This window comes from Butyricicoccus sp. AF35-5AC, from assembly GCF_003477715.1.
GTDB lineage: Bacteria > Bacillota > Clostridia > Oscillospirales > Butyricicoccaceae > Agathobaculum > Agathobaculum butyriciproducens.
In genome coordinates this window covers 542,858-597,098 of record NZ_QUDX01000001.1, presented here as the reverse complement: position 1 = coordinate 597,098, position 54,241 = coordinate 542,858, and the positions used below count along the sequence as shown (strand labels likewise).

Annotated in this window: 63 protein-coding genes, 2 pseudogenes and 1 other annotated feature (2 of these 66 cut by a window edge); of the genes and pseudogenes, 29 read left to right on the top strand and 36 right to left on the bottom strand. The window is 56.0% G+C overall.

The genetic code is table 11. From position 1 onward, the window contains the following. Positions 1-240, bottom strand: the start of a protein-coding gene (locus DWZ82_RS02845; protein WP_118478591.1) for a hypothetical protein. Its footprint begins 1,968 nt before the window's first position; only the first 240 of its 2,208 coding nucleotides appear in the window; the start codon lies at positions 238-240; its stop codon lies beyond the left edge, outside the window. Positions 241-253: 13 nt separating this feature from the next. Further along, the gene (rlmB, locus tag DWZ82_RS02840) at positions 254-1,027 is read right to left on the bottom strand and encodes a 23S rRNA (guanosine(2251)-2'-O)-methyltransferase RlmB (protein WP_117555164.1); all 774 of its coding nucleotides are present in this window, start codon (positions 1,025-1,027) and stop codon (positions 254-256) included. Between the two features lie 234 nt (positions 1,028-1,261). On the opposite strand from rlmB, the gene DWZ82_RS02835 reads away from it, so the two are divergent. Continuing rightward, positions 1,262-1,828 (top strand): hypothetical protein, encoded by a 567-nt coding sequence (locus tag DWZ82_RS02835; protein WP_118478589.1) that lies wholly within the window; start codon positions 1,262-1,264, stop codon positions 1,826-1,828. Positions 1,829-1,875: 47 nt separating this feature from the next. On the opposite strand, the gene DWZ82_RS02830 is transcribed toward DWZ82_RS02835, so the two are convergent. Further along, on the bottom strand, positions 1,876-2,970 hold the full coding sequence (locus DWZ82_RS02830) for a stalk domain-containing protein (protein WP_118478587.1): 1,095 nt from the start codon (positions 2,968-2,970) through the stop codon (positions 1,876-1,878). A gap of 227 nt (positions 2,971-3,197) precedes the next feature. Between DWZ82_RS02830 and DWZ82_RS02825 the strand changes: the two genes are divergently transcribed. Then, positions 3,198-3,692: an RNA polymerase sigma factor gene (locus DWZ82_RS02825; protein ID WP_158575061.1), complete on the top strand. Its 495-nt coding sequence runs from the start codon at positions 3,198-3,200 to the stop codon at positions 3,690-3,692. Continuing rightward, the gene (locus tag DWZ82_RS02820) at positions 3,679-4,680 is read left to right on the top strand and encodes a hypothetical protein (RefSeq protein WP_118478582.1); all 1,002 of its coding nucleotides are present in this window, start codon (positions 3,679-3,681) and stop codon (positions 4,678-4,680) included. Before DWZ82_RS02825 ends, DWZ82_RS02820 begins: the two co-directional genes overlap by 14 nt. A gap of 44 nt (positions 4,681-4,724) precedes the next feature. Here DWZ82_RS02820 and DWZ82_RS02815 read toward each other — a convergent pair whose 3' ends face one another. From DWZ82_RS02815 to DWZ82_RS02805, 3 genes are all read right to left on the bottom strand, one after another. Next, on the bottom strand, positions 4,725-5,240 hold the full coding sequence (locus tag DWZ82_RS02815) for an HD domain-containing protein (RefSeq protein WP_110437311.1): 516 nt from the start codon (positions 5,238-5,240) through the stop codon (positions 4,725-4,727). A gap of 109 nt (positions 5,241-5,349) precedes the next feature. Further along, a complete protein-coding gene (locus DWZ82_RS02810) occupies positions 5,350-5,805 on the bottom strand; it encodes a GNAT family N-acetyltransferase (RefSeq protein WP_118478580.1) in 456 nt (151 codons plus the stop codon). Between the two features lie 222 nt (positions 5,806-6,027). Next, positions 6,028-7,293 (bottom strand): O-acetylhomoserine aminocarboxypropyltransferase/cysteine synthase family protein, encoded by a 1,266-nt coding sequence (locus DWZ82_RS02805; protein WP_118478578.1) that lies wholly within the window; start codon positions 7,291-7,293, stop codon positions 6,028-6,030. A 142-nt stretch (positions 7,294-7,435) separates the two neighbouring features. Between DWZ82_RS02805 and DWZ82_RS02800 the strand changes: the two genes are divergently transcribed. The 6 genes from DWZ82_RS02800 to DWZ82_RS02775 all read left to right on the top strand — a co-directional run bounded on the left by DWZ82_RS02800 (position 7,436) and on the right by DWZ82_RS02775 (position 11,093). Next, positions 7,436-7,936, top strand: a complete 501-nt coding sequence (locus tag DWZ82_RS02800) for a hypothetical protein (protein WP_118478576.1) — start codon at positions 7,436-7,438, stop codon at positions 7,934-7,936. Positions 7,937-7,981: 45 nt separating this feature from the next. Next, on the top strand, positions 7,982-8,188 hold the full coding sequence (locus DWZ82_RS02795) for a DUF896 domain-containing protein (RefSeq protein WP_118478574.1): 207 nt from the start codon (positions 7,982-7,984) through the stop codon (positions 8,186-8,188). Further along, entirely contained in the window at positions 8,188-9,522 is a 1,335-nt protein-coding gene (locus DWZ82_RS02790) for a CCA tRNA nucleotidyltransferase (RefSeq protein WP_118478572.1), read from the top strand. The genes DWZ82_RS02795 and DWZ82_RS02790 overlap by 1 nt, the downstream gene beginning before the upstream one ends. Further along, entirely contained in the window at positions 9,512-10,081 is a 570-nt protein-coding gene (locus tag DWZ82_RS02785; RefSeq protein WP_110437317.1) for a hydrolase, read from the top strand. Before DWZ82_RS02790 ends, DWZ82_RS02785 begins: the two co-directional genes overlap by 11 nt. 2 nt (positions 10,082-10,083) lie before the next feature. Next, positions 10,084-10,485 (top strand): secondary thiamine-phosphate synthase enzyme YjbQ, encoded by a 402-nt coding sequence (locus DWZ82_RS02780; RefSeq protein ID WP_110437318.1) that lies wholly within the window; start codon positions 10,084-10,086, stop codon positions 10,483-10,485. 65 nt (positions 10,486-10,550) lie between these two features. Beyond that, positions 10,551-11,093, top strand: coding sequence for a nitroreductase family protein (locus DWZ82_RS02775; RefSeq protein ID WP_118285105.1), 543 nt, complete (start codon positions 10,551-10,553; stop codon positions 11,091-11,093). Between the two features lie 1,045 nt (positions 11,094-12,138). On the opposite strand, the gene DWZ82_RS02770 is transcribed toward DWZ82_RS02775, so the two are convergent. The 6 genes from DWZ82_RS02770 to DWZ82_RS02745 all read right to left on the bottom strand — a co-directional run bounded on the left by DWZ82_RS02770 (position 12,139) and on the right by DWZ82_RS02745 (position 16,092). Next, positions 12,139-12,513, bottom strand: coding sequence for a hypothetical protein (locus tag DWZ82_RS02770; RefSeq protein WP_118478570.1), 375 nt, complete (start codon positions 12,511-12,513; stop codon positions 12,139-12,141). Then, positions 12,513-12,815 carry a DUF2089 family protein gene (locus DWZ82_RS02765; RefSeq protein ID WP_110437322.1) on the bottom strand — a complete coding sequence of 101 codons (303 nt, stop codon included), beginning with the start codon at positions 12,813-12,815 and terminating at the stop codon, positions 12,513-12,515. Before DWZ82_RS02765 ends, DWZ82_RS02770 begins: the two co-directional genes overlap by 1 nt. A 138-nt stretch (positions 12,816-12,953) precedes the next feature. Next, positions 12,954-13,448 carry a GNAT family N-acetyltransferase gene (locus DWZ82_RS02760; RefSeq protein WP_118478568.1) on the bottom strand — a complete coding sequence of 165 codons (495 nt, stop codon included), beginning with the start codon at positions 13,446-13,448 and terminating at the stop codon, positions 12,954-12,956. A gap of 2 nt (positions 13,449-13,450) precedes the next feature. Continuing rightward, the gene (locus tag DWZ82_RS02755) at positions 13,451-14,224 is read right to left on the bottom strand and encodes an alpha/beta hydrolase (protein WP_118478566.1); all 774 of its coding nucleotides are present in this window, start codon (positions 14,222-14,224) and stop codon (positions 13,451-13,453) included. A gap of 8 nt (positions 14,225-14,232) precedes the next feature. Next, positions 14,233-15,255 carry a LacI family DNA-binding transcriptional regulator gene (locus tag DWZ82_RS02750; protein WP_118478564.1) on the bottom strand — a complete coding sequence of 341 codons (1,023 nt, stop codon included), beginning with the start codon at positions 15,253-15,255 and terminating at the stop codon, positions 14,233-14,235. Positions 15,256-15,396: 141 nt separating this feature from the next. Next, positions 15,397-16,092, bottom strand: coding sequence for a 4Fe-4S binding protein (locus DWZ82_RS02745; RefSeq protein ID WP_117555249.1), 696 nt, complete (start codon positions 16,090-16,092; stop codon positions 15,397-15,399). Between the two features lie 947 nt (positions 16,093-17,039). Between DWZ82_RS02745 and DWZ82_RS02740 the strand changes: the two genes are divergently transcribed. From DWZ82_RS02740 to DWZ82_RS02730, 3 genes are read left to right on the top strand one after another with little or no spacing between them, the layout of a single operon-like run. After that, positions 17,040-17,708: a Crp/Fnr family transcriptional regulator gene (locus tag DWZ82_RS02740; protein ID WP_118478562.1), complete on the top strand. Its 669-nt coding sequence runs from the start codon at positions 17,040-17,042 to the stop codon at positions 17,706-17,708. A gap of 26 nt (positions 17,709-17,734) precedes the next feature. After that, a complete protein-coding gene (pepV, locus tag DWZ82_RS02735) occupies positions 17,735-19,099 on the top strand; it encodes a dipeptidase PepV (protein WP_118478560.1) in 1,365 nt (454 codons plus the stop codon). Between the two features lie 9 nt (positions 19,100-19,108). Next, positions 19,109-20,476, top strand: coding sequence for an MATE family efflux transporter (locus DWZ82_RS02730; protein ID WP_118478558.1), 1,368 nt, complete (start codon positions 19,109-19,111; stop codon positions 20,474-20,476). 41 nt (positions 20,477-20,517) lie between these two features. Here the strand turns inward: DWZ82_RS02730 and DWZ82_RS02725 are convergent, their stop codons facing one another. Further along, a complete protein-coding gene (locus DWZ82_RS02725) occupies positions 20,518-21,240 on the bottom strand; it encodes a peptidoglycan recognition protein family protein (RefSeq protein WP_243022864.1) in 723 nt (240 codons plus the stop codon). 227 nt (positions 21,241-21,467) lie between these two features. Between DWZ82_RS02725 and DWZ82_RS02720 the strand changes: the two genes are divergently transcribed. After that, entirely contained in the window at positions 21,468-22,058 is a 591-nt protein-coding gene (locus DWZ82_RS02720) for a GerMN domain-containing protein (RefSeq protein WP_118478556.1), read from the top strand. Between the two features lie 296 nt (positions 22,059-22,354). Here the strand turns inward: DWZ82_RS02720 and thiE are convergent, their stop codons facing one another. The 5 genes from thiE to DWZ82_RS02695 are packed head-to-tail and all read right to left on the bottom strand — an operon-like array spanning position 22,355 to position 25,328. Beyond that, a complete protein-coding gene (thiE, locus tag DWZ82_RS02715; RefSeq protein ID WP_118478554.1) occupies positions 22,355-22,987 on the bottom strand; it encodes a thiamine phosphate synthase in 633 nt (210 codons plus the stop codon). A 21-nt stretch (positions 22,988-23,008) separates the two neighbouring features. Beyond that, positions 23,009-23,563 carry a DUF6652 family protein gene (locus tag DWZ82_RS02710; RefSeq protein ID WP_117492115.1) on the bottom strand — a complete coding sequence of 185 codons (555 nt, stop codon included), beginning with the start codon at positions 23,561-23,563 and terminating at the stop codon, positions 23,009-23,011. A 33-nt stretch (positions 23,564-23,596) separates the two neighbouring features. Beyond that, entirely contained in the window at positions 23,597-24,319 is a 723-nt protein-coding gene (locus DWZ82_RS02705) for a nitrilase-related carbon-nitrogen hydrolase (RefSeq protein ID WP_158575060.1), read from the bottom strand. After that, positions 24,316-24,792 carry a YbaK/EbsC family protein gene (locus DWZ82_RS02700; protein ID WP_118478550.1) on the bottom strand — a complete coding sequence of 159 codons (477 nt, stop codon included), beginning with the start codon at positions 24,790-24,792 and terminating at the stop codon, positions 24,316-24,318. Before DWZ82_RS02700 ends, DWZ82_RS02705 begins: the two co-directional genes overlap by 4 nt. A 5-nt stretch (positions 24,793-24,797) precedes the next feature. Continuing rightward, positions 24,798-25,328: a DUF1836 domain-containing protein gene (locus DWZ82_RS02695; RefSeq protein ID WP_117492121.1), complete on the bottom strand. Its 531-nt coding sequence runs from the start codon at positions 25,326-25,328 to the stop codon at positions 24,798-24,800. A 392-nt stretch (positions 25,329-25,720) separates the two neighbouring features. On the opposite strand from DWZ82_RS02695, the gene DWZ82_RS02690 reads away from it, so the two are divergent. Together DWZ82_RS02690 and trhA are read left to right on the top strand one after the other, a co-directional pair. After that, positions 25,721-26,686 carry a polysaccharide deacetylase family protein gene (locus DWZ82_RS02690; RefSeq protein ID WP_118478546.1) on the top strand — a complete coding sequence of 322 codons (966 nt, stop codon included), beginning with the start codon at positions 25,721-25,723 and terminating at the stop codon, positions 26,684-26,686. Positions 26,687-27,087: 401 nt separating this feature from the next. Then, on the top strand, positions 27,088-27,741 hold the full coding sequence (gene trhA, locus DWZ82_RS02685; protein WP_117492125.1) for a PAQR family membrane homeostasis protein TrhA: 654 nt from the start codon (positions 27,088-27,090) through the stop codon (positions 27,739-27,741). Positions 27,742-27,768: 27 nt separating this feature from the next. Here trhA and DWZ82_RS15055 read toward each other — a convergent pair whose 3' ends face one another. Then, on the bottom strand, positions 27,769-27,921 hold the full coding sequence (locus DWZ82_RS15055) for a hypothetical protein (RefSeq protein ID WP_158575059.1): 153 nt from the start codon (positions 27,919-27,921) through the stop codon (positions 27,769-27,771). A 343-nt stretch (positions 27,922-28,264) separates the two neighbouring features. Between DWZ82_RS15055 and DWZ82_RS02680 the strand changes: the two genes are divergently transcribed. Together DWZ82_RS02680 and rbr are read left to right on the top strand one after the other, a co-directional pair. Further along, positions 28,265-28,648 carry a Fur family transcriptional regulator gene (locus DWZ82_RS02680; protein WP_118360766.1) on the top strand — a complete coding sequence of 128 codons (384 nt, stop codon included), beginning with the start codon at positions 28,265-28,267 and terminating at the stop codon, positions 28,646-28,648. A 72-nt stretch (positions 28,649-28,720) separates the two neighbouring features. Then, the gene (gene rbr / locus DWZ82_RS02675) at positions 28,721-29,260 is read left to right on the top strand and encodes a rubrerythrin (protein ID WP_118478544.1); all 540 of its coding nucleotides are present in this window, start codon (positions 28,721-28,723) and stop codon (positions 29,258-29,260) included. A gap of 192 nt (positions 29,261-29,452) precedes the next feature. On the opposite strand, the gene DWZ82_RS02670 is transcribed toward rbr, so the two are convergent. From DWZ82_RS02670 to nth, 8 genes and pseudogenes are all read right to left on the bottom strand, one after another. Beyond that, a complete protein-coding gene (locus tag DWZ82_RS02670; protein WP_442861211.1) occupies positions 29,453-29,896 on the bottom strand; it encodes a pyridoxal-phosphate dependent enzyme in 444 nt (147 codons plus the stop codon). Then, positions 29,893-30,504, bottom strand: a complete 612-nt coding sequence (locus DWZ82_RS02665) for a phosphoribosylanthranilate isomerase (RefSeq protein WP_118478542.1) — start codon at positions 30,502-30,504, stop codon at positions 29,893-29,895. The genes DWZ82_RS02670 and DWZ82_RS02665 overlap by 4 nt, the downstream gene beginning before the upstream one ends. Then, positions 30,501-31,283, bottom strand: a complete 783-nt coding sequence (gene trpC, locus DWZ82_RS02660; RefSeq protein WP_118478540.1) for an indole-3-glycerol phosphate synthase TrpC — start codon at positions 31,281-31,283, stop codon at positions 30,501-30,503. Before trpC ends, DWZ82_RS02665 begins: the two co-directional genes overlap by 4 nt. Continuing rightward, positions 31,280-32,299 (bottom strand): anthranilate phosphoribosyltransferase, encoded by a 1,020-nt coding sequence (gene trpD / locus DWZ82_RS02655; protein ID WP_118478538.1) that lies wholly within the window; start codon positions 32,297-32,299, stop codon positions 31,280-31,282. The genes trpC and trpD overlap by 4 nt, the downstream gene beginning before the upstream one ends. A gap of 117 nt (positions 32,300-32,416) precedes the next feature. After that, positions 32,417-32,578: pseudogene (locus DWZ82_RS02650) on the bottom strand (glutamine amidotransferase-related protein); the annotation flags it as partial. Continuing rightward, positions 32,578-33,321: an anthranilate synthase component I family protein gene (locus tag DWZ82_RS15950; RefSeq protein WP_442861210.1), complete on the bottom strand. Its 744-nt coding sequence runs from the start codon at positions 33,319-33,321 to the stop codon at positions 32,578-32,580. The pseudogene DWZ82_RS02650 and the gene DWZ82_RS15950, both read right to left, overlap by 1 nt. After that, positions 33,276-33,922, bottom strand: a pseudogene (locus DWZ82_RS15945) (hypothetical protein). The gene DWZ82_RS15950 and the pseudogene DWZ82_RS15945 overlap by 46 nt, the downstream one beginning before the upstream one ends. Before the next feature lie 397 nt (positions 33,923-34,319). Then, positions 34,320-34,569 (bottom strand) — a binding site (T-box leader). Positions 34,570-34,655: 86 nt separating this feature from the next. Then, positions 34,656-35,294, bottom strand: a complete 639-nt coding sequence (nth, locus tag DWZ82_RS02640) for an endonuclease III (protein WP_117492143.1) — start codon at positions 35,292-35,294, stop codon at positions 34,656-34,658. A 210-nt stretch (positions 35,295-35,504) separates the two neighbouring features. Between nth and glyA the strand changes: the two genes are divergently transcribed. The 8 genes from glyA to spo0A all read left to right on the top strand — a co-directional run bounded on the left by glyA (position 35,505) and on the right by spo0A (position 43,695). Next, positions 35,505-36,746 carry a serine hydroxymethyltransferase gene (gene glyA / locus DWZ82_RS02635; RefSeq protein WP_118478534.1) on the top strand — a complete coding sequence of 414 codons (1,242 nt, stop codon included), beginning with the start codon at positions 35,505-35,507 and terminating at the stop codon, positions 36,744-36,746. Positions 36,747-36,969: 223 nt separating this feature from the next. Beyond that, complete coding sequence (locus DWZ82_RS02630; protein ID WP_118478532.1) at positions 36,970-38,316, top strand: glucose-6-phosphate isomerase; 1,347 nt, start codon at positions 36,970-36,972, stop codon at positions 38,314-38,316. A gap of 274 nt (positions 38,317-38,590) precedes the next feature. Continuing rightward, positions 38,591-39,118 (top strand): DUF3592 domain-containing protein, encoded by a 528-nt coding sequence (locus DWZ82_RS02625; RefSeq protein WP_118478530.1) that lies wholly within the window; start codon positions 38,591-38,593, stop codon positions 39,116-39,118. Positions 39,119-39,470: 352 nt separating this feature from the next. Further along, positions 39,471-39,824 (top strand): putative ABC transporter permease, encoded by a 354-nt coding sequence (locus DWZ82_RS02620; RefSeq protein ID WP_119194899.1) that lies wholly within the window; start codon positions 39,471-39,473, stop codon positions 39,822-39,824. Between the two features lie 84 nt (positions 39,825-39,908). Further along, a complete protein-coding gene (locus tag DWZ82_RS02615) occupies positions 39,909-40,679 on the top strand; it encodes a type III pantothenate kinase (protein ID WP_158575058.1) in 771 nt (256 codons plus the stop codon). A gap of 94 nt (positions 40,680-40,773) precedes the next feature. Next, a complete protein-coding gene (locus DWZ82_RS02610; RefSeq protein WP_118360774.1) occupies positions 40,774-41,400 on the top strand; it encodes an ECF transporter S component in 627 nt (208 codons plus the stop codon). Between the two features lie 178 nt (positions 41,401-41,578). After that, positions 41,579-42,586: a SpoIVB peptidase gene (gene spoIVB / locus DWZ82_RS02605; protein ID WP_118478524.1), complete on the top strand. Its 1,008-nt coding sequence runs from the start codon at positions 41,579-41,581 to the stop codon at positions 42,584-42,586. A gap of 347 nt (positions 42,587-42,933) precedes the next feature. Beyond that, complete coding sequence (spo0A, locus tag DWZ82_RS02600; RefSeq protein WP_118360776.1) at positions 42,934-43,695, top strand: sporulation transcription factor Spo0A; 762 nt, start codon at positions 42,934-42,936, stop codon at positions 43,693-43,695. Between the two features lie 72 nt (positions 43,696-43,767). Here the strand turns inward: spo0A and DWZ82_RS02595 are convergent, their stop codons facing one another. Further along, positions 43,768-43,965 carry an Arc family DNA-binding protein gene (locus tag DWZ82_RS02595; RefSeq protein WP_158574392.1) on the bottom strand — a complete coding sequence of 66 codons (198 nt, stop codon included), beginning with the start codon at positions 43,963-43,965 and terminating at the stop codon, positions 43,768-43,770. 115 nt (positions 43,966-44,080) lie between these two features. Between DWZ82_RS02595 and DWZ82_RS02590 the strand changes: the two genes are divergently transcribed. Beyond that, entirely contained in the window at positions 44,081-44,725 is a 645-nt protein-coding gene (locus tag DWZ82_RS02590; RefSeq protein WP_118478522.1) for a hypothetical protein, read from the top strand. Positions 44,726-44,792: 67 nt separating this feature from the next. Here DWZ82_RS02590 and DWZ82_RS02585 read toward each other — a convergent pair whose 3' ends face one another. Then, the gene (locus DWZ82_RS02585; protein WP_118478520.1) at positions 44,793-45,278 is read right to left on the bottom strand and encodes a phosphate-starvation-inducible PsiE family protein; all 486 of its coding nucleotides are present in this window, start codon (positions 45,276-45,278) and stop codon (positions 44,793-44,795) included. 358 nt (positions 45,279-45,636) lie between these two features. Here DWZ82_RS02585 and DWZ82_RS02580 point away from each other — a divergent pair, with 358 nt between their 5' ends. Together DWZ82_RS02580 and DWZ82_RS02575 are read left to right on the top strand one after the other, a co-directional pair. Continuing rightward, the gene (locus DWZ82_RS02580) at positions 45,637-46,350 is read left to right on the top strand and encodes a helix-turn-helix transcriptional regulator (RefSeq protein ID WP_116704584.1); all 714 of its coding nucleotides are present in this window, start codon (positions 45,637-45,639) and stop codon (positions 46,348-46,350) included. Positions 46,351-46,456: 106 nt separating this feature from the next. After that, positions 46,457-47,107 carry a YczE/YyaS/YitT family protein gene (locus DWZ82_RS02575; protein WP_118478518.1) on the top strand — a complete coding sequence of 217 codons (651 nt, stop codon included), beginning with the start codon at positions 46,457-46,459 and terminating at the stop codon, positions 47,105-47,107. A gap of 285 nt (positions 47,108-47,392) precedes the next feature. Here DWZ82_RS02575 and DWZ82_RS02570 read toward each other — a convergent pair whose 3' ends face one another. From DWZ82_RS02570 to DWZ82_RS02540, 7 genes are all read right to left on the bottom strand, one after another. Continuing rightward, positions 47,393-48,202 (bottom strand): zinc ribbon domain-containing protein, encoded by an 810-nt coding sequence (locus DWZ82_RS02570; RefSeq protein ID WP_118478516.1) that lies wholly within the window; start codon positions 48,200-48,202, stop codon positions 47,393-47,395. A 92-nt stretch (positions 48,203-48,294) separates the two neighbouring features. Next, entirely contained in the window at positions 48,295-49,095 is an 801-nt protein-coding gene (locus DWZ82_RS02565) for a hypothetical protein (protein ID WP_118478514.1), read from the bottom strand. Then, positions 49,089-49,793: an ABC transporter ATP-binding protein gene (locus DWZ82_RS02560; RefSeq protein ID WP_110435051.1), complete on the bottom strand. Its 705-nt coding sequence runs from the start codon at positions 49,791-49,793 to the stop codon at positions 49,089-49,091. The genes DWZ82_RS02565 and DWZ82_RS02560 overlap by 7 nt, the downstream gene beginning before the upstream one ends. Then, complete coding sequence (locus tag DWZ82_RS02555) at positions 49,786-50,163, bottom strand: GntR family transcriptional regulator (RefSeq protein WP_117492165.1); 378 nt, start codon at positions 50,161-50,163, stop codon at positions 49,786-49,788. Before DWZ82_RS02555 ends, DWZ82_RS02560 begins: the two co-directional genes overlap by 8 nt. 1,075 nt (positions 50,164-51,238) lie before the next feature. Next, a complete protein-coding gene (gene gluQRS, locus DWZ82_RS02550; protein WP_118478512.1) occupies positions 51,239-52,171 on the bottom strand; it encodes a tRNA glutamyl-Q(34) synthetase GluQRS in 933 nt (310 codons plus the stop codon). Between the two features lie 12 nt (positions 52,172-52,183). Further along, positions 52,184-52,507: a TfoX/Sxy family protein gene (locus tag DWZ82_RS02545; RefSeq protein ID WP_118478510.1), complete on the bottom strand. Its 324-nt coding sequence runs from the start codon at positions 52,505-52,507 to the stop codon at positions 52,184-52,186. Then, positions 52,507-53,217, bottom strand: a complete 711-nt coding sequence (locus tag DWZ82_RS02540) for a flavodoxin family protein (protein ID WP_158575057.1) — start codon at positions 53,215-53,217, stop codon at positions 52,507-52,509. Before DWZ82_RS02540 ends, DWZ82_RS02545 begins: the two co-directional genes overlap by 1 nt. A gap of 236 nt (positions 53,218-53,453) precedes the next feature. Here DWZ82_RS02540 and DWZ82_RS02535 point away from each other — a divergent pair, with 236 nt between their 5' ends. After that, a protein-coding gene (locus DWZ82_RS02535; RefSeq protein WP_118478506.1) for a glycoside hydrolase family 3 N-terminal domain-containing protein crosses the window boundary here: on the top strand, positions 53,454-54,241 show its 5' portion. 376 nt of this gene lie beyond the right edge of the window; the window shows 788 of its 1,164 coding nt (coding positions 1-788); its start codon is at positions 53,454-53,456; its stop codon lies off the right edge, out of view.

Sequence of the window (54,241 nt, the reverse complement as noted above, 5' to 3'; positions counted from 1 at the left end):
TTTATCCTTCTTATTTCTGGGAGCCGTCTTTGGCTCCTCTGCCTTGGTCTCTGCCGCCGGTGCGGGCTGCGGCTCGACCGGCTTTTCCGGCTCTGCCGTTATCTTTGGCTCTGCCGCCTTTGCGGGCGCCTGACCGGACACCTCGGCGATGATGGAATCCAGATCAAATTCATCGGTATCCGGTACGTCGCTGAGCATATTTTTCAGCGATTCCAGATCCATATCGTCTTTTCTATCCATGTTCACTTCCCCCTTAATTGCCCTGTGTGCGTCGGCGAAGCGCCTCAAACAGCAGCACAGCCGCCGCGTTGGATGCGTTCAGCGAGTTGACACGGCCTCTCATCGGGATGCTGACGATGTAGTCGCACTTGTCGCGGGTCAGGCGGCTGAGGCCCTGTCCTTCCGAGCCGATGATGATGGCGGTCGGGCGATCAAACGGTGCGTCATACAGACCGACTGTACCGTCAGCCTCTGCACCGAACAGCCATACACCGCGTTCCTTGAGTTCATCGAGCGTGGACGCAAGGTTGTTTGCCTTGTGTACGCCGACATAGGCGAGTGCGCCCGCCGCCGAACGAGCGACAGCTGCGGTCAGACCGACAGCTCTGCGCTTCGGGATGATAACGCCGTGTGCGCCTGCGGTCTCTGCCGAACGGATGATGGCACCCAGATTATGCGGGTCCTCGATGCCGTCGCAGACAACGATGAGCGGCACCTCACTGCGCTCCTCGGCGACGCGGAAAATATCGTCGAGCGAGACGTACTCCTGTGCCGCCGCCTGTGCGATAACGCCCTGATGGTTGCCGGTCGGGCTCATGCCGTCCAGCTTGCGCCGGTCGCAGGTGACGACCGGAACATGATGCCTGCGCGCTTCTGCCGCCACATCACCGATGTGTGCGCCTTCGGCCACAAACACCTTATCCACTGCACGGCCTGCGCGCAGCGTTTCGAGGACGGCGTTGCGTCCCTCGATCAGCGTGCCGTCATCCTCAACCGGAGGACGGCGTCTGTTTTTTTCATATGCCATAAATTTTTACGCTCCAAAATGAGAAATAACTTTGCATATCCTCAGATACTTTCAGTTAGTTCCATTATACACACTTCCCGACTGTTTTTCAATGTTAGACACGAAAATTATACAAACATCGCCGCAAAAGTGCTGCCATAAGTTCGACAGATATCGACAATTCGCTCTGCCGCATTTACACAGCCAGATTTTAGGCGATACAATGAAACCGGACTGAAAGGAGCGAGGACATCCATGGATGGCAAAAAATTTGACAAAAACACACTGAAAACGCTTATAATCGCGGCTTCTCTGCTGCTGAACTGCATTTTAGGCGGTGCATCGTACACCTATTATCATCATCTGGCGGAGCAGATGAACGAGACCGCTTCCCTGCAGTCGCAGGTAAACCATCTGGAAGGCTCGGTCTCCGACCTGCAGGCGCAGGTGGACGAATCCCAGCCGGCCATTGACGGTTTGAAAGCGCAGGTGGCTTCACTCACCGAGGAGAAGAACGGCCTGCAAAGTCAGGTGGACATGCTCACGAGCCAGAAGGCGGATTTACAGAAACAGGTGGATACGCTCAAAGCAGGTGCATCGAGCGGCTCGAGTTCGGGCAGTTCGTCGAGCGGCGGCAGTTCTGCGTCCGTCCCGGCAGCTTACAGCAGCTCGGACGACCAAAGCGAGACGGTTTACATCACGAACACCGGCTCTAAATATCACAGCGCCGGCTGCCGGTATTTGAAGAAAAGCCAGATTCCAATGTCGCTTTCCGAGGCCAAGCGGCAGGGTTACACCGCCTGCTCGGTCTGCGGCGGATAACATGAAAAAGAAGCTGAGATTTTGTCTCAGCTTCTTTTGTTTGCCTGTTAGAATAATCTGTCCATATTCTGCCGCAGCATGCGAACCATACGTTCGCAGTCAAGCATGGTATCATCCGCGCCGAACATGACAGCGGTCTGATCGACTACGCTCGTATCCGGATTGCTGCTGCCGACCACGACCCGACCGTTCTTCACGCGGTCCATCACGGTATCCGCGTTATTGATGAGGAAATCCAGTTCGTTCATCAGGCTGCTGTTGTAGTAGCGGATCGGGTTGGCCTGCTCGGTCATGCCGCTGCGGATGGTCTGCGCCTTGCGCTTGATGGAATCCAGCGCCGCCATAGCAGCGGCCTTATCAGTAATCACATAGTCGGTATAGCTGCCGTTTGTTACCGCAGAATCGCAATTCTTGAACTTTTGCGTATCCGTTCGCATATCGAGCAGCTGCTTCATGAGGTTCGTCGCGTAGGTTTCCATTTCGGCGCGTTTGCTGTCCGAAAGCGGCATGCGCAGGAAGATGGCGTTCACGTCATTCTCTGCCTTGGCGCTGTACCACGTTACATCCATGCCGGTCAGCTCACCGATGTTGCGCAGCGGCAGATAGATGGAATTCCGGTAAAACAGCGGATAAATGGTCTCGCCCTTCTGGTTTTTGAAGGTCTGCTGTTTGCCGTCCACGAGCACCTTCACGCCCTTATCGAGCGTAGCCGTGCCGGTCGCACCGACATATTTCACGCCTTCCTTGTGGTACGCATCGTCATCCGCACACGGATACGACTTTTCCGTAGTACCCGACAGGAATACCGTGCGCGATGCACTGTCCCACGAGATATTTTTGCCCATCCAGCGGCCAACCGTGCGCAGCGGCATGTAAGTCGAGCCGTTGTAGCTCAGCGCCGTGTAAACCGTCTTGCCGTCCTCGCTCGGGAAGGCAGCCGGAATGCCCTCTGCATAGATGTCCGCGCTCTGCGGATTGATTTTTACGGCGGTGCGGGTCTGCGCCGTATTCTGTGCAGCTGCCTGCACCGTACCCGACGGTATATAGGTCTGCACATTTGCTGCGCCTGCGCTCATCATCAGTGCGGACGCCATCAGGCAGCCCGCGAGTGTGCCGCTTACGATTTTCTTGAACTTAGTCATAATTGCCCCTCCACATAATAAAATACAGTTTTTTCTATCCGTACCTATGGTATACAACAAAAATCATATTCTGTCAATCCATTTTCCTGATACCATTATAACGACCGGGAGCGCCGTTTTGTGACAACAAACCGCTAAGGATTTTTTTCAAAAAATTTGCCACAGAAAATCCCGCTCAGGCGTTGTATAATTGAATGGTATCATTTCCAACCCGAGGGGGAACCAAATTGACACAGAAGCAAATCCTCTTTTTCGAGGAATTATATACAAAATATTACTCGATGATGGTGCAGACCGTTCTGCCCATTGTCGGCAGCCGCGATATTGCCGAGGACATTGTGGCCGACACCTTTCTCATCCTGCTGGCAAAGATAAACAGCGTGATGGAGCACGAGCAGCCGGTCAAGTGGCTGTTCCGTGTGCTGAAAAACAACGCCATAAGCGAATACCGTGCGCAGTGCAGACACGCGGCCGCGCCGCTTGAGGAAAACATTCTGCGTACCGCCGAACCCGAGCTGATACCGTTTTCCGGCATGCTGCCAAAGGGCTTATCCGCGTCCGAACAGCGCATTCTTACCCTGCGGCTCGCTGAGGACATGGACTATTCCACCATTTCGGAAATACTCGGCATTTCCGAGACCGCCTGCCGCAGCCAGTACAGCCGCGCACGGCGGCACTGCGCCGAACTTATGGAAAGGAGTGACGACAATGCAGGATTCTAAGCAGATTGACGAGCTGTTCCGGCTGATGGACGACGTTTGCGAAAACGGTGATGCGGCTCTGCCTGCGCTCGAGCAGTATTTGCAGACGCAGACGGACGCGCCGGAAATCGACACAGAAGCGTCACTTAAAAAGTTCAAGGCCGACCATAAGGAATTTTTCGTCAGGCCGCACCGCGGACGGCGGCTGTGCTACCGCATTTTCGTTGTCGCGGCGGCTGTTTTCGCCGCAGGAACCGTGTTTGCGCTGGCTACCGGTCACAATCCGTTCGACTATGCGGCGATGTGGGATTCCGAGACATTCGGCTTTTTCCAGAGCGGACATGACGATTTTGAGACCACCGAGGACGGCTATACGCATTTTCCGGATGGTACATCGGCAAGCTATGAGGAAAACCATGCACTGGAAGATAGTACAGTAGAGTATGACCCGAATGCTCCGCTCGGTTCGGCGGCAAACCCGATACCGGTACATGAAGAAGTAGACCCGGAATATGCAGATGTACCGGATACAGACTTGTCCGACGTAGGTTTGGAAAAAACGAAATCCACTTGGGACGCTTCGCATATAATAGAGAATTTTGACATTATCAACACAGATTTTAAGACCGCATTACACGGTTTAGGCATAAACTCTCCTATCGTACCGAAGAAGATTCCGCAAGGGTATGTACTGAATCAAATCAACGTATACAAAGACTATCACTTTAACACCCTCGATATTCTTGCCTATTATGAATACACCGCAGACCCCGATAAGCCCGGTTTCATAATAACGGTAAATACTATCACAGAAGAACTCGGCGCGAGTCATATTGAAAAAGACAGCCGTCCTGTCATTGAGTACCAAAAAGGCGGTACAACATGGTATATCATGCATAATTTAGAGCACTTGAATGCAGTAACCATGCTTGGTCGCTATGAAGTTGGTTTTGGCGGTGACATATCTGTTGACGAAATGAAATCCACCATCGACTCCATCTACGAATAACAAAAACCCGATCTCCAACAGACACAATGGAGATCGGGTGCTTTTTATGCGAAAATTTTATGGTACGCGTGCGAGACGTAACCGCCGACAGCGGCGGTCATTTCCTTGGACGCCACGGCTTTATCCGCCACGGTGACGATCCACGCGATTCGCGTGCGCGGCATGGCCGCCAGCGGAAACATGTGCCGTGCGATGGCTTCGCACTCCCGCTCGGACAGACCGAAGGTATGCTTGGCGCGGTCGGCTGCGATGTGGCCGTGAATGAACCCGTGCATGTGGGCAATGCGGTGCACGCCGGAAAAATGGCTCAGATAACGGCGGAAACGCTCGCCGTGCCAGTCATAGCCGAAAAAGTCATGCAGCAGCGCGGCACGGACAACCGAGGTCGTTTCGCTCTCCGACAGACGCATCAGGCGGGCGATCTGACAGGCTGCTTCTGCTACCGCAACGGAATGGTCATACACAGAGTTGTCCAGTCCGTGGTGACAGAACGTGCGAAGCTGCTGAAAACGCGGATGTGCAAGGATATCTCCCGCGTACTGCTGGATTTCACTGTCCATCGGACCCACCTTCCTTCCTTTCTTTTGATGTCTTTATTATAGTGCGCTTAGTGCACAAAATCAAGAGGTAATTTGTAACAAGTTTGTGACAAAAATACCAACAATCTGCTTAGCCAAGCGGCGGCGTGTCCAGTATCATCTGCCTGTACTCCAAATCCTCAAAGCCGAGCATGTGATAGAGGGCACTTGCCCGCACGTTGCTTTCCGTTACCTCCAGACGATAACGCGCGGCTGTGTTGTACTTTTCGTGCACCGCGACGATGATCCTGCTGCCGATGCCCTTGCCGCGCTGCTCGTCATCCACCATGATCTCCTCCAGCCAGACGCACAGACCGCCCGCCTCATTCGACCAGGTGAGCGCCAGCAGACAGTACGCGCACGGCTGTCCGTTCTCGTCCTCGGCAATCAGGCAGTCCGCATACGGCGTGCCGTGCAGGAGCAGCTCAAACGTGCGTTCGGCGTTCTGCTGCGGGATTTCATGGTCGCAGGCAGGCGTTTTGTAGAACGCATGGCAGCGGTCGATAAAGAATTCGCGGTCAGCGGCTTCAATAGAGCGAATACGCATAGTTTCCTCCTAAAAGAACAGGGCATGTCCGTTGACACACCCTGTTTTGCTGTAAAATTAAGGCAACACCGCACAATTAAAGCGGCGGTGCTTTGCGGAAATTTTGTGTCCTGACTTTGTTGCAGTTTCACGGTAATACATCAAGTATTACCGCAAAACTGTGCCTCGTCAGTACGCAAAATTTACTCGCAAATCACTCTTGTTCAATTATGCGGTATTGCCTTAAATCTGGTCAAGCGCCTGCTTGAGGTCAGCGATAATGTCCTCAACATTCTCCAGACCGACCGAAATACGCACCATGCCCGGCTCAATGCCTGCGGCAACCAGCTGCTCATCGGTCAGCTGACGGTGGGTTTCGGACGCCGGATGCAGCACGCAGGTGCGGATGTCGGCAACATGAACCTCATTGCACGCCAGCTTGAGGCTGTCCATGAACTTCATCGCCGGAGCGCGACCGCCCTTGATGTCGATGGACATAACGCCCGAGGTGCCCAGCGGCAGGTACTTCTGCGCACGCTCGTAGTGCTCGTTGCCCGGCAGTGCGGGATAGCGAACGGATGCGATCTTGTCGCTCGACTCGAGGAACTTGGCAACGGTCAGCGCGTTCTCGCAGTACTGACGCATACGCACCGGAAGGGTCTCCAGACCGAGGTTGAGCAGGAACGCCGAGTGCGCCGCCGGATAGCAGCCGAAGTCACGCATGAGCTGCATACGCGCCTTGATGATGTATGCCATCGCGCCGAACTCGCGGGTGTAGACTACGCCGTGGTAGCTTTCGTCCGGCTCGGTGAAATCCGGGAACTTGCCCGATGCCGCCCAGTCAAACTTGCCGCCGTCCACGATCACGCCGCCGCCCTGTACGGCATGGCCGTCCATGTACTTGGTGGTCGAGTGGATGACAATATCCGCGCCCCATTCGATCGGTCGGCACAGCACCGGCGTTGCGAACGTGTTGTCCACGATGAGCGGCACGTTGTTCTTGTGCGCGATGTTCGCCCACTTTTCAATGTCGAACACGGTCAGAGCGGGATTTGCAAGCGTCTCACCGAACACAGCCTTGGTGTTGGGCTTGAACAGCTTCTGCACTTCCTCCTCGCTTGCCTCTGCGTCCGCCCAGATGCACTCGATGCCGAGCTTTTTAAGCGTTACGCCGAACAGGTTGATCGTGCCGCCGTAGATGGTGGAAGCCGCGATGAAGCTGTCGCCTGCCGAGCACAGGTTGAGGATGGACAGCAGGGATGCCGCCTGACCCGAGGAAGTCAGCATCGCGCCGACGCCGCCCTCGAGGGACGCGATCTTCTTCTCTACCGCATCGCAGGTCGGGTTGGCGAAGCGCGAGTAGATGCACTCTGTCGGCATATCGAACAGGGACGCGATCTTTGCGGTCGAGTCAAAGCGGTAAGTGGTGGACTGCACGATCGGCATGACGCCCGGACCGCCGTTTTCCGGCTTGTAGCCTTCATGCAGGCATTTTGTTTCGATTTTCATATAGACTACCTCTTTACTATGATTTAACGTAGAAGAATCTCCACTTATTGTAGCATGCAGAAGCCTGTCGGTCAAGGCGGTTCGGTTGAACAAACAGCGATATCATGGTATGATAGAGGCAGTACGAAGGGAGGCAAACCGCATGAAGGATCTGCTCATTACCCTGCTGAATACAGCGTTCTGGGTCGGACTGCATTTCGGTACGGCTGGCGCAGTGTGCGCTCTGCCGCAGGACGTGCAGACACGGTGGTTCGACCCAAACCGGCGTTTTTTCACGGTTTCCGACTGGGAAATGCGGGTTTTCCGCAAGATCGGTCTGCCGAAATGGAAGGACCGGCTGCCGCAGTTTAATCCCGAATTTGACAAGCGGCACCTCAAATCCGGGCGGGATACGGCATACCTTGACCGTTTTCTGTTCATCACCTGCCGCGCGGAGGTGATTCATTATGTGATCGGCGTGCTCGGCTGGGTATCGCTCGTTTTTTGTCTGCTGAGCGCCGACCGGACGGCGTGGCTCATCCGGTATGCGGTCATTGCGCTTGCGATTCAGCTGGCGAATCTGCCGTTCGCGTGGATTCAGCGGTATAACCGGAAACGGCTGCTCAGCGTCCGCAAAAGGCTTTCATTACGGATAGAAATTTGATATAATATAAAGATAGCATAAGGATAATCAAGGAGATTTTGCAATATGACAGACGAAAAAATTGCACGCATCAACGCGCTTGCCAAAAAGGCCAAGACCGAAGGACTGACCGACGCGGAGAAGAAGGAGCAGCAGGAGCTCCGCGCAGAGTACGTTGCCGATTTCCGCAAGAGCCTGAAGGCACAGCTGGACCACACGGTGGTTATCAATCCGGACGGCAGCTCGTACAAGCTGAAGCAGGACAAAAAGTGATGCAGCTGCCCGAACACGCGGCACACGCCATCCGGCGATTAGAGCGTGCCGGATTTGAGGCGTGGGCGGTCGGCGGCTGCGTGCGCGACAGCCTGCGCGGCGCAGAGCCGCACGACTGGGATCTGTGTACGTCCGCCTCTCCGGCTCAGATGCAGGCCGTGTTCGCGGACGCGCGTGTGCTCACGACCGGACTCAGGCACGGCACGCTGACCGTACTCACGGACGGCGGCCCGCTCGAGATTACCACCTACCGCACGGAGGGCGGCTACTCGGACGGACGGCATCCGGACGGCGTGCGCTTTGTCACCGACATCCGTGAGGATCTGGCACGAAGAGATTTCACGGTCGGTGCAATGGCGTGGCACCCGGAACGCGGTCTGTGCGACCCGTTCGGCGGGCAAACCGACCTCAAAAACGGCGTTCTGCGCGCGGTCGGTGATGCAGACACCCGATTTCAGGAGGACGCGCTGCGCATCCTGCGCGGACTGCGGTTCGCATCCAAGCTGGGTTTTGCCATCGAGCCGGAAACCGCCGCTGCCATGCGGCGGCAGGTGCATCGCCTGGACTGCATTGCCGCCGAGCGCATCCGTGAGGAACTGACCGGTCTGCTGTGCGGCCGCTATGTGCAGCGCACGCTGATGGCTTATGCCGACCTTATCACCTCTGCCCTGCCCGAGCTCGCGCCCATGCAGGGCTGTCAGCAGCAGAATCCGCACCACCTATACGATGTGTGGGAGCACACCGTGCGCGCGGTCGGTCAGGTACCGGCCGAGCCGGTGCTCCGGTGGGCGATGCTGCTGCACGACAGCGGCAAGCCCGCCTGCAAGACCGTGGACGAGCAAGGCATCGGGCATTTCCGGGGACATCCCAGAGCGAGCCTTGCACTGTCGCGCAAGCTCCTGCCGCGGCTGCGGTTCTCAAGCGCGGACACCGAACGCATCCTCCTGCTGGTCGAGCGGCACGACACACCGCTCGGTGACAACGAAAAGCTGGTGCGGCGCAGCCTGTCGCGCATCGGAGAGGCGCGGTTCCGCGACCTGCTGGCGATCAAAAAAGGCGATGCGGTCGGTCAGGGCACCAGCCGCGACTATGTGGCGCAGCTGTTTGAGACCGAAGCGCTGCTGAACCGCGTGCTCGCGCAGGAGCAATGCTTCTCGCTGCGGCAGCTTGCCGTAAACGGAACTGATTTACAGGCGCTCGGTCTGCGCGGCAGGCCGGTCGGTGAAATGCTGCACGCCCTGCTGGATGCCGTGATAGACGGCCGAACCGACAATCGGCGGGATACGCTTCTGCGGCTTGCCCGCACCCGAATGGAGGAACAACATGTCAAATAAAGAGATTTTCATCGAAACCTACAACAAAAACATCCATCGTCCGGGCGCGGAAAAGCTGCTTGCGTGGCTTGAGGGCACGGATTTCTTCACGGCTCCCGCGTCCACGCGGTTCCATGCTGCGTATGAGGGCGGTCTGCTCGACCACTCGCTCAACGTGTACAACGTGCTGATCTCCAAGCATTTCAATCCCGAGACCGACGATCTGGAAAGCTACACCATCGTTTCGCTCCTGCACGATCTGTGCAAGGCCGGTTTCTACAAGACCGAGCTGCGCAACCGCAAAAACGATCGCGGCGAGTGGGAAAAGGTGCCGGTTTACGCAGTAGACGATCAGTTTCCGTATGGTCACGGCGAAAAATCCGTATTCCTGATCGAGCGGTTCATGCGGCTGCGCACTGAGGAGGCCATCGCCGTGCGCTGGCACATGGGCGGCTTTGACGAGTCGGTCAAGGGCGGCAGCTTCGCACTCGCGCATGCGTTCGAGAAGTACCCGCTTGCCGTAAAGCTGCATCTTTCCGATCTGGAAGCGACCTATCTGCACGAAAGCCGAGGAGAATGAGCATGAAAACCAGGGAATTTTCCATCTCGACCGATCACGAGGGCATGTACAATATCACCGCCAGATTGCGTGAAGTCATCCGCGAAAGCGGCGTGCAGAGCGGCCTTGCCGTGGTGTACTGCCCGCATACGACCGCCGGTATCACTATCAACGAAAACGCTGACCCGGATGTGCAGCACGACCTGCTGCTCGGTCTGCGCGAGGCGTTTCCCGACCGGCGCGAGTTCCGGCATGCCGAGGGCAATTCGACCGCGCACCTCAAGTGCAGCTATGTCGGCCCGAGCCAGACCGTGCTCATCGAGGACGGCAAGCCCATCCTCGGCATCTGGCAGGGCGTGTATTTCTGCGAGTTCGACGGTCCGCGCCATCGCCGCTACTATATTAAGGTAATGGCGGATAATTAACTTGCACTTGCTTTTTTGCTCTGCTATAATAAAGTCAAACATACTCTAAAAAGGAAGATATTCTCATGGAAGCACTGGAATGTATCAAAACCCGCCGAAGCATCCGCAAGTTCACCGAGCAGCCTGTGACCGAGGACGAGGTTCGTCAGGTCGTTGAAGCTGCCGCCTTTGCGCCGAGCTGGAAGAATACGCAGATCGCGCGCTACATCGTTGTGACCGACAAGGAAAAGAAGGACAAGCTGGCGGACGACTGCATGCTGGACTTCGCCTTCAACCAGAAGACCACGCACGGTGCACCGGCGCTGGTCGTGCTGACCATGATCAAGGGTCGCTCGGGCTACGAGCGCGACGGCTCGTTCAGCACCCCGCTTGCTGCCCACTGGCAGTCCTTTGACGCGGGCGTTGCCGCGCAGACCTTCTGCCTTGCCGCGCACGCGCTCGGTCTCGGCACGGTCATCATGGGCATTTACGATCCCGCCGAGGTTGCCAAGGTCGTGGAAATTCCCGAGGGTCAGGAAGTGGCCGCGCTCATCGCGCTCGGTCATCCGGCACAGGACCCGCAGGCTCCGGCGCGTAAGGATGTCGATACGCTGCTGCGATTTGAGTAAAAGTGCATACTTTGAGCACCGTGGAAGCAATTCTGCGGTGCTTTTCTTTTCTCGGCACAAGGTGACCAGGGCACGCGAACTGCCGCAGGCGGGTTCGACCCTGACGGGCGGCTCCTTTTGCTGCACTGGCTGACCGGGGCACACGAACTGCCGCAGGCGGGTTCGCCCCTGACGGGCGGCTCCTTTTCTGCATCGGCTGACCGGGGCACACGAGCTGCCGCAGGCGGGTTCGCCCTATCCGGGCGGCTCCTTTTCTGCGCCGGCTGACCAGGGCACACGAACTGCCGCAGGCGGGTTCGCCCCTGACGGGCGGCTCCTTTTCTGCACTGGCTGAGCGGGGCACGCGAACTGCCGCAGGCGGGTTCGACCCTGACGGGCAAGGAGTTTTTCGCTGAACCTCAGCGGGGGATTCGCCGTCTGCGGACGGCGGGAATGTGCCGCGCCCCGCGGCGGGGGCAAAAAGGAAGGACAACCTGCGGTTTTCCTTCCTCTTTGAACTCCTACCTTTCCCTTGCTTCCTAATCTGGCGCAGACCAGAGACCGGCGACCGCTTCGAAAAGAGGAACGGCAGTCGGGTTACCGTTGCGTGGCTCTCTCCACCTTTTCGCAGTTCACAGATAGCATACTGCTACACAGGCGAGTTACTCTACGCAGGCGCGACATAACAGTGTCGCGCAACACTTTGGCATGTTGTAACGCACGGCACCTGCGAATTAAGCATTCGGTACAATTTATCTTCGCAGGTGCCGGGCGGTATAACGCGCAAAAAAATTGGGCGGCACTGTCATGCCGCCCTCTGCGTGGACTTAATCTTATGTGTAGCAGAACGGTATCTGACACTGCGAATAGGTAAAGAAATGGGAGCACACTGTGCTCCCCTACGGTAGAAAAAATCCTCTGCCGTTCCTCTATAGTCTCAGTTCTCCCATCACCACCGTGCCCTCCAAGGGAAAGGGGTGATTCACAAGAGGGTGGAAACCGCAGGTGTCTACCCTCTTGTGCCCCGGCCGGGCAGGCCATGTCCCGCTGAATTTCAGCGAAAAACTCACAAATCCTGAATATTCATCTTCTCGATCTGCTTTTTGCGGTTCATCCCTCTGCGGCTGAGGAAGTAGATCACCAGCAGCACGATGGTCGGCATGGAGATAACGAGCAGCGTCAGCACCGTGTTGAGCACCGTCACGAACACGTCATACGAATCCACTCCGCCAACCGCATTGTCAGCCACTGAGGTCATCACCACATTCGTCACCACGTTCAGCAGGATGAACAGCTCCCCCGAAAACGTGATGGCAGGCAGTACCAGTCCCGGCACTTTGCTCTTCCGTCTGGAAAGATAGACCTGCAAAATAATCATTGCCGCGACAAACGCGATCAGAAAAATCAGCGAAATAATTGTAGAAACCGTTGCAATCAGCATTATTTGTTCCCCTCTCTCAGCTTTTTGTACTCGTTGATGAGCAGCTTCGCCGTGTCAAAATCCAGCTTGTCCTTGACCGCAAGACGCTTGATGAGCGCGATATACGGCTCCTCGTCCGCCTGCTCGCCAAGCCTGATCTTCTGGATCAGACGGTCCAGACGCAGGCGCACGGTCGGGTAGGTCACACCGTAAATGCCCGCGACCTCCTTGAGCGAACCCGACGCCAGCACGAATTTTTTGATGAACGACACGTCCTCCTCGTCCAGCGATGCAAGCCACTCCGGCATTACCTCGATTGCCACGGCTATCACTTCCTTTCATTGCAACTTCATTATAATATCAAATTATATTAAAGTCAATCTTTAATTTTATCAAAGTCCGGAAATAAAAAAACGGCACACCGTGAGATTCTCTCCGGTATGCCGTTTGCTGTTTCTTACTTACTTTTCTACTCGTTTCTGGAACGCCAGACGTTCTCCGCGCCCGTTTTCCAGCTCAATGACGCCGCAATAGGTATAGCCGAGCTTGTTCAGCAGACCCTGCATGGGCTTGTTGTTCGCGTGCGTGTCGATGCGGATGTTGCCGCACTGCTCCATGCACCAGTTCATGCAGAACGAAGCCGCGCCGTGCGTGCCCTTTGCCGCCGCGATACGGTGGACAACGCCGTACGGCGCATCGTCCAGCCAGGCGCCGCCGCGAATGACGCGGTAGGTCGGCTCGCCGTCGGTCGTAAACGCAAAGGTCGCTGCGATTTTGCCGTTGTCCTCGCAGACGTAGCTGCGGTGCAGTGCAAGATCCTTGTCCAGCATTTCCTGCGTCGGGAATCTGTCTCCCCACTGATCGGGATTGCCGTTTTCGCGCATAAATGCCCGCGCGTCCGCAAAAATTTTCTGCATCGCCGGAAGATCCTCCGGCCGGGCGTGTCGAATCTGCATTGTTATTCCTCCTTCAGCCATTCCGCGCAGAGTACCTGCCAGCGGTTTATATGCCGGTCGGGCACGCGCCCTTTCATCGGGTCTGCTGTCTCCAAATCCGCGAGCGCGAGTCCGTGCACGCCGTGCGGGAACAGGTGCAGCTCGTGGCTGATGTTCTCTCGGCGCAAAGCCGCCTCGAGCAGCAGCGTGTTCTCGACCGGAACGGTCGCGTCCGTCAGGGTGTGCCACAAAAATGTACGCGGCATGCGCGCGGAAACCAGCGTTTCCAGCGAAAATCTCCGCTGTTCCGCAGCATTTTCACCTGCCAGACGCACAAAGCTGCCGCGATGCGCATACGCTCCCGCCGAGACCACCGGATAGCACAGCACCGCCGCATTCGGTCGGTGCGCCTGCAAATCCGTGCCCGCAGGAAACCAGTCCGCGTCGTGCCACGTCGCCGCCAGCAGTCCCGCCAGATGGGCGCCCGCCGAAAATCCGCCGACCGCAATGCGGTCTGCCGCGATGCCGAGCTGTGCCGCATGTTCTCTCACCCAGGCGACAGACGCGGACAGCGTGTGCAGCGGCTTTACGCCAAGCGGCACCTCCGTGCAGTCGTACTCGAGCACGAACGCTTCCACACCGTCCCGCGCAAACGCACGCGCGACCGGTGCGCCCTCCCGGATGGAGCAGTATTCGTAGCCGCCGCCCGGGCACAGGATGAGCGCAGGCTTATTCCATCCGGCCGGTGCCGGAAAATGCGTCAAAACGCCGTGATCGAGCCGCAAAACCTCTTTCATCGCGCACCTCACACGTTGTAGCGGTTGCGGATATCAATGCACGCAAGAATGCGGTCGGTCTCCGGCTTTTCGCCTGCCAACAGGTAGTCCATGAGCAGCTCGATCGGACGTGCCCCCTGCAGGGCGGCATCCTGATCGATCAGGAAGTCGATGAGTCCGCGGCGGACATTCTCCGCATTTGCCGGAATCAAATCGTGGCAGATCAGGTGCACCTTGCCCTGTAAACCCAGTTCACGCAGCGCGTCGCACGCGCCGAGCTGACCGTTTACCGAAACGTACACACCGCGCAGCGACGGATGCTCCTGCACGGCGCGGCACACAATATCATGCGCCAGCTGCTGATCGTCCCCGCAGGTCTGCGGCGGCAGCAGACTCAAACCGGGGAAATTTGCGGCAGCCTCGGTCTGAAAGCCGTCCACACGCTGCTGATGTGACCAGTTGTTTTCCTGACCGGCAACCAACAGGACTTCCCCGTGACCGGCGAGCAGCAGGTCCATCAGACCGGCGCTCATGCGTCCGCACGCGAAATTGTCCACGCCGACATAGCACAGGCGGCCCGAGTCCGGCAGATCCGAGTTGAAGGTAACGACCGGCATGCGCCCGGACAGCTCCTGAATACGGGCGCGTATCCGCTCGTCCTCCGCCGGAGAAAGCGCGATGCCCTGCACGCCTGCCTCGAGCAGCTCGTCGATCACGTCCAGCTGCTGCTGTGCGTCGATGCCCTCAAGCGGCCGCACGAGAACCTCTGCGCCGGTGGTGGTAAAGTGCGCCGATGCGCGTTCGATCTCCTCAAATACCGTGTGCATGAACATGGTCTCGACCGACTGGACGATCACGCCGATCCTGATCGGGTTTTTCGCGCGTGCCAGCATGCGTCCCGCACGGTTCGGGCGGTAGCCTCGCTCTGCCGCAATGCGGCGCACGCGTGCCGCAACCTTGGGATCGACGCGTCCTCTGTCGTTAAGTGCCCGATCCACCGTGCCGCGGGAAACGCCCGCCAGCGCAGCGATCTCTGCCAAAGTGACTGCCATGAATTTTCGCTCCTACATACCGCGTTGCGCGGTGTCATTCCAAAGGCACCACCACACAATTTGACTGCGGTGTTACCTTTTTATTTTACACGTTTTGAACGAAAATTGCAAATGCAAATCAGTGAAATCGACAGAAATCGGTCAATCGTCCAGCAGTTCGCCCTTGATGGAAATGGTCTTCACCTGCCACGGCAGCAGCTTGCCGCAGTTCTGCAGCGCAGTGCGGACGGCATATTCCAGTCCGCCGCAGCACGGCACCTCCATGCGGACAACGGTTACGCTTTTGATGTTGTTCTGACGGAGGATTTCGGTCAGCTTCTCGCTGTAATCCACATCATCCAGCTTGGGACAGCCGACGAGCGTTACCTTCCCCCGGATAAAATCCTGATGGAAATTTGCGTACGCGTAAGCGGTGCAGTCTGCCGCGATGAGCAGGTTTGCGCCGTCAAAATAAGGCGCATTCACCGGCACGAGCTTAATCTGCACCGGCCACTGGCGCAGCTGGCTCGGCATCGGAATGAACGAGGTCGGCTGATTGACCGGGGCGTGTTCAATGCTCCGCGCCATGCTGCCCGGGCATCCGGTGTGCGGCTGAGATTTTGCCTGCATATTGGCCTGCACAGCGGCTTCGTCATAAGCGGCGGCTTCGCGCTCGACGAACGAGATGGCGCCGGTCGGACAGACCGGCAGGCAGTTGCCGAGGCCGTCGCAGTAGTCGTCGCGGAGCAGAGTGGCCTTGCCGTCCACCATGCCGATAGCGCCCTCGTGGCAGGCGTGGGCGCACAGGCCGCAGCCGTTGCATTTTTCTTTGTCGATTTCGATAATTTTGCGAATCATAGTGTTTTCTCCTTATATATCCGGTTTCTTGTTTTGAGATGGTTCCGCTGGGGCCAGCGGGGGGCCGCCTACCCGGCGGGGGCACAAGAGGGTAGACACCTGCGGTTTCCACCCTCTTGTGGATCACCCCTTTCCTATGAGGGCACGGCGAAATTTGCAGAGCTGAGACTCGCTAAGGAACGAGCGTACTGCTCATCTTCCGTAGGGGCGCACAGTGTGCGCCCATTTCTCGACCTCAGCCGCTCAAGCTGTTTTCGTACTGCCACACAGACCGGATACTCTCCGCAGGGCGCGGCATAACCGTGCCGCGCGATTCGTGAGCGCGTTGTTACAGACAGGGCCTGCGAAAATAATTTGTACCAAACGCCTAATCCGTAGGTGCCGTGCGTTACAACGTGCCAAAGAGTTGCGCGACACTGTTATGTCGCGCCTGCGTAGAGTAAACCGTATGTGTAGCAGTACGCTGTCTGTGAACTGCGAAAAGGCGGAGAAAGGCACGCTGAGGTAACCCGACTGCCGTACTCCTTTTCGCAGCGGTCACATGTCAGTAATCTGCGCCAGACTATCCCAAAAGGAAGTGGGAGTTAAGAGGGTAGAAACCTTGGTGTCTACCCTCTTGCCCCGCCGCGGGGCGCGGTGAATCCCCGCGCTCCGCAGAGCGCAACTCCCCGCTGAGGTTCAGCGGAAAACTCCCCGCCCGTTAGGGGCGAACACGCCTGCGGCAGTTCGAGTGCCCCGCTGGGTCGGTGCAGAGAAAGGTGCCGCCCGGATTGGGCGAACACGCTAACGCAGTTCGCGCACCCCGGTCAGCCGGTGCTGAAAAAGCTGCCGCCCCGTTCGGGCGAACACGCCTGCGGCAGTTCGAGTGCCCCACTTGACTTTACGCTCATATCTTACTATACTGAGAAGGCAAAGTATGTTGTCACAACAACAAAACAGGAGGAAATATGAACCTGTCCATCCTTGCGCGCTGTGATCTGTTCCGCGGCATTGAAACCGCAGAATTATCCCCGCTTTTGCGCCGTCTGCACGCCTGCACGCGTGAATTTGACAAATTTCAGCCGATTTACCGCGTCGGCGATACCGCGCATGCGCTGTGCATTCTGCTCTCGGGCGGCGTGAATATCGAGCGCTGCGACGCATGGGGCCACAAGACGCTGCTCGATCACATTACGCCCGGTTCGGTATTCGCTGAAACGTACGCCTGCGTCCCCGGCACGCCCATGATGGTCTCTGCGGTGGCGGACGAGCCGTCCGAGGTGCTGTTCCTGCCGAGCGAAATGTTGCTCTCCTCTGCCGCGCAGGACAGCGCGCACAGTGTGCTTTTACGCAACCTTCTGGACGTCACTGCGCAGAAAAACCTGCTTTTGACGCGAAAAATCTTCCACACAAGTCCGAAATCCATGCGCGGCAAGCTGCTGTCGTACCTGTCCGCGCAGGCGGTGCAGCACGGCTCGGACACGTTCGACATCCCGTTTGACCGTCAGCAGCTGGCCGACTACCTCGGCGTCGACCGCAGTGCGCTGTCCGCCGAGCTGAGCCGCATGCAGCGCGACGGACTTATCTCATACAAAAAGAGCCATTTTGTGCTCAACCATTCCCCATCCGATGAATAATCCACCCTGTTAAGGAGGTTTTTGTTATGAACTGCAAACCCTATATCCGTGCGCACGCGGACGAACTGCTGGAAAGTCTTGCCGCGCTCGTGCGCATACCGAGCGTAGAAGGCGTGCCGGAAGAGCATGCGCCATTCGGTCGTGAGCCTGCCCGTGCGCTGCACGAAACGCTTGCGCTCTGCGAAAAGCTGGGCTTCCAGACCGGCAATATGGACGACCGCGTCGGCTGGTGCGAGTACGGCGAGGGCGAGGAAATGGTGGCTGTGCTCGGTCATCTGGACGTTGTGCCCGCCGGCGACGGCTGGACCGAGACCGAGCCGTTTTCCGGCGAAATCAAAAACGGCCGTATTTACGGACGCGGCACGATGGACGACAAGGGCCCGATGGTAGCGGCCATCTACGCGCTGGCGGCGCTCAAGGATGCCGGATTTGCCCCCTCCAAGCGCATCCGTCTGCTGTTCGGCACCAACGAGGAGACCGGCTGCGGCGATATGTCGTGGTACGTTTCGCATGGCGGCGAGCTGCCGGTGTACGGCTTCACGCCGGACGGCGAATACCCGATCATCAACGGCGAAAAGGGCATTCTCAACGGCACTTACAGCCGAAAGCTGCACCAGACCGGCGATTACCGCCTGACAAAGTTCGAGGGCGGTGCCGCCTCCAACATCTCGCCCGCGTATGCGGCGGCGGAGCTGCAGTGTCCGGCGGACGCGGCTTCCAAAATCTCGGCGGACAAGGTAACCGTCACACCGATCGAGGGCGGCATCCGCGTGGAAGCCGAGGGCATTGCCGTTCACGGCTCGACCCCGGAGCAGGGCGAGAATGCCATCGGACGGCTGGCGCAGGCACTCAATCAGCTGCCGCTGACCGGCGAGCTTGGCGACTGCATGGCATTTGTGGCAGAGCGCATCGGCATGGAGGTACACGGCGAGTCCCTCGGTCTCGCCATGCGCGATGAGCTGTCCGGCCCGCTGACGCTCAACCTCGGCGTGGCAAAATTTGAGCAGGAAACGCTGTCGCTCGTTTTCTCGGTGCGCTACCCGGTCACCCTGAAATACGAGCGCGTGTACCCGCGTCTGTCGCGCGGCTTCACGCTCGGCGGCTTTACCGAAACCGAGCTGACGCACGCGGCGGCTATTTACATGCCGCCCGAAAGCGAACTCATCCGCAGACTGTCCAAGATATATGAGGAGCAGACCGGCGAGAAGGCGGAGCTCAAGAGCATCGGCGGCGGCACCTATGCCAAGTCCATGCCGAACCTTGTCGCATTTGGCCCGATCTTCCCCGGTGATGAGGTGCGCGAGCACAAGCCGGACGAGTACATGGAGATCGAGCGCGTGCTGCAGAACGCGGAAATCATCGCGGCGGCAATGTACGAACTGGCAAAGTAAGGAGATTGTATGAGCAGAGAGACAAATATGACGGTCGGCCGTCCGACAAAACTCATTCTCGGACTGGCCGTACCACTGATTTTGACAAATGTCGGTCAGCAGCTGTACACAGTCGCAGACGCGTCCATCGTCGGGCGCGGTGTCGGTGTGGAGGCGCTGGCCGCACTCGGCGCGACCGACTGGCTGTACTGGCTGGTGCTGTGGACCGTGCAGGCCATGACGCAGGGCTTTTCCGTGCTCGTGTCGCAGACCTTCGGCTCGAACGATAAGAAGGGACTGCGCAAGGCCATCACCATGTCCGTGCTGCTGTGCGCGGCAGTCGGCATCCTGCTGACCGTGGTGTTCGTGTCCTCGGCAGGCTGGCTGCTGCACCTGCTGGACACGCCCGAGAACATCTATGACGGCGCGCACATTTATTTAACCATGATGTATGCGGGCACGCTCATCACGATGGCGTACAACATGGCAGCAGCGATTCTCCGCGCACTCGGAGACGGAAAAAGTCCGCTTATTGCCATGTTTACTGCCGGATGTCTGAACATTGTGCTCGATCTGCTGTTTGTTATCCGCTTCGGCTGGGGCATTCCGGGCGCTGCCGCCGCGACACTGCTCGCGCAGCTGTTTGCATTCGCGTACTGCGTCAATGCGCTGCGGAAAATCCCGGCTGCGTCCGTCGAAAAGCCGGACTGGCAGCCGGACAGCAGTGTGATCCGGCGGCTGTGCCACCTTGGTCTGCCGCTTGCGCTGCAGCATTTCGTCATCGTCATCAGCGGCATCATCATGCAGGCGGTTATCAACACCTGCGGCTTTGTGTTCCTCGCGGGCTTTACCGCGACCAACAAGCTGCACGGTCTGATGGACTGCTCCGCGTCCGCGTTCGGCTACGCCGCCTCGACCTACACCGGTCAGAACTGGGGCGCAAACCGGCTTGACCGCGTGCGAATGGGTGTCCGCTCGACGCTTGTGCTGGCACTCAGCTTTTCCGCGCTGCTGGCGGCGGGCATGATCCTGTTCGGCCGTCACGTTGTCGCGCTGTTCATCTCCGCGGATGCTGCCAACGCCGCCGAGGCGCTGTCGGTCGCGTACGATTATCTGGTCGTCATGAGCACGTTTTTGCTGTCCGCCTATGTGCTGCACACCTACCGCTCGGCCCTGCAGGGAATGGGCTTTACGACCGCGCCCATGCTCTCCGGTCTGACCGAGTTCGCAGGCCGTGTGGGTGCATCGCTGCTGCTGACCAAGGTCATCGGCGAGCGCGGTCTGTTCTACACGGACGCGGCTGCGTGGACATTCGCAGCGGTATTCCTTGCGGCATCGTACTATATCCAGCTGTTTATCATCCGAAAAAAGGGTCTGACCTATCAGAATACAAAGTAACAAAAAGAGGCTGTAAGAGATACTTACAGCCTCTTTTGCACTTATTCGCCGTAGATTCCGGCGCGGTCGTTGATAACCAGCGTACGGAGCAGTTCTTCGGTCAGGTCGAGTTTTCCGTGCTCATCGCCAAGCAGCCAGCCCTTGCGCGTCAGCTTCTCGACAGTCGGCTTCGCCCACGCGGGAACGGCGGAAACACTGTTGTACATCCTGCGGGTGCTCTCGATGATCTTCTTTACCTCGGCTTCGGTCATGTCAGGTTCCTCCTTTTTCTGTAACCCCTGCTTGAATGCTGTCCACGCGGATGCGCTCTCGACGAACGGCGCAGGACAGTTTTTGTGCGTAACATCGTAGTGGCGCACAACATTTTCGATTGGAATACCGTACTTTGTCATCAAACCTCGCACAAGCGTCTGTGCTCGGCGCACGGTCTCGGGCATAAAGTAGAATTTCTCGCCGTTTTTGCGGCTGCACAGCTCTATGCCGATACTGTTCGCGTTGCGGCAGTACGGATGAAAATAGGTGCCGCGCGTGCCGCAGTGCCATGCAATATCCGCGTCGCGGACCGACTGCCAGACCTCGTTTTCGTCCACAAAATAGTGCGCTGAGGTCGAAATCTCCGCCCGAGCGAAGTAATCCGCATTATTTTTTGCGGTATCGCCGTCGTTCGCCGTAAAGTGAATCACCAGATAGCAGATATCCTCCTTTCCGCGTGCGGATCGGCGGTAGTTGCCGCTGTGCGCCTGTTTGAATGCAATGTTCATCATTGCGTCACCTCCTTCAACCCTATGCCGGATGGAGGCGAAAATTGACCGTGAATGGTCAACTTTTTTGAAAATTTTCGAGAAATTTTTCTGCACCCCAACGGATCGGTGCCAAAAAACAGAGGACGCCCAGACCGGGGCAAAAAGCCGCCGTTTGTTAACGGTATATCCCTTGTATTTTCCCGTCCGGCTTGATACAATAGGCTTATAAAAGAAAGGAGGCGTTTACAATGAAACGCTCAAAAGTTATTACAGCCGTAATTGCGATCATTGCAGTAGTCGCCGCAGCCTGTGTATATGGATATGTCCGCAGCAAGCCCGCCGATGAGCCGGAAAAGCCTGCTGTTACCAAGCCGGAGAACCCGACCACGCCGAACAACAGCAATTCCGGCAAACCGTCCGATTCCAAGACAAATGAACCTGCCGTACAGCCGGAAAATCCCAATCCGAGCGGCACGGAATCGGTCACGATCTACGTTCCGGATGAACAGGGTGAAACACTCACGCCGACCGGCGCAGACGCGAAGGACGACTCCGACCAGTCGCTCGTGGATGCGCTCATCGCCGCAGGCTCGCTGCCCGAGGGCGTCAAGGTGCAGTCCTCGTCGCTCGAGAACGGCACGCTCACGCTCGACATGAATGCCGCCTTCGGCGAGGCGATCCGCGCCTCCGGCACCGCCGGTGAAACGCTCAAGATCTACGCACTGGTCAACACGTTCGCGCAGGCGCGTGGCGCAACCGCAGTGCTCATCACCGTGGACGGCAAGGTGCTCGAAAGCGGACACGAGGTCTACGATTACGCGATCGAGCCAAACAACTGACCTGCAAAAGAAAAGCTCCGAAACGCCTGTTTCGGAGCTTTTCGGCTGTCGCGAAACTACAGTTTCGCCGACAAGCAGGAACGGACCGTAGGCCGTTCCAAAGTCGTCCAAAAGTTCCCATACGGAAACTTTTTCCCTCTTAAGGTATAAAAAACGAGATACACGCTCCCGGTTTTTATGAATTTGCAAAGCAAATTCTATTTAACGCGCGCTACCGCGCGTTATGATAAAATTGGTTCAATACCGACTTTTTTAACAAACTGAAAGCTCCGAAACGCCTGTTTCGGAGCTTTTTCTTACTTATTCATCATTTTCAGGAACTTTTCCTTGATATGCGCGGCTGCCGCGCACGGATCGTCCGCCTTCATGACGGCAGAGACCACGGCGATGCCCTTGATGGGGCTGTCAGCCAACACGTCCATGTTATCCGCGTTCAGGCCGCCGATGGCAACCACCGGAATCGGGACCGCGCGGCACACATCGTTCAGCACGGAGACCGGCGTAACCTTGGTGGTAACGTGGGTAGTCGTCGGGTAAATGGCGCCGGTGCCGAGGTAATCCGCGCCGTCGTTGTACGCGGCAACGGCTGCTTCGACCGTCTTGGCGGTCGCGCCGACGATCTTATCCGGGCCGAGCAGCCTGCGGCAGACTGCCACCGGCAGGTCGCTCGCGCCGACGTGTACGCCAGCCGCATCGCAGGCAATGGCAACATCCACGCGGTCGTCGATGATGAGCGGCACGCTGTAGCGGTCGGTGATAGACTTGACCTGCTGCGCCAGCTCAAGGTAGCTGCGTCCGCCGGTGTCCTTCTCGCGGAGCTGAATGAGCGTTGCACCGCCCCTGCACGCCTCGTCCACCGCGCGGAGCAGGGTCTCGGTCGTGTGGTAGGTACTGTCCGTAATGACATATAATGTAGGATCAAACTGCATGATAATACTCCTTTTTTGAACTTATTGTGCCGTTTCGCATTCTTTTACCGTCTTGCGAATGAAAAACAGGCTGATCACATCAACAACGTAAATAAACTGGGAAATGACCTGCCGGACTGCGGTTCCGGTGCTGATTTTACCCTGCCTGCGCGCGTGCAGGATGAGCGCAATGCAGTAGCCGGACGAAGCCATCATGGCAAACCAGGCAACCAGCATTTGTAAGAGCACGACCGGCAGCGTCATCGGGAAAATCAGCGTAAACATGCCGTAAATCATGCCGAAAAAGAAATTCAGCAGGAACATTGGAATCGCGATGCACTTCATTGCAATGATGCAGCGCCACAGCGTCTGCCGCACCGCCGGGTCGGACAGCCGCCTGTACATCACAGCAGCGCAAATCAGATTGCAGATTGCCAACGGCCCAATAAGCAGCCAGAACAGGAATAATCCCATCTGAAATATGTCCTTATCCGTTCCTTGCGCCACAAAAGCGCACAGAAATTCGCCTGCATACGACAGCGCCAGACCGACAAAGCAAACGATTTCGCAGATGCTGAAAAACTTTGCAGCCTTCATCCCCTCTCCCCTTTCACCGCATGTTAATTTTCATCAATTTATTTTCACGATAAGCAAATCCTGTTCTTCCCCGAGTTCGCCGAGCGCGGTGCCGTCCGGCTGAAACGCCATGCTGTGCCCGACAAATTTTCCGGGCGCATACTGGTCTGCGCCGAGCACGGTCAGGCCGTTCTCGATGGCTCGCGCGCACAGCAGGGTGCGCCAGTGCAGCAGCTTGTTTTCGCCCTGCACCCAGCCCGCCGGAACGAACAGCGTCTCGGCGCCGCGCGCCTTCTGCTCGGCGGCAAGCGCCGGAAACCGAAGCTCGAAACAGGTAATGATGCCCAGTTTTCCGACAGGTGTCTCGATGGGCGAAAACGGCTTATCCCCTGCCCGGCACTCATCGGATTCCCGATAGCCGAACGCATCGTACAAACGGTTTTTGCGGTGCGTTCCGCGCAGGCTGCCGCGGTCGTCAAGCACCGCAATCGTGTTGTACGGCAGACCGTCCGTGCGCTCGTACATGCCTGCGGCAATCCACAGGCCGTATCTCCTGCAAAGCTCACCGAGCGCAATAATGAACGGGCCGTCACACGGCTCTGCGGCCTCGATATTTTTCGACCGTGCGTTCACTTTTGCGTAATACATGCTGTATTCCGGCAAAAACAGCATTTTCGCTCCATTTTCTGCTGCCGTTTGTGCAAGGCGTTCTATTTCCCTGAGATTGGCAGTTTTGTCCTCCCCGGCGCTGAACTGCCCGATGGCAACCGTACTCACGCCTCTCTCCAGCCCTTGCAGATGTCCACCCATGCCTTGAAACCGGAGAATTTCTCCAGTTCCGGGATGGTGACCTCGATGGCTGAGTTGGACGAGCCGCACGCCGGGAATACCGTCTCGAACCGTCGGAGCGATTCATCGAGATAGACCGTCACGCCGCCATTCACACCGAACGGGCACACGCCGCCGACCGCATGGCCGATCTCCGGCTCGACCTCCTCAAACGCAAGCATCCGCGCCTTGCAGCCGAACCGCGCCTTGTACTTCGGGTTGTCGATCTTGGTGTCGCCTGCCGCAACGATGAGGATCACGCCGTCATTCGTGCGGAACGACAGCGTTTTTGCGATGCGTGCCGGTTCGCAGTGGGCGGCTTCGGCAGCAAGCTCCACGGTCGCGCTGGATACCGGGAATTCGATCACGCGATCCTCTGCGCCGAACTGACGCAGATACGCTTTTGCTTTTTCGATGGACATGGGTCTCAATCTCCTTCTGTCTGCTGCGGGATATCGTCGATCATGCTTTCGCACAGCCGACGTAAATAATTTGCAATTTCGCTGAGCGCAAGGCATGTGCACAGCCGCTCCTCCGGGTCATCCGGCGTCTCGGGCAGCTGGGCGGTCAGCAGCGGCGGAATCGCCTCACGCATGCGCTTCTTGTCCGCGAGCAGATGCTCGTAGCACGCCGCAAAGTCCACATCGTCCCGACCGGTCAGCGCCTTCACATCGTTTAAGCGCAGCGTCTGCTTCAAATGATACACGCAGAGCAGCTGCATGATCTGCTGGCGCGTGTATTTTTTGCCCTTCACCGGCGTCATAAGCCCTTCCTTGACGTAGTTGTTGACCATGGTTTTTGTCAGCAGCTTATCCTCCGGCGTGCGCTTGCTGCCCGATAAGCACTGATCGAACAGCGTCAGCACCTGATCCATATACAGGTCAAGCTGCGGCACCTCGTCGGGCATGATATCGCGGTCGGCAAAGACCGCTTCTATGGTTTTCTCCAGCCGCGGCATGGCGTTCACCTCATCTTTTACAAAATATCGAGGCAACACCGAACAATTAAAGCTGCGGCTCCTTGTGCAGGCTCCGGTCGCACTGCCGCGGCGCTTTACGGAAATTTTTTGCCCTGACTTCGTTGTGAGTTCACGGTAATACATCAAGTATTACCGCAAACTCACGCCTCGTCAGAACGCAAAATTTACTCGCAAATCGCTCTTGTTCAATTATGCGGTGTTACCTTGCAACTACAGTACCGAACGGAAACACGCAATTTTTCGTCTGCCCGTGCGGCCTGCAATGCTATTATTATAAGCCTTTTGCGCGCTTCACGCAAGAGTTATACCGCTCGACAAATCCACTGTAATATGATATACTGGATGGACAATAAGCGGTAGGAGGCTTACATATGAAAAAATTCTGGCAACGCCTGGTCCTTTTCGGACTGACAGGTGCATTTTTTGTATCCTGCATTAGCTGCAGCGCGGCAAATACTGCCTCGAAAGTTCCGATTCTGATGTACCACAACCTGACGAACGACCCGTCCGCCGTGACGAGCATGACCATCACCGGCGAGCGGTTTCAGGAGGACATGGAATATCTGGAATACAACGGCTACACGCCGCTGCTCTCGGCGGATTTGATCGACATCCGAGCCGGAAAGGAAGCCATGCCCGAGCGGCCGGTCATGATCACCTTTGACGACGGTTATCGCTCCAATTACGATATTGCGTACCCGATTCTGCAGAAAACCGGCATGAAAGCCGTCATTGCACTGATCGGCAAAAGCATCCGCGCAAACGACAACACGGAAGCGAACCGCTTTTTCCTCAAGTGGGATGAGGCAGCCGAAATGGCCGACAGCGGTCTGGTGGAGCTGGCCTCTCACACCTACAACCTGCACAACCCGCAGTACGGCGGACTGACCGCACCGGACGGCATCAACGGCATCCAGCGGCTGAAGGGCGAGTCGCAGGCGGCGTATAACAAGCGCGTCGGCGAGGACCTCAAGCAGAGCATTGACCTCATCACGCAAAATACCAGCCAGAAAAACGTGCTGTTTTTCGCATATCCGTTCGGCGCGCGCGATGCGTGGATGCAGCCGCTGCTGCAGAAAAACGGTATTCAGGTCAGCGTACTGACCAACACCGGAACGGCGTCTATCCGGCGCGGATTGACCGATCTGCCGCGTTACCGCATCACGATGGACACCAAACTGAGCGATATTCTTCCGGCGAACCCGAACGCCTCGCACGATATTACCGTGCGGGCGCACATGCCGACCATGATCAAGAATGAGAAAATCCGGCAGGAAGTCGCCCGGCACCTTCCCGCGCAGGAGAGAACCATAAAAATTCCGAAATCGTATACCTGATTGTCCAAGCACTGTCTTTGATTAACAAAGACGGTGCTTGAGACTGTCGAAAAACTTTGTTTTCCGAACAGCCTCTCGCTCGAAACCACGCTTTCGAGCGAATCTCGAAGAAAAACCACGTCCTGCGGACACATTTTTTCTTCCCTTGTATAAATTCCGAGATACATGCTCCCGGAATTTATGAATTTGCAAAGCAAATTCGATTGAATGCGTGCTGCCGCACGAAGCATAAAAATCGAATATTGCTTTTTCGACAAGCTGAAGCACTGTCTTTGATTAACAAAGACGGTGCTTTTTTCATGGTGACAATTTGGAGAAAGCACTTGCAATTTTCGGAAAATGTGGTATCATAACAGATGTGATATAGTTTTTAACTCTACATAGCAAAAGGAGGAGTTTGTATGCCTCGTGCATTTCTCAAGGCCCGTGAGCCGTTTTCCAGTTACTCTCATTTCATCGGTGCGGTGCTCAGCGGCGCCGGACTGTTCGTGCTGCTCGTGCGGCTGCTGTTCGATTCGTCCGTCACCGGCTCGCTGGCGGCGGCTGCCGTGGTGTTCTGCCTGTCGCTGATCGCGCTGTACTCCGCAAGCAGCGTGTACCATTTCTCCGGCCGCGGCGAAGCCGTCCTGCGGCGGCTGAAAAAACTTGACCACAGCATGATCTATGTGCTGATCGCGGGCAGCTATACGCCGATTATTCTCAAATTCATGCCTGCGCCGCGCAGCTATATCTTTCTTGGCGTGATCTGGCTGATTGCGCTAACCGGCATTGCCATCAAGCTGCTGTGGATTGACGCGCCGCGTCTCATCGGCACCGCGCTGTACCTCGCGCTTGGCTGGGCAATCGCGTTTGATTTCGGGGTTGTGCTGTCCATGCCCGCGCCTGCCATTGCCCTGCTGGCTGCCGGAGGTCTGTCGTATACGGTCGGCGGCGTGATCTATATCGCCAAAAAGCCGAATTTAGGAAAAATGATCGGGTTTCATGAGCTGTTTCACCTGTTCGTAATCGTCGGCAGCGTTTGTCATTATCTGATGGTGTTTCTTTATGTACTATAACAAACGAGCCGTGAATCTTCATGTGATTCACGGCTCGTTTTTGTTTTCATCCGCACCCGGCAAACCATTTTTATTACTGCTATGGCGGAACACTCCATAATTCGGATGCTTTATCCACGGATGATCCGGCTCTGTACCATAATTATTCCGTATATATTTTTCTAACTCCGCTCGATCCATACTGCCATCTCCATTCCCCGGTTTATATTAAGGCAACACCGCACAATTAAAGCGGCGGTGCTTTGCGGAAATTTTGTGCTCTGACTTTGTTGCAGTTTCACGGTAATACATCAAGTATTACCGCAAAACTGTGCCTCGTCAGTACGCAAAATTTACTCGCAAATCACTCTTGTTCAATTATGCGGTATTGCCTTAAAATATCATACTCTCCGTATCGCCTGCAATCTTTTCAAAATCTCTTCCCATACATTATTCAAAAAAGTGCTTCTTACCGATTGACAAAAATATGGATTTGCAATATACTCTTAATTAAGAAGTAATACTAATAAAGGAGGTGCATTTTATGCAGACCAGAAACACCATTCAGCGTCAGATTGTATTGCAGGCAGTGAATCAGCTGCACAACCACCCTACCGCAGATGCGATTTATGCCTTTATCGCGGCGCAGCACCCGACCATCAGCAAGGCCACGGTTTACCGCAATCTGAACCAGCTGGCAGCTCAGGGCGAGATTTTGCGCGTGCCTGTGCCGACCGGTGCCGATCACTTTGATTTCAACATCAAGCCGCATTATCATGTGCGGTGCACCAAGTGCGGCGGCGTTTTTGATGTATTTATGCCGCCTGTCACCGATCTCATCGACCGCGTGGAGGATTCCTCCGGCGTGGAGCTGCATCGGTACGAAATTCTGTTCGAGGGTATTTGCAGCGCATGCAGGAAAGACTAAAAGAGCAGTCAGAACGGTCTGACCGTCAAGGGAGACCGGAAGAATAAGAAAAGTGGAGAAAGGATAACTGTTATGGCAGAACTCAAGGGCACCCGCACCGAAGCAAACCTGCAGACCGCATTCGCAGGCGAATCTATGGCACGCAACAAGTACACGTTCTTTGCCTCCAAGGCGAAAAAGGACGGCTATGTGCAGATTGCGAAAATCTTCGAAGATACCGCCGCAAACGAGAAGGAGCACGCGAAAATCTGGTTCAAGCTGCTCAACGGCGGCATTGATGACACCGCAGCCAACCTCAAGGCTGCCGCAGAGGGCGAAAACTACGAGTGGACCGACATGTACGCTACCTTCGCCAAAGAGGCGCGTGAGGAGGGCTTCGACCACATCGCAGACCTGTTTGAGATGGTCGGCGCAATCGAGAAGGAGCACGAGGAACGCTACCGCAGGCTGCTCAAGAATGTCGAGGACAAGCTGGTCTTTTCCCGCGACGGCGACTGCGTATGGCAGTGCTCCAACTGCGGACATATCGTGGTTGGCAGACAGGCGCCGGAGGTCTGTCCGGTTTGTGCACATCCTAAAGCCTACTTTGAACTCAAGGCTGACAATTACTAATTGAAAATGGAGAATGGAGAATGAACCTTTTGATTTACCATTCTCCATTTTTATTTACGAATGTGCAAACGGGTTGGGAAACGGTGGGATGAGGTCATCCCGCCCTGCGGTAACATGAACAATCAACGCAAAACATTTCACCATAATCAATATGAAACGAGGGAGAAACAACCGTTTTCCCCTCATTTTTGTTTAGTTTGCGGAGCGTACCGCGTCCTTCATGCTCTTAACGTACGCCTTGACGTGCGGCACGCAGTCCCTGCCCATGAGAGCGGCAGCGGTCGCGGTCGCAACACCGTGCTGATCGGCGCCGGTCTCTGCGATCAGACGGGTCTTGCCCATCTTTTTCGCCAGCAGCGCCTGACCGAGCACGTTGTTGATCTTATGGGCGCCCGTGTGGTTCAAATCCTCACGCTTGAGGTAGATTTTCGCACCGCCGAGGTCATTTGTCATGTGCTCCGCAAAGTACAGGCGCGACGGGCGGCCTGCGTAGTTGTTCAGCAGCTCGGTCAGCTCTGCGTTGAATTCCGGATTGTTCTTATAGTGGTTGTAAGCTTCCTCCAGCTCGATAACCGCGTTCATCAGCGTTTCCGGCATGTACTGACCGCCGTGTACGCCAAAACGACCCTTGCTCATTGGCTTGCTTCTTTCACAAGCGCCGATACGCGGCGCATCTTGTCAATATCCTTTTCATCGTCCGTTTCAATGCCGCTGGACAGGTCGAGCGCATACGCGCCGGTCTGTGCGGCTCTTTGGACGTTGGTTTCATTCAGCCCGCCCGCGAGAAAATACGGGTGGTTTACCTGCCCGATCAGCGACCAGTCGAAGGTTTTGCCGCTGCCGCCGTAGGCGTGCTTTACATAGGTATCCAGCAGCAGATAATCCACCGGCAGGGTGTCCACCTGCTCAATGTCGCGGTGGGTCTCCACTCGCACGGCGTAGACGATGGGCGCGCTTGTCAGCTTTCGCAGCTTGTTTATATAATGCAGGCTCTCGCCGCCGTGCAGCTGGATAATGTCGATAACCTCATCGCGCACGAGCGCGGCAATATGCTCCGGTTCGTCGTTCACAAACACGCCGACCGCCTTGATGTGCGGGTCGAGGTGCTCCTTGAGCCGAGCCGCGTCTAAATCCGATACATGCCGGCGGCTCTCCGCGAACACAAAGCCGATGAAATCGGGTTTTACTTCGTTTGCGGCTTCGATATCCGCTTTGCGGGTCAGTCCGCAGAATTTCAGCTTCACTTTGCGGCCTCCCTGAGTGCGTCGAGCGCCTGTTTCTTGTCTGCGGCACGCATGAGGTACTCGCCTACCAGAACGGCATCCGCGCCGGTCTTTCGCAGTGCCGCCGCATCCTCGGGAGAGGAAACGCCGCTCTCGGCTACGAAAACCGTACCATCCGGTGCGACCTCGCGCAGACGAGCCGCGTTGCCGAGGTCCACCGTGAAGTCCTTGAGGTTGCGGTTGTTCACGCCGATCAGCCGCGCACCCGCTCGAACCGCGGACTGCATTTCCTTCTCGTCGTGCGTTTCCACCAAAGCGCTGAGACCGAGTTTGTCGCAAATGCCGATGTAGCCGCGTATGGTTTCGGTGTCGAGCAGCGTGCAAATGAGAAGCACCGCGTCCGCGCCGAGGACTTTGGCCTGGTAAATCTGATATTCGTCCACCGTAAAATCCTTGCGGATCATCGGTCTGGTGACGATTCCCCTAACCTTCTTGAAAATCTCATCCGAGCCGAGGAACCACTTGGGTTCGGTCAGGCACGAAACACAGTCCGCGCCCGCGTCCTCGTAGCTTTGCGCGATGGACGCAAAGTCAAACACCGGGTCGATAATACCCTTGGACGGACTGGCCTTCTTGACCTCGCAGATAAACGCGCAGTCCTTGCCGGCAAGCGCCTTCTCGAACCGAAAATCGTCCTTCGGGAGTGCTTCCGCCTGCGCCTTCATGTCCTCGAGCGGGATTTTCGCCTTGTCCGCCGCGACGCGCTCGCGGGCGTGCGCCGCCAGTTCGTCGAGAATCATGCCTTTGCCGCCTCCTGCGTTGCCGCCGCGAACCGGTTCAGCTTGTCGAGCGCCGCGCCGCTGTCGATGATCTCTGCGGCCTTTTTGATGCCGTCCGCCAGCGTCAGGCCGTCCAGACCGAGGTACAGCGCGATACCGGCGTTCAGCAGGATCTCCTCGCGCTTCGCGCCCTGCTCACGGCCTGCAAGAATGTCGCGGGTGATCTGTGCGTTTGCCTTGGGCGAGCCGCCGCGCAGCTCGTCCACCGTGCAGAGCGACAGGCCGTATTCGGTCGGGTCGAGTTCATACGGCGTCAGCTTGCCGCCGCGGATTTCGCAGACCTTGTTCCTGCCAATCAGGCTCGCCTCATCCATGCCGCCGCCGCAGACCACCATGCCGCGCGTTACGCCGAGGTTGGAGAGCACCTGCGCCATCGGCATGACCAGATTTTCGTCATACACGCCGAGCAGCTGCATGGTCGCGCGCGCCGGATTGGACAGCGGGCCGAGCACGTTGAAGATGGTTCGCTCGCCCATGCCCTTGCGGACGGGAGCCACGTTCTTCATTGACTTGTGATAGCCCTGTGCGAACAGGAAGCAGATGCCCGTTTCAGCCAGCACCCTTTCGTTCTGCTCGGGAGACAGAGAAAGGACAACGCCCAGCTCCTCGAGCACGTCAGCCGCGCCCGACTTGGACGAAACCGACCGGTTGCCGTGCTTTGCAACCGGCACACCGCCTGCCGCCGCCACAAACGCGGCGGTCGTGGAGATGTTGAACGAGCCAACCTCGTCACCGCCGGTACCGACAAGGTCCATGACCGCGCCCTTCGGCTCAATGTGCGCGCCCTTTTCGCGCATGACCTCGGCGCAGGCGGTAATCTCGGTGATGGTTTCGCCCTTCATGCGGAGCGCCGTCAGCAGGGTTGCCATTTCGATGTCAGTCGCGGTGCCGTCCATCATTTCCTCCATTGTTGTACGAGCGATGGTGTAGTCCAAATCACGGCCGTTGATGGCCTCGTGAATTGCAAGCTGAATCATTATATATCGACCTTTCTATTACATCTATTATATCATTACTAATTGATATCTTCTCCGTAGGGCAGCCCGCCCTACGGTTCTGGTCAAACTTTACATAGACAGAAAGTTTTTCATATAGCCGGGCCCCGGAGAAAGAATGATGTGTGAGGGATTCAGTCCCTCGATTTCGCTGACGGTGAGCGCATCATTGCGGACTACCTTGATTTCCGGCTCGATGGCCGCCGCCTGCTGGAACAGGGTATAGGAAAAAGAATCGTAATTGTCGATCAGGAGAATCATTATCCGTCTACCTCCGATGCACGCTCGATGGCGTTCATAACTGCCTTTGCCTTGTTTGCGCTTTCCATATACTCGTTATGCGGCACGGAATCCGCGACGATGCCACCGCCCGCCTGCACGGTGACTGTGCCGTTCTTCTTGGCAGCCATGCGGATGGCGATGCAGGTATCCATATTGCCGGTGAAATCCAGATAGCCGAGTGCGCCGCCGTATACGCCGCGCGGCTCGCTCTCCTGCTCCTCGATAATTTCGCAGGCGCGGATCTTGGGTGCGCCGGACAGCGTTCCCGCCGGAAGCACCGCTTCGATGGCGTCGCAGGCGTCGTACTTTTCGTCAATGTCGCCCTCGACCTGCGAACAAATGTGCATGATCTTGGAATAGCGGTGGATCATCATGTAATCGATGACTTCGACCGTGCCGATCTTGGACACGCGGCCGAGGTCATTTCTGCCGAGATCGACCAGCATATTGTGCTCGGAAAGCTCCTTTTCGTCCGCAAGAAGCTCGTTCTCGAGCGCCTTATCCTCCTCCGGCGTTTTGCCGCGCGGACGGGAGCCTGCAACCGGAAAGGTGGTCAGGCGGCCGTTATCCAGTCGGACGAGCGTTTCCGGAGAGGAACACATGACCTCGTCCCCATCAATGGAAAGGAACACCATGTACGGCGAGGGGTTGGTGGTGCGGAGCACGCGGTACGCGCTCAGCAGGCTGTCCGCATACGGACTGGAGAACTGACGCGACTGCACCGCCTGAAAGATATCGCCGTCAAAGATGTATTCGCGGGTTTTCTCACGATGTCGGCGTACTGCGCCTCGGTGACGTTGCAGGTGAAGCTCGGCCTGCCGGTTGCCTTGAGCGGCGGAAGCGGGGTCTGGTCGTTGATCAGCGCCGCCATGCCCTCGAGTGCCGCACACGCCTTGCCGTAATTCTCCATCACGCTGTCGGTCTTCATGTTGACGATGAGCACGATCTTCTGCTTGAGGTGGTCATAGGCAATGACCTTGTCGAACAGCATCAGGTCGAAATCGTCCCATGCGCCGCGCTTGATTTTGAGCGTCGGCTCCGCGTAGCCGAGCATGGCATACGCGAAGCAGCCGACGAAACCGCCCGTGAACGGCGGCTGCCCCTCAAGCCGCGGAGCACGGTGAGCGGCTTGTCGGTCTTGACCGTCTTGTTGACCGTACCCTCGAGCGTTACCGTTCCGTTTTTGCAGGTCGCACGGAGGATGGGGTCATAGCCGAGGAAGGAGTAGCGCGCCCATTTTTCGCCGCCCTCCACGCTCTCCAGCAGGAAAAAGCGGTCGGAACGGGTCTGCAGGCGGCGCAGCAGCGAAATCGGCGTTGTCATATCGGCGTAGATCTCGCGGCAGACCGGAATGGTCGTATACTCCTTCGCGAGTTCTAAAATCTCATCACAGCTTGGGGTAATCATTGTGTTTTCCTCCATATTTCAGCAAAACATCGGCGGTAATCATAAACCGTGTTTTATTTCTTGGGTTCGTGTGGCAGCACGCATTTAATAGAATTTGCGGAGCAAATTCATAAAAAGGCAGGGCGTGTACGCGCAGCGCGACCGAGAAGTCGCGCAAGAATAGCGCCTGCCTTTTTATACAAGGGAAGAAAAAATGTGTCCGAAGGACGCGGTTTTTCTTCGGGATTCGATCGAAAGCGTGGTTTCAATCGAGTGTCTGTTCGTTCCGAACAGACACAATAAAAAAAGGCTTTTGTCTCACGATACAAACGTATCATGGGACAAAAGCCTGTTACTTCTGCGGTACCACCCAAATTGACGTACAAAAACGTCCACTCTGTCGTGTGCAAACACACACGCTCCCATGATAACGGTGGGAATCCCGTCAGCCATACTCTCCCTGCGGATTTGAGGCTGCCCTCACAAGTCCATTCAGTAACGTCCTCTGCTGCTCTCCTCACACCACCGGAAAGCTCTCTGAAAGCGCGGTCTCGCTCTTACTCACTCTTGTTCTGCGGTTTTGCTTTTTCTGAAATCAGTATATTCCTACGATGAAAATTTGCCAAGTGGATTTTCTGTGTTTTTTCGCAAATTCCACTTTTTCTCTATGTTATTTCGCAATGGGATACGACGGGCACACCGCACCGAGCGGACAGCCCTCGCACTTCGGGCTGCGGGCGGTGCAGTGCTCGCGGCCGAACAGCACCAGCCGGTGGCAGAAATCGGACGACTCTGCCGGGTCGAGCAGCTTTCTCAGGGCGTTCTCCACCTTGACCGGGTCCTTCTCGTTCTTGACGAAGCCCAGCCGGTTGGACAAACGGATGCAGTGCGTATCGCACACAATGGCGGGTTTGCCGAAAATATCCCCGAGGATGAGGTTGGCGGTCTTGCGGCCGACGCCCGGCAGCTTGAGCAGCTCCTCCATAGTATCCGGCACCCTGCCGCCGTAATTGGCGATGAGCATCATGGCGCACGCCTTGAGGTCGCGCGCTTTGGTGCGGAACAGGCCGCAGGTCTTGATGGCCTCGGCAATCTCCTCCTCGGACGCATCCGCGAAGCTCTGCAGGGTCGGAAACTGCTTGAATAATTTTTCTGTCACAATATTGACGCGCGCGTCCGTGCACTGCGCGGAAAGCCGGGTGGCGAACAGCAATTCATAATCGTGTGTATAATGCAGGGCGCAGACCGCCTCCGGATAGACGGTTTTCAACAGCTCGGTAACGGTGGCGGCACGTTCTTTCTTAGTCATTTTGTTATCCTCTCTCCACAAGTTTTCCTACGATAATTGTAGCATATCGTCGAAAAAAGGGCAACTGTTTGCACAAAAATGCACAATGTAACAATTTCACTATAAACTGCTAAAGCGGTAACGCAAAAATCAGATGTTTGTCAATAGATTCCATGCGAAAAATGTGGTTAAATTATAATAGTAAATTCTTATCCGGCAGGAGGCTGTATCATGGTTCGTCAAGCAATGGACTTCGTGACAGCGTTCGACCCCGAACTCGGACGTATGATCGAAGCGGAATACAAACGACAGGCGCGCAACATTGAGTTGATCGCCTCGGAAAATATAGTCAGCGAGGCTGTTATGGCGGCAATGGGCAGCGTGCTGACCAATAAGTACGCCGAAGGCTATCCGTGCAAGCGCTACTACGGCGGCTGCGAATGCGTTGATGAGGTGGAAAACCTCGCAATCCGCCGCGTGTGCCAGCTGTTCGGCGCGAAATACGCGAACGTGCAGCCGCACTCGGGCGCACAGGCGAACATGGCGGTCTATCAGGCGCTGTGCAAACCGGGTGATACCGTGCTCGGCATGAGCCTGGACAACGGCGGCCACCTGACCCACGGTTCGCCGGTCAATCAGTCCGGTCTGCTGTACAACATCGTGCCCTACGGCGTGGATGAGAACGGTCTCATTGATTATGATGCGCTCCGCGAGCTGGCAAAAAAGGAACAGCCGAAAATGATCATCGCCGGTGCGTCCGCGTATCCGCGCGCCATCAACTTTGCAAAATTCGCCGAGATCGCACACGAGGTCGGCGCGTACCTGTTCGTTGACATGGCGCACATTGCCGGTCTGGTGGCTGCCGGTCTGCACCAGAGCCCGGTCCCCTACGCAGATGTCGTCACCACCACGACGCACAAGACGCTGCGCGGTCCGCGCGGCGGCGTTATCCTGACGAACGATGAGGAGCTGGCGAAGAAATTTGACAAGGCCATCTTCCCCGGCACACAGGGCGGCCCGCTCGAGCATGTCATCGCCGCAAAGGCGGTCTGCTTCGGTGAGGCACTCAAACCGGAGTTCAAGGCATATCAGCAGAATGTTGTCACCAATGCCCGCGTGCTCGCGGACGCACTCCAGAAGCAGGGCTTCGACCTTGTGGCGGGCGGCACGGACAACCACCTCATGCTCATCGACCTGCGAAAGACCGGCGTGACCGGCAAGGAGCTGCAGCGCCGTCTGGACGAGGTATACATCACCGCCAACAAGAATGCCATCCCGAACGACCCGGAAAGTCCGTTCGTCACCTCGGGCATGCGCATCGGCACGCCCGCTGTCACCACCCGCGGCTTCGGTGCGCCGGAGATGCTCCGCATTGCCGAGTTCATCTGGCAGGCCGCAACCGATTTCGACAACAAGGCAAACGATATCCGCCGAAATGTACGCGATATCTGCGCAAATTTTCCAATTTACTAACAATTTTTGCCGACTCCCTACTGTTGGAGTCGGCTTTTTGGTTAGCTTTGTTCGGTTTGCATAATGCAAAATTACCTGTCAGAAACAGTCGAGCAGATAAAGTTTTTGTAAGGTTTGAACAAAATGCTTGCCTTTTTCCGTCAGTATGCTATACTTAGATACATGAGGGAGAGCAAATCCCGCCAAATGGCTTGGAGGAAATAACAAAAGGGGAAATGCAGTAATGGGAATTAAACTGAAACTGACCGGTCTCCGGCGATTTGTCCGAACCGAGGCCGAGATTGCGGACTACACCGCGCAGGTCGCGGCAGCGCAGGACACGCTCGTGAACGGCACCGGCGCCGGAAACGATTTTCTTGGCTGGCTGAATCTGCCGGTGGATTACGACCGGGACGAGTTTGCGCGCATCAAGCAGGCGGCAAAGAAGATTCAGCAGATCTGCGATGTGCTGATCGTCATCGGCATCGGCGGCTCGTATTTAGGGGCACGGGCAGCCATCGAGTTCGTAAACGGTCAGTTCTACAACCAGACCCGCCCGGAGGGCATTCCGGAGGTCTACTTTGCCGGCAACAACATTTCGTCGTCCTACTTGAACGACATTATCAAGATGATCGGTGACCGCGACTTCTGCATCAACGTCATCTCGAAGTCGGGCACGACCACCGAGCCTGCCATCGCCTTCCGCGAGCTGAAAAAGCTGTGCGAGCAGCGCTACGGCCGCGAGGGCGCCAAGGAGCGCATCTTCGCCACGACCGATAAAGAGCGCGGCGCGCTCAAAAAGCTGGCGGATGACGAGGGCTACGAGACCTTTGTCGTACCGGATAACATCGGCGGCCGTTTCTCGGTGCTCACGCCAGTCGGTCTGCTGCCGATGGCTGCAGCCGGTCTGGACATTGACGCGGTGATGGCAGGCGCTGCGGCCTCCCGCGAGGAATATTCTCATGGCTCCTTGCACGACTGCGCGCGCTATGCGGCACTGCGTAATCTGCTGCTGTTCAAGGGCAAATCCATGGAGATCATGGTAAACTACGAGCCGTCGCTCGTCATGCTCGGCGAATGGCTCAAGCAGCTGTTCGATGAGTCCGAGGGCAAGGACCATAAGGGTCTGTTCGTCACCTCAGCGAATTTCTCCACCGACCTTCATTCCATCGGTCAGTTCATTCAGGACGGCTCGCGCATCATGTTCGAGACCGTGCTGTGGGTCAAGGAACCGCGCTCCGAGATTACCATCGAGCATACCGAAGAGGACATCGACGGCCTGAATTATCTGGCAGGTCAGACCGTGCAGCACGTCAACCAGAAAGCGTACGAGGGCACGCTGATCGCCCACATGGACGGCGGCACACCGAATATCATCATTGAGATCGACCGCACGGATGCTTGGCATTTCGGCTATCTGGTCTACTTTTTCGAGAAGGCCTGCGGCATTTCGGGCTACCTGCTCGGCGTAAATCCGTTCAATCAGCCGGGTGTTGAGGATTATAAGAAGAATATGTTTGCACTTCTGGGCAGATCGGGTTTCGAGGAGCGGAGAAAATACCTTGAGGCTCGTGTCAAGCTGGAGGACTGATCGTCCCTTTTACCCTTTGTGTTGATGGGGTATAACTCCGGTGATTTCACTAAATCACGCACATAACCGATACTGGATACCAAAAAGATGCCGAAGGCAACTTCGGCATCTTTTCATGCCTCGAAAGAAGCACAAAAATATTGTATGATACAAAAGAATTCTCCCTTTTCAGAATTGTGTACTTATGGGAAATGAGCTTATAAATATACATTGCAAACAGCAGACATCTATTTTATAAGCAAATATAAAAATCGGAACTTGAGGTGATGAAACTATGGCTGAAATACAAATTGCATGGTTAGAATTGATGACAGTTGGAGGTCTTGGTGTAATATTAGTTCTACTAGGAGTTACTTTCAATATCATTGTAAAAAGACAGAATAAATTGTGTACAAAAAAGACAGACAGCATTGTTAAACAATATGGGTTTCCTGGAAATGGAAGAGTGTACCCAATCGTTGAGTACTTTGTGAATGGAACTTGTTATAAAGCAAAGAAAAAATTTCGAGGAATTATAACAACGCAACTATCAGGAGTACCTGTACCGATGAAATCAGAAGTCTATGAAGATGAAAAAGGATGGCTACATGTAAAAACTGGAGCTATTGCAAATTTGCGTCAATTTGCGGAGCAGTTGTGGCCTATCAACAGTAAGATGACAGTTTATTATAATCCAAACAATCCTAAAAAGTGTTATGTTGATAGACCAATTTCAAAAAGTTTTACTTCCATGATGTTTATCATAATGGGGACAGTAACAATACTCTCGAGTGTACTGGTATTCTTTTTGATGCAGTTATAAATTGCAAAAGATAATTGCTAATCAGACAAATTCCAGTTTGTTGAACTGAATAGCATATTCTGACCGATAGGAGCAAGGTTAAAACCCACCTTGCTCCTTTTCCAATGCTTAAAGTTCCGTCAAATCGACGGAGGGATTGGCGGATAGGCTTATATCAACACAAAAGGTAAAAGGGAGGACTGATCCCTTTGCTGTATTCAAGGAGAGCGCGCTGTGCTCTCTCCTTTTTATTTTGCGCGTATGCCAAATCGAGAATGGAAAATGCCAAATCTCCACGCTCATTCTCCATTCTCAATTACTCCACCCTTGCGTAAATCCAGCCATTCCGGGCAAAATAAATGCGGTGATGAAAATGAAACTGCAAACTCCCGCAGTCTTTGCGCTGGGCGCGGTCGGTTACGCCGCGCTTGAGCTTCTCTGGCGCGGACGCACCCACTGGACCATGGCGCTGACCGGCGGTGCGGTTCTGGTCGGTCTGCGGCAGCTGCGGCGGCGCGTACACGAGGAAAACCCGCTCTCCCGCTGCCTGTGCGGCGCGGCGTGCATCACGGCCGCGGAATATGTGGTCGGCTGCACGGTCAACCGGCATTTCCGGCTGCGCGTGTGGGATTACTCGCACGAATTCGGCAACGTTCAAGGGCAGATCTGTCCGAAATACGCGGCGCTGTGGGCGCTGCTCTCCGCACCGATCATGCTGCCGAAATAAGGCAGAAATGTGTACCTCTTCCCTTGCAATACGGTTTTCAATGGCTTATAATAGTGATAAACTATGCAGAAAAGGAGACACACCATGCTGATTGCAGTCAATGCAGGAAACAGCCGCGTTTTGCTCGGCGGCTATGAGGAGGACGGACAGGTTTTTTCTGCCTCCATCGCAACCGAGCCTAAGCTGACGCGCGACGACTACGCCTGCAAGCTGCAGCAGGTGCTTTTGCTGTACGGCGTGAACGTGCGCCGCATCCACGGCGGTATTGTCAGCTCGGTCGTTCCGAGCATGGTCGGCGTGCTCGAGGGTGCGCTGCGCCTGCTCGGCATCCGCGATGTCATTGAGGTATCGAGCGGCGTCAAGACCGGACTCAACATCCGCTCCGAGCAGCCGCGGCAGGTCGGCTCGGACCGCGTAGCCGCTGCAGTGGCCGCCCGTGCAAAGGGAAAGCTGCCGTGCGTGGCAGTTACGCTCGGCACCGCGACCACGTTCACCGCGCTCGACCAGTCCGGTGCGCTGGTCGGCTCGGCCATCACGGCGGGCGTGCAGCTGAGTCTGCTCGCGCTCCGCGAGCAGGCGGCGCAGCTTCCGGCGGTCGCTATCGACGCCAAGGACGAGGGCATTCTCGCCCGGAACACGGTCGATGCCATGCGCGTCGGCGCGGTTTACGGTGCCGCGTCGCTCGTGGACGGCATGGTCGAACGCTTTGCGGAAGCGCTCGGTGAAACGCCGTATGTCGTGCTCACCGGAGAGCTTGCGCCGCTCGTCACTCCCTATCTGCGTATCCCGTTCGAGTACGATGAAAGCCTTGTGCTCGACGGTCTGCACCTGATTTGGAAGAAAAATCGGGGTTGAAAGAGATTTGGCAGCGAATTTCTATCGCTGACCACCACAATTTTTGTATTGCGCTGTACCTGTCAAAGCAGGACGGCAGCAGGAGGAATTACAAATGAATAACAAAACTACCAATGTACGATATCTCGCGCAGCTGGCGCTGCTGGCGGCGATCGAGGTCGTGATGAAGCTGATGGGTCTGGGCAGCGTGCCGGTCGGCCCGCTGTACATGTCGTTCCTGACCGTGCCGATCGCTGTCGGCGCGATGACCATGGGCCCGACCGCCGGTGCGATTCTCGGCGGCGTATTCGGCTGTGTCAGCTTTAAGGATGCGCTTGCAGGCGGCGGTATGACCGGCATGTTCTTCCAGATCAGCCCGATCAACACCTTCGTTCTGTGCGTTGTCATGCGCGTGCTGATGGGCTGGTGTGTCGGCCTGCTGTTCCGCGTGCTGCGCCGCATGGACCGCAAGAAAAGCTGGAGCTATTTCGTCGGTGCGATGTCCGCGCCGCTGCTGAATACCATTTTCTTTATGGGTTACATCGTTCTGGTGTTCTACAAGACCGACTACATTCAGGAGCGCGTTGCCTCTCTCGGCGTGGCTAACCCGCTGTCCTTCGTGGTTGCACTGGTCGGCGTACAGGGTCTGATCGAGATCATCGTCGGCTGTGCGGTCGGCGGCGTGCTCGCCCGTGCGGTAGCATCGTTCCTCGGTCATCGTGCGCCTGCAAAAGCAGAATAAATGATTGCTAATTTCGGCAGTTTCTCTCATTTTTCGCAGAGAAACTGCCGTTTTGCGTTCCCGGAAAACCTTTCCGCGCCCAGAGAATTTCCGTGCCGCCAAATGTCCGGCAGAATAGAAAAGGTTCACAGCGTTGTTTTCATGCTCCGCGCGGCATAGTAATAGCGGAGGTGAAAAAATGCAAAAAAATCACGCAAAACGCACGGCGCTCGCTCTGTTCCTGCTGTTTGCGGTGACAGTCTCCGCGCAGGCGGCAAAAATCGCCGAGGTCATCCCGATCGGGCACACGGTCGGCATCAAAATGCAGGCGGAGGGCGTGCTCATCGTGCAGCTGACCGAGGTGCAGGGCGCGGACGGCACGCACTCCCCTGCGAAGGAGGCGGGCGTGCAGGAGGGCGATGTGCTGTGCAAGGCCGGTGAGATGGCGCTGCACTCGAACGACGATCTGCAGAAGCAGGTCGCGCTCTCGGCGGGACAGCCGATCAAGCTGACGCTCGAGCGCGGAGACGCGGAGAAAAGCGTCACGGTGACGCCGTGCAGGGACAAAACCGGTGCGTACCGCATCGGCGTGCTCGCGCGCGACAGTCTGGCAGGAATCGGCACGCTGACCTACGTTGACCCGCAGACCGGCGCGTTCGGCTCGCTCGGTCACGGCATCTGCGACAGCGAAACCGGCGTGCTGCTGCCGCTGCAGGAGGGCACGATCATCCACTCGACGGTGAGCAGCGTGCAGCGCGGCAAGGCGGGTGAACCGGGTTCGCTGCAGGGCGAATTTTCGACCGAAAAACCGCTCGGAACCGTGGCGCAGAACACAGAAAGCGGCATTTTTGGCACCATGACGGACGATTTGCTGTACAGCGAGCTGCAGTGCGTGCCGGTCGCGTCGGCAGACGAAATCAAAGTCGGTGACGCGGAAATCCTCTCCAACGTGGACGGCGACAGCGTGCAGCGTTATTCTGTCCAGATCGTCAAGCTCTATCCGGCGAACGACGAATACGGGCGCAGCATGATGCTCCGCGTGACCGATTCGCAGCTTGCGGAGAAAACCGGCGGCATCGTGCAGGGCATGAGCGGCAGTCCGATCCTGCAGAACGGCAAGCTGATCGGCGCGGTAACGCATGTGCTGGTCGATAATCCGATGGAAGGGTATGGCATTTCGATGGAGAAAATGCTGGCGGCAAGCTGACAGAAAGAGTGGAGAATTCGCACAGGCAGGCGTTTTGCAACGGCTTACCATTTCCGCAGGGGCGCACATTGTGCGCCCTTTCTTTTGGGTTAATCGCCACTGTTTTATTGTCGAAAACCGCAGTTTTGCTTGTATTTTGTCTATTTCCGGGGAATTTTGAAAATATGCAGAAATTGCAAAAACAGTCGGTCCGACCGGTCATTTCGGGTAAATCGACAGATTTTGTCGAATTCTGTCTGCAATTTTCTGTCCATATTTTTACAAAAGGTCTTGCAAGTTATGGTAGTATATGGTAATCTATTGCCAAGAAAAAGAGATAAACTTTATCGGAAAGCTGGTTATGACATATGGATGAGAAAATTAGAGTTTTGCTTGCAGACGACGACACCGAATTTTGCGCGCGTATGTCGGCGGTGCTGGACAGTGCGGACGATTTTGAGCTGGTCGGCATTGCGGAAAACGGTGAAAAGGCACTTTCCGCAGTCAATGAGCTGCGGCCGGATGTACTTATCATTGAACTGATGCTGCCGGTGATGGACGGCATGAGTGTGCTCAGCCGCCTGCACGAACAGGACGGACCGCATCCGGCGGTGATGGTATTCTCGGCGTTTGCAAGCCCTCAGATCGGCGCGGAATGCGCGGCGCTCGGCGTGGATCTGTTCCTGCGCAAGCCGATGGAGCCGCAGGCGGTCTGCGAGCGGCTTCGCCTGTGGCGGACCGGTCAGCTGCGCGCGGTCAAGGCCGAGGAAAGCATGGCGCTTGAGCTCCGCGTGACCGAGGTGATTCATCAGGTGGGTGTGCCGGCGCACATCAAGGGCTACCAGTATCTGCGTGAGGCCATCATGATGGCGGTCGAGGATATCGAGTCGGTCAGCGCCATCACCAAGGTGCTGTACCCGTCGATTGCCAAAAAGTTCAAGACGACCTCCTCTCGCGTGGAGCGCGCCATCCGGCACGCGATCGAGGTCGCATGGGATCGCGGCGACATCGAAACCCTGCAGAATTACTTCGGCTACACAGTTTCAGGCATCAAGGGCAAACCGACCAATAGCGAATTTATCTCGATGATTGCCGACCGGCTGCGCCTGCAGATGCGGTTTGGGGCGTAAAAAACAATCACCGCAAAACGAAACACCGGCGCAGACCATAACAGTCTGCGCCGGTGTTATTATTTAGATAATTTAAGGCTCGTCCACGATTTCCAGCTTGTCGAGTGCGAATTCCACGCACTTTAGGATCAGCTCATTGCGTGTGCGTCCGGTGCGTGCGGCAACGCGATCAAGCTGTTTTAACACCTCATTCGGCATCCGGCAGGACACAACCGAGGTCTCTCCATAGCTCTTTTTTGCGCGAATAATAAACTTTTCTTCTTTATCCATAATCATCATACCTCTGTATTATTCTACCCGATTATTTGTAGTGTTTGTATATTACAAAGGTTTACAAGTGTAGTGTTGTGTGGTACACTATCAGAAAAGAAACGGAGCTGAAGTGATGAACCAAACTGTAATTATGGCAATTGTTTTCTCCATCCTTATTATAGGATTATCAATTTTACTAATCAAATTTTGGATTGAATCAATAAATGAAAATGCTAAGGAAGAACAGAAAAACTTAACTCCTTCAAAATATCCTGATGGATTTACATGTACGAGACAGTGGAGAAGATGGCATTTTGACGACACGCATCAAAAAATCTGTGTATTAATGGAAAATATGAAATCAACCCTGACTTTTTCCTTTTCTCAAATAAAGGATGTATCTGTGCTCAGTGATATGACCTCTATGCAAAATGGTAGTCCTGTCGGTCGTGCTATTATCGGCGGTATCCTCGCAGGCGGTATTGGCGCCATCATCGGTGTTGGCAGTGGCCTGTCAGATTCCGAAGCATGCAAATCCCTGAAAGTTCGCGTTACTCTATTTAACGACCAATTTATTGATGAACCTTTTATTGCTCAGCCTGTTAAAACATCTAGTGCGTTTTACAGAAATATCTGTGCAAGCTGTAGCGAACTGTACAGTACGCTATTTCAGGCCTATTATACTGGTCATCCTGATATTCCAAATCCCGTCGAAGAAAGCCATATTGATCTGACCCAAGAAATCTCACTGCCGGATGACACTTCCAGCAATCAATAAAGCGTGCAAAAAACCGCAGCGCCCTCTCGGGCGCTGCGGTTTTCAGGTGATATGCATTTTCCTTATGTCAAATCAATGAGCCAATCTCGGGCGGTTCCGGCTTTTTCGGCTCGTTACAGTTCTCCACGCCGAGAACCTCTGCGCGGATGTCCTCCTCGATCTCCTTCTTGCTGCGGCGGCGGTCCAGACGCGAAATATACAGATACTTCCGGATCACGAACAGGATGCCGATCGACAGCACGGCGATCAGATTCTCGATCGGCGAGGTATGCTCGACGATCATCTGGCGCGCGATGGCGAGGAGCATAACGTCAACCACCGAGTCGATGGTGTAGCTGGTGATCATCTTGATCAGCTCGATGCCGATGATGATCAGGCAGGCCGAGCTCATGCGCGCCTGCAGATACGCCGGATCACCGAACAGCTTGTTCATATCGGTCATGGCGACCATGCCGATGCCGGACACGATGCACGCGATCAGGATCACCATGCCAAGGGTGATCTCAACCGCTGTTGCGGCGTTGGAGAGCTTGTCTCGAAAATCAGAATTCATGGCAGTCTCCCTTTCTCTACTCCTCATTTTTACATTCCCTTTTCTTCAGTTTTGTAATTTTTTATCAGTCTGTGTCTCATTCCTTGATATAAATTTAACATAGTTTTTGCGCCTTGTCAATTATTTTAACAAGTTTTGTATGGTTCACTGGTTTTTCACAAGTTTTTTATGCACTTTATCCTCATTTTAGTTATTTTGCATAATAACTTTTTATTTTTGTTGTGAGAAATTATTCGCGTTTATTTTTTGACAAACTTATCATTGTTAAGCTATAATAATATTAGAGTAAACTAATAAAAAGGCAATGCCATGCAATCAAAGGCACTGCAAAGAAAATTCTTTGAAACGGGGTGGGCAAATGGCTAATCCGCTGTTGCAGCACTACATCAAGCTGACAGAATTTCTCGGACAGGCACTTGGACCGGATTATGAGGTTGCTCTGCATGATATGACCGACAAAAACCGCTCTATAGTAGCCATCGCCAACAATCACATCAGCGGCCGGGAGATCGGTGCACCGCTTACCAATGTGGCGCTCAAAATCCTGATGGACAAAAGCTACGAAACGCAGGACTACCGCCTGCACTACTGCGGTCTCTCTGCCGAGGGCAAAACGCTGCGCTCGAGCACCATGTTCATCAAGCACAACGGCAAGCTGGTCGGCATGCTGTGCATCAACTTTGACGACAGCCGGTATCTGGCCGCCAGCGAAAACGTGCTGCGGCTGTGTCATCCGGATATTTTTATCGACGACCATATCGCACCGCAGCAGGCCGAACCCGGTGATCCATTCCCGCGAGCGGTTCCGGCAACGACCGAGAGCTTCCACAACTCGATCGACGCGGTGGCAGGCGATGCGGTCGGCCGCGAGCTCATCCGCCTCGGTGTGACCGCCGACCGTCTCACGCCGGACGAGCGCATGCAGATCATTGCTTCGCTTGAAAACGGCGGTATCTTCCTGCTGAAAGGCGCGGTCAAGGATGTGGCCGACGCGCTGCACTGCTCGCAGGCCAGTGTGTACCGCTATCTTTCCCAGATTAAAAAGGACGACAGCAATTCCGCTTCGGAATAACATTTTCACAATGCAAATGACAAAAACGGCAGAATCCGAGCGGAATGCTCGCGGTTCTGCCGTTTCACTTTTTTATCTGCTAAATTGCTCACAGGAGGTATACATTATGTTTCGAGAGTACATCCACCGGTTATTCTGGCTGATCCTGGGTGTTGCGGTCAGCTCGATCGGCATTGCGATGATGCTGCAGGCGAATGTCGGACTCGAGCCGTGGAGCGTGCTGCAGCAGGGCATGTCGCTGCGAACCGGCATGACCTACGGCACGGCGTCCGCGATCGCAGGCGCGGCAGCCATCCTCACGGCCGTGTTCTTCGGTGAGAGCTTCGGCTTAGGCACGATCATTAACATTGCGGGCTGCGCGGTCATAATCGACGCGATCCAGGCGGCGCACCTCATCCCGCAGATGCACGGATTGGTGAGCGGCATTGCCATGCTCATCGGCGGTCTGGAGCTGCTTGCGCTCGGCACCTGGCTGTACATGAAAAGCGCGCTCGGCAGCGGCCCCCGTGACGCGCTGATGGTCGCGCTCGCGCGTAAGTTCGGGCGGTCTGCCGGCGTGTGCCGCGCGGTCGTGGATGTGCTCGTAACGGTCATCGGCTTCTTTCTCGGCGGTCCGGTCGGTATCGGCACCATTATTTCCGCCGTCGGACTGGGTCCGCTGATCAACCTCAATTTTGCAGCCGTGCGGTTCCGTCCGGCAAAAGTGCATCAGGAAAATGTGGCGGAAACCATTGCGAGAATTGCCGGAAAGCGGTAATTCCCCATTTTTCATCATTAATTTCAATTTATTTGTGGTCGCATCTTCGGCACTAAACCATCTCACTCATTGGGTCTGCCCTTTTCTTTTGCATATGCACAAAATTCTCCCGTAAAACACAAAAAACGCCCCGTAGACCGGAGCGGCATTTCCTCAAATACTTCAGCTATTGGGAACGGCGGCTCGGTGCAACGAGCCGCCGTTTGCAGCTATATTACAGCGCGGCGCCCCGGTTTTGTCAAGTGACGGAACCGGGGCTGTTGTTTTTCACGCTTTTTTACAAAATCACATATTCTGCGCCCGATAATACGGAACCGGGTCTGTCGTGCCGAACAGGCCAATCCCATCCATATCCTCGATGAGCAGTGTGTCATCGGTTTTGCTGACATACAAATTCAGCCAAATATCATCGCCGCTATCGGCTACCGACTGACACCACTCGGGCAGGCTCCCTACCACCTCGGTATCGTACAGCGTGAACGCAACCGTGTACATATCGTACTGATCGGACGGATACGCCTCCGGATAGTAATACTCGTCGGGGTCGTCGTACAGACACCACGCGTCGGCCGTGCTCTTGAATGTGCCGCCGTCCGCCGAGGTATACAGAATCGCCCATTCACCATTCGACTGGTCGTAGTGCAGACGGAAGGTGTCGCTGTTATCGATCACCATGCCGCTGTCCGTGCCGAGAATGCTGCTGAGGTCCTGCGCCGCATAGCTGTAATCCGAATCGTAATCCGGCGCGGGGGAATTTCCGAAGCTGCTCTCGATTTCCGGCACCAGATCATCCACCACAAACGCGATCAGCGTCGGCACAAACTGCAGCAGAGCGATAACAATTATCGCAATCACCGCACCCTTTGCGCGTTTTTTCTTCGGCTTATCCTGGATAGGACGCGACTTGCTCTTCGCCGTTTTCGCCGAGCTGCTGTTCTCTATCGTCGGATGATATTCGGTATAGGTCTCACGCGGCTTGCCGCGCCATTTCGGCGCGGGTCTCGTCATGCGGCCCTTGCTGCCCGCGCGTGCGCCGCACATCGGACATACGCGTTCCTCATCGTCAAAATGGATACCACAGTGCTGACATTTCACAGGACACACCTCCCTTTTACTACCTCCATCATACCAGAGATATACCGTTCAGGCAAGAGAAAAAGGATACACAAGTGTGTATCCTTTTTCTGTTATTCGAGATTGAGCTTGTGCGTGAGAATCCAGCGCGTCACAAGGAAATACACCGCATCGCTGATGAGTTCGAATACGCAGCAGAACCGCAGCATGAGATGCGCCGCATCCATCGGCGTGATGGTCTGCATGGTGCTGTCAAGCCAGCGTACCATCGCATCGGCAAGCGCCTCCGGCATGACATTGCCCCCGCCCATCATCACCAGAAGCAGGAGAACCTGCACTGCGGTAGAAAGAACAACGTACCACACGACCGACATCAGCAGGCGGTGCTTGCCCGCCAGATGGCCGAGCGCCATGCACATATAGACGAACAGCGCCATGCCCGCAATGCCGAGCACCGCCAGCACGAGCAGCTCCAGCACGAACAGCAGGCCGCCGCTCCGCGCCACACCCTTTATCATATCGATAAACAGGGTGCCGAAGGACATATCGGCAAAAATGCCGATGCTGAGGAACGCCGCGATGCCGCTCAGCGCGATCATAACCACCGCGATGATAGTCTTGCTGAACAGGTGCTGCGAAACCGTCACCGGCAGGGTGAACATGAGGTAGCCCTCACTGCCGAGCAGGTTTTTGTAAAAACGCTGGATGAGGATGACAGCCGTTACCACAAATGCCGCCATCATCACGCCCATATACAGCATGGAGCTGATGGCCGGCAGCATAAAGCCGAACGTGCTGTTCTGCGGGATACTGTACAGCAGGTGTGTGACGAACGACATTAAGATCAGCACGCCGTACAGCGGCAGACAGATACGCGCACAGGCTTTCCACTCATATTTCAGCAGCTTTAACATGCAAACACCTCCCGGAACAGTGCGTCAACCGATTTTCCGTGTTCCTCGCGGATATGGTCAACCGTATCGTGCAGCACCATCGCGCCTTCCTTGAGGAAGATAACCTCGTCGAGCACGCGCTCCACATCCGCGATGAGGTGCGTAGACAGCAGAACGGACGCGTCCTCGCTGTAATTCGAGAGAATGGTGCTCAGAATGTAGTCGCGCGCCGCCGGATCGACACCCGCGATCGGCTCATCGAGCACATACAGCTGCGCCTTGCGGCTCATGGTGAGGATGAGCTGCACCTTCTCCTGATTGCCCTTGCTGAGCGTTTTCAGGCGGCTGAGCGGGTCGATCTGCAGCGAATCCAGCATGTCGGTTGCCTTTACGCGGTCAAAATCCGTGTAAAAATCCGCAAAGAACGAAATCAGGTCGTTGACCTTCATCGCGTCGTTGAGATAGTTTTTGTCGGGCAGATAGCTGATGATGCTGTGCGTGTAGGTGCCCGGCGCCTGACCGTCAATGAGCACCGAGCCGCTTGTCGGCTGCAGCAGACCGTTCAGCAGCTTGATAGTCGTTGTTTTGCCTGAGCCGTTCGGGCCGAGCAGACCGATAAACTGTCCGCGGCCGAGCGTCAGATTCAGATTATTAAGCGCGGTCTTTTTACCGTAGTTTTTTGTCAGACCCTGACAGATAACCAGTTCGTTGTTATCCATTGTTCTTCTCCTCCCCACTGCGTTTCTCCAGAAGCGCCACAATGTCCTGCTCGGTGAAACCAAGCTGGCTCATGCCGGACAGAAATTCCGTGATGCGCTCTCCCGCGATTTGCTCTCTTACCTTACCAATCATTTCTCTGTCCTCCGTTACATAGCGTCCGCTCGTGCGGTTGGTGAACATCAGGCCCTCGCGCTCCATTTCCGCAAGCGCGCGCTGCATGGTGTTCGGGTTGACACCCGCCTGAGCCGCCAGCTCGCGCACCGGCGGTACCTTTTCACCCGCCGCAAGCTGTCCGCTGACGATCTGCTCGGTCAGCTTTTCCACAAGCTGTTGATAGATCGGACGATCCCCCCGCAATTCCCATTGCATAAGCTCTCTCCTTTCGTTTTATTGTACTATGATAATAATACAAACATACAGATTTGTCAATAGCCTTTTCTGAAATTTTTCTGCACTGCCCTGCGGGGTGCGCGAACTGCGTAAGCGGGTTCGCCCCTAACGGGCGGCTTCTTTTTCTGCACCGGCTGACCGGGGCACTCGAACTGCCGCAGGCGGGTTCGCCCTAACGGGCGGCTCCTTTTCCTGTACCAGCTGACCGGGGCACACGAACTGCCGCAGGCGGGTTCGCCCCTAACGGGCGGCTTCTTTTCCTGCACCGGCTGACCGTGGCACACGAACTGCCGCAGGCGGGTTCGCCCCTAACGGGCGGCTCCTTTTCCTGCACCGGCTGACCGGGGCACACGAACTGCCGCAGGCGGGTTCGCCCCTAACGGGCAGCTCCTTTTCCTGCACCGGCTGACCGGGGCACACGAACTGCCGCAGGCGGGTTCGCCCTAACGGGCGGCTCCTTTTTCTGCACCGGCTGACTGGGGCACACGAACTGCCGCAGGCGGGTTCGCCCTAACGGGCGGCTCCTTTTCCTGCACCGGCTGACCGGGGCACACGAACTGCCGCTGGCGGGTTCGCCCTAACGGGCGGGAGGTTTTCGCTGAACCTCAGCGGGGAGTTGCGCTCTGCGGAGCGCGGGAGACTGCGGCACCCGCCGCGGGGGCAAAGAGGAAGGGACACCTGCGGTTTCCCTTCCTCTTTGAACTCCTACCTTTCCCTTGCTTCCTAATCTGGCGCAGATTGCCTACATGTGACCGCTTCGAAAAGGAGTACGGCAGTCGGGTTACCGCAGCGTGTCTTTCGCAACCTATTCGCAATGTCAGATACCGTTCTGCTACACATACGGTTTACTCTACGCAGGCGCGACAAACAGAGTCGCGCAACTCGTTTGCGCGTTGTTACGGACGGCACCTGCGAATTATAATTGATGTTAGACTTTACCTTATCGCACCCTACGGCATGAATCGTGCAAATGATATAAGAAATAACACCCAATAAACCAAAAATGGAGAACGGAAAACCCTAACGGTAATTCTCCATTCTCCATTTTCCATTCTCAATTCTTCTCGATATCTCGGAACACGTTCGGCAAATAGAGTTCGTGCTTCGGAATCTTCTCCCACGAAAACGCTTTGACAAGTTCCTTCGCGGAGACCGGCTCTGCGGTGTCGGTCAGGCCTGCGGCGCAGGCAAGTGCGCCGATGACCTGCTCAGGTGTGAATTTCTCCCGCAGGAGGCCGAGGTCGAGGTCCTCATCGCGCTTGGACAGGCGGCGTCCGTCATGGTCGCACAGCAGCGGGATATGGATAAATTTCGGCGGCGTGAAGCCGAACAGCTCATACAGCCAGATCTGGCGCGGCGTACTGCCGATGAGATCGTGCCCGCGCACGACCTCGGTCACGCCGGACAGGCCGTCATCCACCACGACCGCCAGCTGATACGCAAACACGCCATCCGACCGCCGGATGATGAAGTCGCCGCACTCCTCGGTGAGCGTTTCAGTGTAATCGCCGTACACGCCGTCCGTGAATGTGATGGTGCGCTCGGGCACGCGCACGCGCGTTGCAGGCGCACGCTTTCTGCGCTTTTCGGCCACTTGCTCGGGTGTTAAATCGCGGCAGGTTCCGGCGTAGACCACCCTGCCGTCCGACAGGTGCGGTGCGCTTGCGGCGTGCAGGGCCGCTCTCGAGCAGAAACATGGGTACAGCAGACCTTTTTCGCGCAGAATCGCCTCATATTGCTCGTAAACAGCCGTGCGCTCGGACTGATACGGGATTTCGCCGTCCCAGTCTAACCCTAACCACCGCAGGTCGTCGATAATTAAATCCGCGAAGCTGCGCGGACAGCGCATTTCGTCCAAATCCTCAATCCGCAGCAGAAATTCGCCGTTCTGCTGCCGCGCACTCAGCCATGCCAGCAGCGCGCACAGCACGTTGCCGAGGTGCATGCGGCCGCTCGGACTGGGCGCAAAACGTCCGATGGTGTGCATGTTTTTCACTCCTTATTGCTTTTTCTTCTTGGATTTCGGTGCCGGAAGTTCGTCATACATGGCACACAGCAGCTTCTGCAGGAAGGCGGCATCGTCGGTTTTCGTCACCCGCAGCATGGGTTTTGCGCCGTCGTACGGAAATTCATAAGGCGCATCCGGAAGGCAGCTTATCGCAGCTTTGACCGGTTTGACCAGCAGGCGGTTATCATAAATTCCGCCGACGATTCTGCCGTTGTAATAGAGTATGTACTCCCCCATCATGGGTCGATGCGTTACGCCGTCCAGTCCGGACAGGCGGTCTAATATTTCCGCGAGAAATTCTTTTGTGGTTGCCATTATCGTCCTCTTTTCCAAGGTTTCTCCGTCACATAGCCTTTTTGATACCAGTATTCATCGTCAACGGGATTCATTTTGCGCTTTTTATGGAACAAGCGGTACATATAAAACAATCCCTTGACCTTCGCGCACGGCGTGACATTTCCGGCATTTTTCCGAATGGCAGAAACCGTTTTCTCCACCTTTTGCTGAATTTTGTGCATAAAATTCTCGGGCATGCTGCTCCAGTCATATCCCCATACGGCCTGCGTGATAACGTGCGTGCGGCCGACGCCCCAGTAATTCATGCTGTCGCGCAAATCCCTGACGGTGGATTTCATGCCGCCGCCCGCCGCGGTCGTGATGATGAGCGCCTGCTTGCACATCAGCGACAGGTCGGGACGGTGCACCAGCCAGCGGTACGCAAAGTGGTCGAGCAGGGTCTTGACCTGCCCCGGAATGTGGTAAACGTAGGTCGGCGCACAGAAAATGATCAGCTCGGAGTCATCAATCGCGGCGATGAGCTTCTGCATGTATTCGTGCCCGCCGCACTTGTCCTCGCGGCCGTTCATGCACGCATAGCAGCCCGCGCAGACATGCGGCATATCCTGCGGCAGATAAAATTCGTGCAGCGTGCCGCCCGAAAGCAGGCGGTCGAGCACCATCTGTGCAATGCCGTAGGTAGACGATTTGGTTTTCCGTTTGTGCGGATAAATTATGGTTATGTTCACAGCGAACACCCTTTCTTGTGTGGAACAAATGACAGGATTGTGTGATTCTCCGCTGCGCGGGCGAGCACTTTTCACCCCTACGGTTGCACATGTGCAGATAATTGAAGAGTGACACGCTCTCCGCTCTCACGCATCCTCCTGCCCTCAAACTCCTACTTTGTAATATTACCACATTCACCCTATGCTTTACAACTCCCCTGCTCTCTTGTATAATGTAGGCAAACGAGGTGACACACATGAAAAAACGAATGCTTGCGCTGCTGCTGGGTCTGCTCTGCACCGGACTGACGGCCTGCGGCAGCACGGACACCGCCGCAAAGGACGAAACGCCGTCCGCGCCGACCGTCGAGCAGCCCGAGCCGGAACCCACGCCGGAGGAGGTCCGCCGGACGGCGGCGGAGCAGTATGCGGACGGCCTGACGCTCGAGGAGCAGGTCGCGCAGATGTTCTTCGTGCGCTGTCCGGAGACCGACGCGGCGGCGCTGACCGCGCAGTACGACATCGGCGGTTATCTGCTGTTTGCGCGCGATTTTGACGGACAGACCAAAGAATCCGTCGCAAATACCATCGCAGCCTACCAGAATGCCGCAAAAACACCCATGCTCATCGGCGTGGACGAGGAAGGCGGCACGGTCGTGCGCGTCAGCTCCAACCCGAATCTGCGCGGCACGAAATTCCAGTCACCGCAGGCGCTGTACAGCGAGGGCGGCTTTGACCGCATCACGAGCGACACCGCCGAGAAGGATGCGCTGCTGCGCGATTTAGGTATCAATGTTAATTTTGCGCCCGTGTGCGACGTTTCGACCGACCCGAGCGATTTCATTTACGCGCGCAGCTTCGGCATGGACGCCGAGCAGACCGGCGAATACGTCCGCACGGTGGTCACGCAGATGGTCAGCGACAAGACCGGCATGGTGCTCAAGCACTTCCCCGGCTACGGCAATAACGCGGACACGCACACCGGCCTCGCCATTGACGAGCGGCCGATGGACACCTTCCGGCAGTCGGATTTCCTGCCGTTTCA

Excerpts from the sequence above, each read along its gene's own strand:
- rlmB (WP_117555164.1), bottom strand. The coding sequence starts at position 1,027 with ATGGCATATGAAAAAAACAGACGCCGTCCTCCGGTTGAGGATGACGGC.
- DWZ82_RS02835 (WP_118478589.1), top strand. The coding sequence starts at position 1,262 with ATGGATGGCAAAAAATTTGACAAAAACACACTGAAAACGCTTATAATC.
- DWZ82_RS02830 (WP_118478587.1), bottom strand. The coding sequence starts at position 2,970 with ATGACTAAGTTCAAGAAAATCGTAAGCGGCACACTCGCGGGCTGCCTG.
- DWZ82_RS02820 (WP_118478582.1), top strand. The coding sequence starts at position 3,679 with ATGCAGGATTCTAAGCAGATTGACGAGCTGTTCCGGCTGATGGACGAC.
- DWZ82_RS02815 (WP_110437311.1), bottom strand. The coding sequence starts at position 5,240 with ATGGACAGTGAAATCCAGCAGTACGCGGGAGATATCCTTGCACATCCG.
- DWZ82_RS02810 (WP_118478580.1), bottom strand. The coding sequence starts at position 5,805 with ATGCGTATTCGCTCTATTGAAGCCGCTGACCGCGAATTCTTTATCGAC.
- DWZ82_RS02805 (WP_118478578.1), bottom strand. The coding sequence starts at position 7,293 with ATGAAAATCGAAACAAAATGCCTGCATGAAGGCTACAAGCCGGAAAAC.
- DWZ82_RS02800 (WP_118478576.1), top strand. The coding sequence starts at position 7,436 with ATGAAGGATCTGCTCATTACCCTGCTGAATACAGCGTTCTGGGTCGGA.
- DWZ82_RS02795 (WP_118478574.1), top strand. The coding sequence starts at position 7,982 with ATGACAGACGAAAAAATTGCACGCATCAACGCGCTTGCCAAAAAGGCC.
- DWZ82_RS02790 (WP_118478572.1), top strand. The coding sequence starts at position 8,188 with ATGCAGCTGCCCGAACACGCGGCACACGCCATCCGGCGATTAGAGCGT.
- DWZ82_RS02785 (WP_110437317.1), top strand. The coding sequence starts at position 9,512 with ATGTCAAATAAAGAGATTTTCATCGAAACCTACAACAAAAACATCCAT.
- DWZ82_RS02780 (WP_110437318.1), top strand. The coding sequence starts at position 10,084 with ATGAAAACCAGGGAATTTTCCATCTCGACCGATCACGAGGGCATGTAC.
- DWZ82_RS02775 (WP_118285105.1), top strand. The coding sequence starts at position 10,551 with ATGGAAGCACTGGAATGTATCAAAACCCGCCGAAGCATCCGCAAGTTC.
- DWZ82_RS02770 (WP_118478570.1), bottom strand. The coding sequence starts at position 12,513 with ATGCTGATTGCAACGGTTTCTACAATTATTTCGCTGATTTTTCTGATC.
- DWZ82_RS02760 (WP_118478568.1), bottom strand. The coding sequence starts at position 13,448 with ATGCAGATTCGACACGCCCGGCCGGAGGATCTTCCGGCGATGCAGAAA.
- DWZ82_RS02755 (WP_118478566.1), bottom strand. The coding sequence starts at position 14,224 with ATGAAAGAGGTTTTGCGGCTCGATCACGGCGTTTTGACGCATTTTCCG.
- DWZ82_RS02750 (WP_118478564.1), bottom strand. The coding sequence starts at position 15,255 with ATGGCAGTCACTTTGGCAGAGATCGCTGCGCTGGCGGGCGTTTCCCGC.
- DWZ82_RS02745 (WP_117555249.1), bottom strand. The coding sequence starts at position 16,092 with ATGATTCGCAAAATTATCGAAATCGACAAAGAAAAATGCAACGGCTGC.
- DWZ82_RS02740 (WP_118478562.1), top strand. The coding sequence starts at position 17,040 with ATGAACCTGTCCATCCTTGCGCGCTGTGATCTGTTCCGCGGCATTGAA.
- pepV (WP_118478560.1), top strand. The coding sequence starts at position 17,735 with ATGAACTGCAAACCCTATATCCGTGCGCACGCGGACGAACTGCTGGAA.
- DWZ82_RS02730 (WP_118478558.1), top strand. The coding sequence starts at position 19,109 with ATGAGCAGAGAGACAAATATGACGGTCGGCCGTCCGACAAAACTCATT.
- DWZ82_RS02725 (WP_243022864.1), bottom strand. The coding sequence starts at position 21,240 with ATGATGAACATTGCATTCAAACAGGCGCACAGCGGCAACTACCGCCGA.
- DWZ82_RS02720 (WP_118478556.1), top strand. The coding sequence starts at position 21,468 with ATGAAACGCTCAAAAGTTATTACAGCCGTAATTGCGATCATTGCAGTA.
- thiE (WP_118478554.1), bottom strand. The coding sequence starts at position 22,987 with ATGCAGTTTGATCCTACATTATATGTCATTACGGACAGTACCTACCAC.
- DWZ82_RS02710 (WP_117492115.1), bottom strand. The coding sequence starts at position 23,563 with ATGAAGGCTGCAAAGTTTTTCAGCATCTGCGAAATCGTTTGCTTTGTC.
- DWZ82_RS02700 (WP_118478550.1), bottom strand. The coding sequence starts at position 24,792 with ATGTCCATCGAAAAAGCAAAAGCGTATCTGCGTCAGTTCGGCGCAGAG.
- DWZ82_RS02695 (WP_117492121.1), bottom strand. The coding sequence starts at position 25,328 with ATGCCGCGGCTGGAGAAAACCATAGAAGCGGTCTTTGCCGACCGCGAT.
- DWZ82_RS02690 (WP_118478546.1), top strand. The coding sequence starts at position 25,721 with ATGAAAAAATTCTGGCAACGCCTGGTCCTTTTCGGACTGACAGGTGCA.
- trhA (WP_117492125.1), top strand. The coding sequence starts at position 27,088 with ATGCCTCGTGCATTTCTCAAGGCCCGTGAGCCGTTTTCCAGTTACTCT.
- DWZ82_RS15055 (WP_158575059.1), bottom strand. The coding sequence starts at position 27,921 with ATGGATCGAGCGGAGTTAGAAAAATATATACGGAATAATTATGGTACA.
- DWZ82_RS02680 (WP_118360766.1), top strand. The coding sequence starts at position 28,265 with ATGCAGACCAGAAACACCATTCAGCGTCAGATTGTATTGCAGGCAGTG.
- rbr (WP_118478544.1), top strand. The coding sequence starts at position 28,721 with ATGGCAGAACTCAAGGGCACCCGCACCGAAGCAAACCTGCAGACCGCA.
- DWZ82_RS02670 (WP_442861211.1), bottom strand. The coding sequence starts at position 29,896 with ATGAGCAAGGGTCGTTTTGGCGTACACGGCGGTCAGTACATGCCGGAA.
- trpC (WP_118478540.1), bottom strand. The coding sequence starts at position 31,283 with ATGATTCTCGACGAACTGGCGGCGCACGCCCGCGAGCGCGTCGCGGCG.
- trpD (WP_118478538.1), bottom strand. The coding sequence starts at position 32,299 with ATGATTCAGCTTGCAATTCACGAGGCCATCAACGGCCGTGATTTGGAC.
- nth (WP_117492143.1), bottom strand. The coding sequence starts at position 35,294 with ATGACTAAGAAAGAACGTGCCGCCACCGTTACCGAGCTGTTGAAAACC.
- glyA (WP_118478534.1), top strand. The coding sequence starts at position 35,505 with ATGGTTCGTCAAGCAATGGACTTCGTGACAGCGTTCGACCCCGAACTC.
- DWZ82_RS02630 (WP_118478532.1), top strand. The coding sequence starts at position 36,970 with ATGGGAATTAAACTGAAACTGACCGGTCTCCGGCGATTTGTCCGAACC.
- DWZ82_RS02625 (WP_118478530.1), top strand. The coding sequence starts at position 38,591 with ATGGCTGAAATACAAATTGCATGGTTAGAATTGATGACAGTTGGAGGT.
- DWZ82_RS02620 (WP_119194899.1), top strand. The coding sequence starts at position 39,471 with ATGAAACTGCAAACTCCCGCAGTCTTTGCGCTGGGCGCGGTCGGTTAC.
- DWZ82_RS02615 (WP_158575058.1), top strand. The coding sequence starts at position 39,909 with ATGCTGATTGCAGTCAATGCAGGAAACAGCCGCGTTTTGCTCGGCGGC.
- DWZ82_RS02610 (WP_118360774.1), top strand. The coding sequence starts at position 40,774 with ATGAATAACAAAACTACCAATGTACGATATCTCGCGCAGCTGGCGCTG.
- spoIVB (WP_118478524.1), top strand. The coding sequence starts at position 41,579 with ATGCAAAAAAATCACGCAAAACGCACGGCGCTCGCTCTGTTCCTGCTG.
- spo0A (WP_118360776.1), top strand. The coding sequence starts at position 42,934 with ATGGATGAGAAAATTAGAGTTTTGCTTGCAGACGACGACACCGAATTT.
- DWZ82_RS02595 (WP_158574392.1), bottom strand. The coding sequence starts at position 43,965 with ATGGATAAAGAAGAAAAGTTTATTATTCGCGCAAAAAAGAGCTATGGA.
- DWZ82_RS02590 (WP_118478522.1), top strand. The coding sequence starts at position 44,081 with ATGAACCAAACTGTAATTATGGCAATTGTTTTCTCCATCCTTATTATA.
- DWZ82_RS02585 (WP_118478520.1), bottom strand. The coding sequence starts at position 45,278 with ATGAATTCTGATTTTCGAGACAAGCTCTCCAACGCCGCAACAGCGGTT.
- DWZ82_RS02580 (WP_116704584.1), top strand. The coding sequence starts at position 45,637 with ATGGCTAATCCGCTGTTGCAGCACTACATCAAGCTGACAGAATTTCTC.
- DWZ82_RS02575 (WP_118478518.1), top strand. The coding sequence starts at position 46,457 with ATGTTTCGAGAGTACATCCACCGGTTATTCTGGCTGATCCTGGGTGTT.
- DWZ82_RS02565 (WP_118478514.1), bottom strand. The coding sequence starts at position 49,095 with ATGTTAAAGCTGCTGAAATATGAGTGGAAAGCCTGTGCGCGTATCTGT.
- DWZ82_RS02560 (WP_110435051.1), bottom strand. The coding sequence starts at position 49,793 with ATGGATAACAACGAACTGGTTATCTGTCAGGGTCTGACAAAAAACTAC.
- DWZ82_RS02555 (WP_117492165.1), bottom strand. The coding sequence starts at position 50,163 with ATGCAATGGGAATTGCGGGGGGATCGTCCGATCTATCAACAGCTTGTG.
- gluQRS (WP_118478512.1), bottom strand. The coding sequence starts at position 52,171 with ATGCACACCATCGGACGTTTTGCGCCCAGTCCGAGCGGCCGCATGCAC.
- DWZ82_RS02545 (WP_118478510.1), bottom strand. The coding sequence starts at position 52,507 with ATGGCAACCACAAAAGAATTTCTCGCGGAAATATTAGACCGCCTGTCC.